The following is a 53,908-nucleotide window of genomic DNA, read 5'->3' on the forward strand; positions in this document are numbered from 1 at the left end:
CACGCTCAAGAAAGATCTCAACAATCCTGACCCTGCTTTGCGCAGTCGCTCCTTGAAGAACATCGTCTTCGTAACTGGCCTACGCTGGGCGGACGGCGAGTGGACGGGCGGTTCGATCTATGATGCCTCGTCCGGACGCACCTACAATTGCCGCGCCGAGATGCAAGACGGCAAGCTGCATGTCCGCGGCTATCTCGGCGTGCCCGCCCTCGGCCAGACGCAGACTTTCCATCGCATGCCCTGAGGCGCCCCGTGTCGGCGCCATCCGCCACGCAGCCTTCGCCAACCACCCTTGGCCGGTTGGCGCGATCTGCAACCCGGATGGCGCCGACCGTCACTGCTCGCCCCCGATCACCAGCCTAACGTCCGCCTGGTACACGGAGAGGACACGATGTCGGCCAAGGGAACGAAGACTGGAATGAAGACGGCGTTGGTGACGGGGGCGTCCTCCGGGATGGGCCGGGCGATCGCCGAGCGCCTGCTCGACGACGGCTACCGGGTCTACGTCGCCGCGCGTGGGATCGATCGGATGAGCGATCTGGCAGCGCTCGGCGCCCGGCCGCTACAGATGGACATCTCCAAGGAGGACGACATCCGCGCTGTCGTCGATATCATCCTCGCCGAGGCCGGGGGCGTGGACGTGCTCGTGAACAACGCAGGCTTCGGACTCTACGGTCCCGTCGAGGATGTCGGCCTTAACGAGGCGCGCTACCAATTCGAGGTCAACCTCTTCGGCCCGGCCCGCCTCACGCAGTTGCTCCTGCCGGCGATGCGCGCCAAGGGCGCCGGCACCATCGTCAACATCAGCTCGATGGGCGGCAAGATCTACACGTTGCTCGGCGCTTGGTACCACGCCACCAAACATGCCCTGGAGGGCTGGTCAGACAGCCTGAGATTGGAACTCGCCTCTTTCGGGATCCGCGTTGTCGTGATCGAGCCGGGTCTGATCGAGACCGGCTTTGGCGACGTGCTGGCCGAAGGCCTGGTAACGCGCTCGGGCGTCGGCGCCTATGCGACGATGACGCAGGCCGTCGCGCAATCGACCAGGGGCGCCTACGGCCAGGGTCGTGGCACCGATCCTGCCGTCATTGCGGAGGTCGTATCGAAGGCCGTGCATACGCGCCGGCCGAAGACACGCTACGTCGCCGGCAAATATGCCAAGCCGATGATCGCCATCCGGAAATGGTTCGGCGACCGCATGTTCGACCGCGTGATCATGAGCCAGATGCGATAGGACCCGGCGATGAGTGGAATGCCTCCCGACCGGTGCAAAGTGCCGCAAGCCTTCTGGCGCGCGGTCGACGCCCTCGGCCTGCCGCCTCCGGCGCTGCTGCGGCAGGCGCGCCTGCCGGCCACCCTCCATCTCGGCGGCCAATCCCTCGTCACCACGGCACAGTACTTCGCCCTGTGGCGGGCGCTGGAGACATTGGCCGGGGATCCGGCGCTCGGGATCAGGCTGGTCGAGGGCGCGGCGACCGCGGCACATCCGCCCTCGAGCCTCGCTGCCTTCTACGCTCGGGACTATCGCGACGGTCTGCACCGGATCGCGCGATTCAAGCGCCTGTGCACGCCGGAGCAGTTCCATATCGTGGAGGAGGCTGAGGATTGTACGGTCACCGTCGCGTGGCTGCACGCCGACGAGCCCGAGCCGGCGGTCGCCACGGATGTGGCCTTCGCGACCCTGGTCGAGCTGGGGCGGCGCGGCACCGGACAGCGGCTAACGCCTCGCCGCGTCGAATTCATGCGGCCCGCCCCTACCGAGGACGTGCATGCGGGCTATTTCGGCTGCACGATCCGCTACGGGGCCGCGCGCAACGCGCTGATCCTGAAACGTGCAGACCTCGACCGGCCGTTCCCGGGGCACAATCCAGAGCTCCTCGACATGCTGACGCCCGCCCTCGCCTCCGCCCTCGGCGAGTTGCAGGCGCGCAGCTCCACGCGCGAGCAGGTGAAGGTCGTGCTGAAACGCAGCCTAGCGAGCGGCCGACCTGAACTCTCCGATCTCGCCCGGGAACTCGGCATGAGCGAGCGCACCCTCCAGCGCCGAATCACGGACGAGGGCACGACCTTCCGCGAGCTTCTCGTCGAGGCGCGCCAGGAACTTGGCCGGCAATTGCTCGCCGATCCGTCCGCCGAGATCGACGAGGTTGCCTGCCTGCTCGGCTATCAGGATGCGAGTTCGTTCTACCGAGCTTTCCGGGACTGGGAGGGCGTCACGCCGAATCAGTGGCGTGAGCGGAACGGGCATGGAACGGCGCCCTCCGTTCATTGAGTCGGCATCCGCGTCCGCCGGTCGGCGCGACGGGCGAAAAGGACAACACGCATGAAATTGCTGCTGGTCGGTGCGAGCGGCCTCGTTGGGAGCCATGTCCTCGGCAAGGCGCTGGCGGACGACCGGGTCGAGTTGGTGACCGCGCCGGTGCGCCGGCCGCTAGCGGCTCATCCGAAGCTGCTGGCGCCGGAGGTCGATTTCGACGCGCTGCCGCAGGGGGCTTCGTGGTGGCGGGCCGATGCGGTGATCTGCGCTCTCGGAACGACCCTGCGCACGGCGGGGTCCCGGGCGGCATTCCGGAAAGTCGACTACGATTATCCGCTGGCCGTTGCGCGCCTCGCCCGCAGCCATGGAACGCCGACCTTCGTGCTCAACTCGGCGATGAGCGCGAAAAGGTCGTCGTGGGTCTTCTACAGCCGGGTGAAGGGTGAACTCGAAGGCGATCTCGAAACGCTGCGCTTTCCCTCGCTGACGCTCGTGCGGCCCGGTCTGATCGGCGGACAGCGTCAGGAGAACCGGCCGGGCGAACGCCTCGCCGTCGCCGCCTTCACGCTTCTCGCCCCTGTTCTGCCGCGCAGCCTGCGGATCAACCCAGCCGCGGTCATCGCCCAGGCCATGATCGAGGCCGCAATCGCTGGGTCTGCCGGACGGCATCTCATCGGCTCGGCTGAGCTGGTCGCTCGCTGACCGCCTTGATGCTGCGCCCGACTGTATCGCGGTCGGGCGCAGCGCCTACCGCTCAGCTATGCGCCAGGATCGCGAGCAGAAGCAGGGCGATGATATTGGTGATCTTGATCGCCGGGTTCACGGCGGGGCCGGCCGTATCCTTGTAGGGATCGCCGACGGTGTCGCCGGTCACGGCCGCCTTGTGCGCGTCCGAGCCCTTGCCGCCGTGGTGGCCGTCCTCGATGTACTTCTTGGCGTTGTCCCAGGCACCGCCGCCGGACGTCATCGAGATGGCCACGTAGAGGCCGGTGATGATGACGCCGAGCAGCATCGCGCCGACCGTCGCGAAGGCCTGCGAGCGGCCGGCGATCGCCTGGATTACGAAGAACAGCACGATCGGCGAGAGCACCGGCAGGAGCGAGGGAACGATCATCTCCTTGATCGCGGCGCGGGTCAGCATGTCGACGGCGCGGCCGTAATCGGGCCGGTCTCGCCCCTCCATGATGCCGGGCTTCTCGCGGAACTGGCGACGCACCTCCTCGACCACGGCACCGGCCGCACGGCCGACCGCGGTCATGGCGATGCCGCCGAACAGGTAGGGGATGAGGCCGCCGAGCAGCAGGCCGACGACGACGTAAGGGTTCGACAGCGAGAAATCGACGCTGACGCCCTTGAAGAAGCGGTACTGAGTGTCGCTGGCATTCGCGATGAAGTAGTTCAGGTCCGAAGTGTAGGCAGCGAACAGAACCAGCGCGCCAAGGCCAGCCGAGCCGATCGCGTAGCCCTTGGTCACCGCCTTCGTGGTGTTGCCGACCGCATCGAGGGCGTCCGTCGACTTGCGCACATCTGAGGGCAGGCCCGCCATCTCGGCGATTCCACCCGCGTTGTCGGTGACCGGGCCGAAGGCGTCGAGGGCTACGACGAAGCCGGCGAGCGCCAGCATCGCGGTCACCGCGATCGCGATGCCGAACAGGCCGGCGAGCGCGTAGGTGGTGATGATGCCGGCTACGATCACGATCGCCGGCAGCGCCGTCGATTCGAGGGAGATGGCGAGCCCCTGGATCACGTTTGTGCCGTGGCCGGTGACCGAGGAATTGGCGATCGACTTCACGGGACGGAAGTTCGTACCCGTGTAGTACTCGGTGATCACCACGATCAGCGCCGTGATCGCGAGGCCGATCACGGCGCAGCCGAGAAGGCCGGCCGAGGTGAAGGTCACCCCCGTCGTCGTGGTGAAGCTCGTCGAGAAGCCACCGAGGAGGGTGTAGTTCACGATCGCGATCGCCACGATCGAGAGCACGCCCGCCGTGATCAGGCCCTTGTAGAGGGCGCCCATGATCGACTGGTTGGCCCCGAGCCGCACCGCATAGGTGCCAGCGATCGAGGTAACGATGCAGGCCGCGCCGATGGCGAGCGGGTAGAGCATCATCGTTTCGAGCACGGGTCCGCTGCCGGCGAAGAAGATCGCGGCGAGCACCATCGTGGCGACGACGGTGACGGCGTAGGTCTCGAACAGGTCGGCCGCCATGCCGGCGCAGTCGCCGACATTGTCGCCGACATTGTCGGCGATGGTGGCGGGATTGCGCGGATCATCCTCCGGTATGCCGGCCTCGACCTTGCCGACGAGATCGCCGCCAACATCCGCACCCTTGGTGAAGATGCCGCCGCCGAGACGGGCGAAGATGGAGATCAACGAGGCGCCGAAGCCGAGCGCCACGAGCGCGTCGATGACCTCGCGGCTCGAGGGAGCGAGACCGGCGCCGCGGGTGAGGTAGGTGTAGTAGAGGGCCACCCCGAGCAGGGCGAGACCCGCCACCAGCATGCCGGTGACGGCGCCCGACTTGAAGGCGACCTCCAGCCCGCTCCCGAGCGAAGAGGACGCCGCCTGCGCGGTGCGGACATTGGCGCGCACCGAGACGTTCATGCCGATGAAGCCGGCCGCGCCCGAGAGCACCGCGCCGATCAGAAAGCCGATCGCGACCTTGAGGCCGAGGAAGTAGGCGAGCGCGACGAAGAGGACGATCCCGACGATGCCGATGGTGGCGTATTGGCGCTTGAGATAGGCTTGGGCGCCTTCGCTGATGGCGCCCGCGATCTCCTGCATCCGCTGGGTGCCGGCGTCGCGCTTCATCACGTCGTTGATCGTGACGATGCCATAGGCGACGGCGCAGAGCCCGCCCAGGATGATCAGCAGCAATGCGGTCATTCGTCCGTCCTTGTTCGTGGGCCTGGCTTTGGCTTTTGGCCTTCACCGAGCTCGACCCGGGTGGGGCCGTGGGACGCAGTGCTCGGAAAGGTGCATTTCCTCCCAGAAGTGCCCGCTCTGCTTGCCAAACTTCGCGGTTGAGAGCAAACGCCACTTTGGACGGGCGAACACAAGTTTTCGCTGCACTGCAGCGCAAGCACGGCAGTTCACATCGAACTGCTGTGTCGTCGCGATGGGCCGGTTTTCAGAAGTGACTGAACGCGGCGCTCGCGAAGGCGCGGGGCCGGCCGTCCGCATCGCGGAAGATCGGCGCGCCCTCGCCCACCGCCACGCTCCCGATCGCGTGGACCGGCACGCCGACTTCGGCCGCCGCCGCCTGGAAGGCGTTCAGGCGATCCGGCTGCACCGTGCACAGGATCTCGTAATCGTCGCCTCCGGTGAGGACGACGTCGAGCAGGGCGGGCCGATCGGCGACCGCGCGGCCCGCAACCGGCGACAGGGGCACCGCTCCGGTCTCGACCGTGGCGGTGAGGCCCGTGCCTTTCAGCATCTTGGCTAGGTCTCCGGCCAGCCCGTCCGACACGTCCATCGCGGCACTGGCGAACCGGCGCAGCACGGGAGCCAGGGCGAGGCGCGGGCGGGGCCGCAGGTAGCGGTCGGTGAGCGCGGCACGCGCCGCCTCGTCGAGGCTGCCAACGAAGACGGGATCGAGGCGCAGGCGCAGGCCGAGCGCGGCGTCGCCGATCGTGCCGCTGACGCAGATGCGATCGCCCGCGGATGCCGTCTGGCGGCGGACCATGGCGCCGGCCGGCACCTCGCCGAGAGCGGTCACACCGATCAAAGTGGCACCGCCGGCCTTCACGGTGTCGCCGCCGAGAAGCGGGCAGCCGTGCCGCGCCGCCGTTTCGCCGAGGCCGCGGGCGAAGGCGGCGAGCCAGTCCTCGCTCCAGTCCGCGGCGAGAGCCAGCGTCAGCAGGAAACCGCGCGGTGACGCACCCTTGGCGGCGAGATCCGACAGATTCACGCCGAGCGCTTTGGCGGCGATCGAGTCCGGCGGATCGTCCGGGAAGTAGTGGATTCCGGCCACCACCGCGTCGGCGGTGAGAACGAGATCGTGGCCGGGCAACGGTGTGAGGCGTGCCGCATCGTCCCGAAGCCCGTCCGCCCCGTCGCCTGCGATGGGAGCGAAGTAGCGGGCGATCAGCGCCTCCTCCGAGGCGCGGGGTCCGGCCCCGCTCACCCGCGCTTCTGGGTGGTCAACTCGTCGCCGCGGACCTTGCGGGCGATCCGGTCCAGCACCGCGTTGACGAGACCCGGCTCGTCGCCGGTGTAGAAGCTGTGCGCCACGTCAACATATTGCGAGATCGCGGCGCGCGGCGGCACATCCTTGCGGAACATCAGCTCGTAGGTGCCGGCACGCAGGATCGCGCGCAGCACGGTCTCGATGCGCCGAAGCGGCCAGCCCTGCGTCAAGGCCTGGTCGATCTGCGGATCGATCTGGCGCTGCTCCTCCACCGTGCCGCGCAGGAGGTCGCGGAAGAAGGCCACCTCCGCCGGTGGATGGGCGACGCCGTCGATTTCCCGGCCGATCCAGTGGGCCTCGAACTCGGCGAGCGCGTCGAGGACGCCCTTGCCGGAGATGTCCATGTCGTAGAGCGCCTGCACCACGGCGAGCCGCGCACCGGCGCGCTGTTCGAGCTTCGTCACGGGCTCAGGCTCCCTCGGCCGCCAGTTTCAGGGCGAGGACGGCAAGGGCGGCTTCCGCCGCGCCGCCGCCCTTGTTCATCTCGGAGACCCGCGCGCGGGCGAAGGCCTGCGCCTCCGTCTCGACGGTCAGGATACCGTTGCCGAGGGGCAGGCCGCGATCGACGGACAGGTCCATCAGCGCGCGTGCGCTCTCGCCGGCGACGATGTCGTAATGGCCCGTCTCGCCGCGGATGACGCAGCCGAGGGCCACGACGGCATCGTAGGGCCGGCCCGCGCGCTCGGCTGCATCCAGCAGGATCGCGGCCGTCGCCGGGATCTCGAGGGCACCAGGCACGGTGACCACGGTCGCCTCGGCGCGGGCGGCCTCGATCGCCGCGCGGGCGCCTGCAAGCAACTCGTCGGCGAGCGCATCGTAGAAGCGCGCCTCGACCACGAGGATGCGAGCGCCTGGAACTTGTGTGGCGGCTAACGCCGCCCGGCTGTGTCCAACCATGAAGCGTGACCCGAAGCGGGGGAGGAAGGGCGTATCCGCGCGCCGTCACGGCCTCTCGTGCGGGCCGGTGTTCGGGGCCGCGAGCGTTAGACCGAAGCGGGCCCCGCCACAAGCGGGACGTCGTGGCTTCCGATCCGCCGCCGCTTGCAGGCCTCGGCCCGGCAGATGCATGAACGCAGCCGAGCGTGCCTCTTGGGGGCCCACAGGGAGATCAGCGTGCCCGAATTCGACCTCGCGATCCGGGGCGGCACCGTCGTCACCGCCGGCGACACGGTCCAGGCCGATATCGGCATCCGGGACGGGCGCATCGTTGCGGTCGCCGACCGGGTCGAGGGGGCAGCGCGCGAGATCGACGCTGGCGGCCTCCTCGTCCTGCCGGGCGGCATCGACAGCCATGTGCACATCGCCCAGCCCTCGGGGCCCGGCATCGTCATGGCTGACGACTTCGCCTCGGCGACCCGCGCCGCGGCGGCGGGCGGCAATACCTGCGTGATGCCGTTCGCCTTGCAGCCTCGCGGCGAGAGCCTGCGCGCCACCGTCGACGCCTACCGGGCGAAGGCGGATGGGCAATGTCTGATCGACGCCGCGATTCACCTCATCGTCTCCGATCCGACCGATTCCGTGCTCGGCCAGGAGCTGCCGGCCCTGGTGGCGGACGGCTACACCTCATTCAAGGTCTTCATGACCTATGACGACCTCGTGCTGAACGACCGCGAACTCTTGGAGGTCTTCGCGGTGGCCCGGCGCGAGGGCGCGCGGGTGATGGTGCATGCGGAAGGCTATGACACCATCCGCTTTCTCAGCGAGAAGCTGGAGCGGGCGGGCGAGACACGGCCCTACGGGCACGCGCTCTCGCGGCCGCAGACGGTGGAGCGCGAAGCGGCGCATCGCGCCATCAGCCACGCCGAGCTGATCGACGTGCCTATCGTGATCGTCCATGTCTCGGGGAACGAGGCTATGGAGCAGATCGCCTGGGCACGCGCCCGCGGACTCAAGATCCACGCCGAGACCTGTCCGCAATATCTCACGCTGACCGCTGAGGATATGAAGGGGATCGGCGACCCCGACGACATGGCGGGCGCCAAATATGTCTGCTCGCCTCCGCCGCGCGATGCGGCGAGCCAGGCGGCGGTCTGGTCCGGCATCCAGCGCGGCGTCTTCGACGTCGTCTCCTCCGACCATTGTCCCTTCCGCTACGACGACCCGCAGGGAAAGCTGAATCCGCGCGCGAGAACCTCCTTCCGCTGGATCCCGAACGGAATCCCGGGGATCGAGACCCGTCTCCCCGTCCTGTTCTCGGAAGGCGTCTCGAAGGGGCGGATATCGCTGAACACCTTCGTGTCCCTCACCGCCACCAATCACGCCAAGCTCTACGGGCTCTATCCGCGAAAGGGCTCGATCGCACCCGGCTTCGACGCCGACCTAGCCCTGTGGGACCCGAACCGTCGCGAGACCATCCGCCAGGAGATCCTGCATCACGGCTCGGATTACACGCCGTGGGAGGGATTCGCGGTCACCGGCTGGCCAGTGATGACGATCAGCCGGGGCGAGATCGTCGCCGAGGAAGGCCGCATTCTCGGCGAGCCCGGCCGCGGCCGGATCGTCGACCGTACGGTGAACCCCACCGAGCGCCGGGCAGATTGAGGATGCGGACCTGCCCGATCACGCTTCCTTGGACCCTGCGCCGGGCGGTGCCATAAGGGGCGCCGCTCTCGCGGACCCATCGGGGATGGACGGTACACAGACCACCCGGATCGCAGATGCGGACCGGCCTGCCCCGGCCCGCACCCCGCTCTCGCCCCTGCGCACCGCCTGGAAGCGGGTGGCGCGGGCGATCGGCGATGCGCTGCCCAAGGGCCTCTACGCGCGCTCGCTGATCATCATCATCGCGCCGGTGGTGCTGCTGCAATCGGTGATTGCATACACCTTCATGGAGCGGCACTGGCAGCTCGTCACGCGGCGCCTCTCCTCGGCCGTCACCTCGGACATCGCCGCGCTCATCGACATCTACGAGAGCTATCCGCAGGACAAGGACGCCGAGACCCTGACGCGGATCGCGGGCAATCGCCTCAGCCTGGACCTCGACATCCTGAAAGGCGCGAAGATTCCGTCCTCGGGTCCGCGGCCCTTCTTCTCGATCCTGGACGAGGCCCTCTCCGACGAGATCAAGCGCCAGATCGGCCGCCCATTCTGGATCGACACGGTCGGCCGCTCGAACCTCATCGAGATCCGCGTGGCGATCCCCGATGGGGTGATGCGGATCACCGCGCGGCGCAGCCAGGCCTACGCGTCCAACTCGCACATCTTCCTGGTGTGGATGACCGGGTCCTCGATGGTCCTGCTCGGCGTCGCGATCCTCTTCCTGCGCAACCAGATCAAGCCGATCCTGCGCCTCGCCGCCGTGGCCGAGGGGTTCGGCAAGGGACGCGACATCGAATTCCGCCCGCGCGGCGCCCGCGAGGTCCGGCAGGCCGGTCATGCCTTCATCGAGATGAAGCGGCGCATCGAGCGGGCGATGGAGCAGCGGACGGCGATGCTCAACGGCGTCTCGCACGACCTGCGCACCATCATCACCCGGTTCCGGCTCTCGCTCGCCCTGATCGAGCAGACCCCGGAGGTCGAGGACCTCACCCGGGACGTGGACGAGATGAGCCGCATGCTCGAAGGCTACCTCGCCTTCGCCCGCGGCGATTCGGCGGAGGTGGCCGCGCCGACCGACATGCGCGCCCTGCTGGAGGATCTGCGCACCGACGTGGAACGGCTCGGCGCCCACGTCGCCGAGGTGGATCTCGAGGGCGACACGACGGTGACGGTGCGGTCCGACGCGATCCGTCGCTGCCTGTTCAATCTCGCCGCCAACGCCGCGCGCTACGGCGAGACCGTGATGATCTCAGGCCGGCGAGAAGCCCGCAGCTTTCTCGTCTCCATCGACGACGACGGCCCCGGCATCCCCCCAGAGAGCCGCGAGGAGGTGTTCAAGCCTTTCGTGCGCCTGGACGACGCCCGGCAGGATGCGGGCGGATCCGGCCTCGGACTCTCGATCGCCCGCGATATCGCGCGCGCACATGGCGGCGACGTCACGCTGCACGAGAGCCTGCTCGGCGGCCTCCGGGCGACGGTGCGAGTGCCGGCCTGATTCGGGTTGCGCGCGCCGCAGGCGTCAGCCGCGGGCGTGCGCCATCGCGATCTCGCTGGCGACATTGGCGAAGAGATAGTCGAGCGCGCGCTGGTCGAGGCGCGCGGCATCGAGGCGCTGCCGCAGATCGTCCGGGCCCCGCCAGGGCCGCAGACCGTTCGGCAGGAAGCGCAGGAGCATCCCGCTCACCACCTGCTCCCGGACATAGGCGCGATGGCCGACGAGGCGCGCGATCTGCAACGCGAGGTCGCCGACCGGATCGGTCGGGGCGCCGGGACCGCTCCGCTTTACAGCTTGAAGACGCATGGGACTCTCCAATTCGATCTGAGATTGGACGAGAGATGCTGCGGTTCGATGCGGGATTTGCGGACAATTTTACGCACTGCCCGTGATGGCAGGCGCGCTGGATGGGTCGCCGCCTAAAATCTTGGCGGCAGGGTGTCCCCATCGCGCGGAAGCGGTGCTATGCACGCTGCGCTTGTCCGCGCCGCGGCCTCCGGAAGGGTGCCGCCCCACGTGAGTGCCGCCATGAACCCGCTCGTTCCGCTCTCCATCCTGGTCTGCGTGCCCATCGCCGCCATCGCTCTCGTCCTCGGCACCGATACCGGCATCGAGACGTCCCTGATCACGGCCACGATCAAGACCTTCATCATCCTCGGCGTGATCGCCGCCGCGATCTCCTTCGGTGCGAGCCGGCTGGCCGAGCGCTCCAGGCCCTGAGGGTTGTCGGCGGGCCGCCGCGGGCGCCCCGCTACGCTGATATCCGTTGCGACATCGGAGCGGTCTCGACGCGCCGCCCGCGGCACGTCGGGGCGCCGCAGTGCCGGTCACCCATCACGTGCCGCACCGCAGGCCCGCGCCTTGCATCGGCGTACCGGGCGGCGCAGCCTCGTGCGAATGGCGCTGCCGCGCTCATCGTCCGAGGCCAACGATCGATTTCGAGAGGCTCCGCATGCTCCACACCGTCCCCGCCTTCGGGCGTATCGGCGAGGAGAACGCCTTCGCGGTGCTGGCCCGGGCCAACGCGCTGGCCTCCGAAGGCCGCGACATCATCAATCTCGGCATCGGCCAGCCCGACATGCCGACGCCGCCGCACATCGTCGAGGCCGCGATCAAGGCTCTGCGCGACGGCCATCACGGCTACACCCCGGCCACCGGCATCCTGCCGCTCCGCGAGGCTGTCGCCCGCGACATCCACAGGCGACACAGAGTCGAGGTCTCGCCCGATTCCGTGCTGATCGTGCCCGGCGGCAAGGTCACCATGTTCATGGCGATCCTGATGTTCGGCGAGCCGGGCGCCGAGATCCTCTACCCGGATCCGGGCTTCCCGATCTATCGCTCGATGATCGAGTTCACCGGCGCCACGCCCGTCCCGGTGCCGATCCGCGAGGATAACGGCTTCGCCTTCTCCGCGCAGGAGACGCTCGGCCTGATCACCGAGCGCACGCGCCTGCTCATCGTCAACTCACCGGCCAACCCGACCGGCGGCGTGACCCCGAAGGCCGAGATCGACGCACTGGTGGCCGGCCTCGCCGCTCATCCGGACGTGGCCGTCCTCTCCGACGAGATCTACGGCACCATGACCTATGACGGGGAGGCGCATCACTCGCTGCTCGCCTATCCGGAGATTCGCGACCGGCTGATCTATCTCGACGGCGCCTCGAAGACCTATGCCATGACCGGCTGGCGGCTCGGCTGGTCGGTCTGGCCGAAGCCCCTTTACGACGCCGCCCGCAAGCTCGCGGTCAATGCGCATTCCTGCGTGAACGCCGCGACGCAATGGGCCGGCGTCACGGCCCTCGATGGGCCGCAGGATTGCGTGGTCGAGATGGTCACTGAGTTCGACCGCCGCCGGGCGATCGTCGTCCAGGGCCTCAACGACCTCCCGAATGTGAGCTGCATCACGCCGAAGGGCGCGTTCTACGCCTTTCCCAACGTCTCCCGGACCGGCTGGAAGGCGAAGCAGCTCGCCTCCACGCTCTTGGAGGAGGCGGGCGTCGCGGTGATCGGCGGTCCCGATTTCGGCGTGCATGGCGAGGGCTATATCCGCCTGTCCTATGCCAACTCGGCCGAGAACATCCGCCGCGCGCTGGAGCGGATGCGGCACTTCCTCGCCGAGCGCCAACCTGCCTGACGCATCTAGGCTGCGACCTCGCGCTCGACCCGCTCCGCGGCCGGCTCCGGCACGTCGAGGGCCTCGGCCAGCATCTTGAAGAACTGGCGCTCCTGCACCGTATCCAGGTCGATCGCCAGGCGGGCCGCGGCGTAGATCCGCGTCGCGGCCTCGGGATCGTTCACCGAATCGGCGATCTCGTCGATCTCGGCCGGGCTTTCGAGTTCGCGCTCGAGCCAGGCGCGGCCGTCGGGATCGAGGCCGGCGGCGGCCACCGCCTCGTCGAGGCGCCGTCGCTCGGCCGCGTCGATCACGCCGTCGGCCAGCGTGGCGGCAACCATGGCCCGCAGCATCAGGCGGGCCTCGTCCTCGGGGACGTCCTTGAAGTCGGGTGTGGTGGCGCCCTGCACGGCGGTGCCGCGCAGGGCGTGGTAGGCGATGCTGCCGATCAGGGCGAGGCCGCCGAGCGCGGCCCCGGCGGTGAGGCCGCCGCGCCGTGCCCGCACCAGAGCATCCACGATCCGTCGCGTATCCGCCATGTCCGTTCCTCCCGAAGGTCCGGACCGGCAACCCGCCGGACGGGCCTCGGGTTCACCGCCGCGCCGATGTCGGGGCGTTCAGGCGTCGAGGGCGTCGTCGTCCTCGTCCTCCTCGTCGATGTCCACCAGGAAGACGATGTCGGCCTCGTCCTCGTCGTCGCCGGATTCGGCGTCGGCATGGTGCGGATCGGCTTCGAAATCGCCCGAGCCGTCATCCTCGGCGAGCGCGTCCTCGAAGATCTCGACCTCGTCTTCCGTGGCCGGGCGGACCTTCAGCTCGGAGGTGCCGTTCCAGAGCGGCGTGCCGCTGCTCGTCATCGACCGGATGTCGGACTTGAAGCCGTCGCAGGTGAAGAGGTCGCGCGCGGTCTCCTCGTCGCCGTTGATGACAGCCACGGCCGTGCCGTCGATCTCGAGGGTGAACATGACCAGCTTCCTTCTCGCGAGTCGGCGCCCGTGAGATTGGCGCCGCGCGGCGCCTCTGTAGGGGTCGGCGGGGCGCCCGCCAACCCTGTCCCCGCGATATCCGGCCGATCGCGCGTCAGGCGCCGGCGCTGCGGGCGATCGCCCGCTTGACCACCGCCTGCACCTCGGGATTCGAGAGGAACAGATCGTGGTTGATCAGCCCGCCACCGTAATCCGAGGCATCGGCCACCCGCACACCCAGTTCCTCCAGGCGCTCGCGGTCGGCCGCGCCGGCTCGAACGACGCCGCCTGCGATGGTGCTCGACAGTTCGAGGGCGCGGTCGTTCGTGGATGAGATCACCGTGATCTTGTTCACGTCCGGCCCAAGCCGCCGCACGCCGTTGGCGAAGAGATCGAAATCGATGTCGGGGGCGGCGAGCACGACCGCGCCGATGCGCGCCATCGCTGCCTCGCCGGCCTCGGCGCGCAGCATGCGCAGGGTCTCCAGCGTCAGCAGCGTGCCCATCGAGTGGGCCACGATGTTGATCCGTCCGCCGCTGGGCGAGGCTGCGAGAGCCTTCAGAAGGTCCTCGAAGGCGTCGCGTGACCACAGGGCGCTCTCGCGGTCGTAGCCGTAGTCGAAGGTCGCCGCGGCCGAGGGCCAGGTGAACAGGCCCGAGACGCCGCGGAAGCGGATGCCGTCCGACAGGCGCGCCGCGCTCACGGCCGCCGATTCGAAGGATTCGCGGTAGCCGTGCACGTAGATGAGCACATCGCGGCCCAGGGCCGCCTGGGCGAAGGCGTCGGCCGCGCCGGCGCCGGTCTCGACTTTCGGCACCGCGCCGATCGTCCAGTCGCCGGTGACAACGGCGGAGACCTTGCCGATCAGGGAGCGGTCCGGCGGCGACAGGCGCACCTCGGCGAAGCTCAGGCCCCGGCCCCGCTCGCTGGTGAAATAGGGTGCGCGCGGCGTCGCCGCCGTGGGCTTGCGGGTGGTCGCCACCAGCAGGACCGGCATGACATCGAGAGCCGACTGCTTCTCAGGGATCGCCGCCGTGCCGGGCACGAGCCCGTCCGCCACGCAGGCACCGAGCGCGGGCGCCAGCGCGGAAGCGCCCGCGAGCGCGCCGAGGCGAATCAGGGAGCGTCGGGTGGGAGGCTGGCGCAGCATGATCCGGGGTCGCGTCCGATGCGGCCGGGCGGGAGGGCCCGGACCGATGCGACAGCCTGTGCCGCAGGATCGTGACCATGACGGGGCACAAGCGTGGCCGTGACGGGTGTGGATTGCGGGCAGGAGGTGCGATGTGGTCGGCGGAGCACAGGAGCCTTTGCCAGGGCGGATCCGACCCCTCGACGAACGCCGCACGGCCGGTCATGTAGGGCACATGGCCTCTCCCTCCCTTGACCTCGATGCCCTTCGCGAGCGGCTGCTCGCCGGCGAGCGCGCGGCGCTGGCCCGTGCGATCACGCTGGCGGAGTCGAAGCGGCCCGACCACCGGGCGCTGGCGCGCGACCTCATTGACACCGTCCTGCCGCAGACGGGCAAGGCGATCCGGGTCGGGATCACCGGAGTGCCCGGCGTCGGCAAATCGACCACGATCGATGCGCTCGGCTCGAACCTGACGGCGGCCGGCCACAAGGTGGCGGTGCTCGCGGTCGATCCGTCCTCGACGCGCACCGGCGGCTCGATCCTCGGCGACAAGACCCGCATGGCGCGCCTCGCCCTCGATCCCAACGCCTTCATCCGCCCGTCCCCGTCCTCGGGCACCCTCGGCGGCGTCGCCGCCAAGACCCGCGAGACCATGCTGCTCTGCGAGGCGGCCGGGTTCGACGTGATCCTCGTCGAGACGGTGGGCGTCGGTCAGTCCGAGACGGCGGTGGCCGACCTGACCGACTTCTTCCTCGTGCTGATGCTGCCCGGTGCCGGCGACGAGCTCCAGGGCATCAAGAAGGGCATCCTCGAGCTCGCCGACATGATCGCGGTGAACAAGGCGGACGATGGCGAGGCCGAGCGCCGGGCGAATGCAGCGGCGTCCGAGTATCGAGCCGCACTTCACATCCTGACGCCTGCTTCCGCCACTTGGACGCCGCCGGTGGTGACGATCTCCGGCTACCACAACCTGCGTCTCGACGCGCTCTGGGAGAAGGTCGTCGACCATCGACGGCGCCTGACCGCCACCGGCGAGATCGCCCAGCGCCGGCGTGAGCAGGATGTGAAATGGATGTGGGCGCTGGTCCACGAGCGTTTGCACCAGCGCCTCGTCGGGACCGCCGAGGTCCGGGCGAAGACCGCCGAGGCCGAGGCTGCGGTCGCGGGAGGGGCGCACTCGCCGGCTGCCGGCGCGGCGCTGATCGCCGAGCTGATCGGTTTGTGACGCCTCTCCTCATCACCGCCTTCGGCCCGTTTCCTGGCATGCCGCGCAACCCGAGCGCGGCACTCGCCCGAGCCCTCGGAGCGGCCCTGCGCCGCCGCGCCGGCCCGGCTCCTCGCATCCTCGTCCTGCGCACCGCCTACGCCTCGATCCCCGGCGCGCTGCTGCCGGCGCTCGCCGACCAACCCGCCGCCGTTCTGATGCTCGGCGTCGCCTCGCGGGCCAAGCGGATCCGCGTCGAGATCCGCTCCCGCAACCGGGCGAGCCGCCTTTATCCCGACGCAGCAGGGCGCATTTCCGCGCGGCTCGATCTCGATCCGGACGGGCCAGCCTCCCGGTGCAGCGCCGTGGCCGCGCAGGCGGTGGCCATCCTGCGCCGCCACGGGCTCGACGCGCGCGCCTCGAACGATGCGGGTCGCTATCTCTGCAACGCGAGCTACTACGCGGCGCTCGCCGTGGATGCCCCGGTGCTGTTCGTGCACATCCCCCCGGTGCCGCGCACGGCGCGGCCCCTGAGCCGGGCCACGGCGCAGGCCGCGATGGGCCGCCAGGTCAGGGCCCTCGCCGAACTTGCCGGACTGATGGCGGTGTGCGGCCGGCGCGGCAGGTCGGTGTCCTTCGCGAAACCCGCGCAGCGCCCTCGCGTGCGGTGATTCTCCGCACGAATTGTCGGTCTGCGGCGGGGCCAATCGCGATCTCGGGCGTTCATCGGACTACGGACGGCACCGGGCAATCCGCTGGGGTCCCGGCGTCCCGCTTCGAGAACGGAGAGATCATATGGTTGACACGGATCGCATCGTCGGCGGCGCGAAGGAATTCGCCGGACGCGCCCAGGGCGCGGCGGGCGACTTCGTCGGCTCGAACCGCGACTCGGTGGAGGGCCGCTTCCGCGAGGCACAGGGAACCGCGCAGAATCTCTACGGCCAGGCCAAGGACACCTTGCGCGACGTCGCCGACAACGCCGGCAGCTACGCCCGCGACGCCTATGACCGCAGCGGCGACTATCTGCGCGATGGGCGTCAGGTGGTGGGCTCCCGCGTGGAGGAGAACCCTCTGATCGCCCTCCTCCTGGCGGGCGCCGTCGGCTACGGCCTCGCCCTGCTGCTGCACGGCCGCCGCTAGAGGCATTTTTCGCGGACGCTCCTGGGCGAGCGTCCGCGATCCCGCGTGCGGGCCGCTACTGCGCGGTCCAGCCGCCATCCATCGACAGGTTGGCGCCGGTGATCTGGCTCGCTGCGTCCGAGCACAGGAACACCGCGAGCGCTGCGACCTGATCGACGGTGACGAATTCCTTGGTCGGCTGCGCCTTCAGCAGCACATCCTCGATCACCTGTTCCTTGCTGAGCCCACGCGCCTTCATCGTGTCGGGGATCTGCGCCTCGACCAGCGGCGTCCAGACATAGCCCGGCGAGATGCAGTTCGCCGTGATCCTATAGGGCGCGAGTTCGAGGCCTGCCGCCTTGGTGAGGCCCGCGATACCGTGCTTGGCGGCGACGTAGGCCGACTTGAACGGCGAGGCGACGAGCGAGTGCGCCGAGGCCGTGTTGATGATCCGCCCCCATTCGCGCGTCTTCATGCCGGGGATCGCCGCCTGCATGGCATAGAAGGCCGAGGAGAGATTGATCGCGATGATCTGCTCCCATTTCTCGCCCGGAAACTCCTCGATCGGCGAGACGTACTGAATCCCGGCATTGTTCACGAGGATGTCGACCGAGCCGAAGCGCTCCTCGGCTTCGCGCACCATCGCCGCGATCTGCTCGGGCTTGGTCATGTCGGCGCTAGAGTAGTGTGCCGTCACGCCGAACTCGGCTTCGATGCCGGTACGCGCCCGCTCGATGTCCTCCGGCTTGCCGAAGCCGTTGAGGACGACGTTGGCTCCCTCGCGCGCGAAGCCGCGGGCGATGGCGAGGCCGATCCCGCTGGTCGAGCCGGTGACGACGGCGGTCTTGGAGGTCAGGGTCATGAAAGCTCCGTGGCGGTCGGGTCTGCGGCCTCGGGCACATTACCTGTGCCGACGCGTGCGGCGCGGCAAGATGGTGCGGGTGAGGGACGGCTCAGCCCGTCAGGGCCGAACCGTCCGCGAAGGCCGCCGCGAGATAGGCCCGCACGAAGGGCGGCATCCGGCCCCCATCGATATCCGCCGCCCCGCGCACGGTGACGACGCGGGCGAGCTCCGGATCCGCCTCCTGCCGGCGGTGCCGTTCCATCCGGGCTCCCAACTGCGCGGCGGTCTCCCCGAAGCGGACCGGGCGCAGGAAGGCGAGTTGCCCGTCGCCGCGCAGGAGCACCCAGGATTCGCCGGCATCCTCCGGCAGATCGAGGCCGGTCTCCTCCCCGAGTTCGCGGCCGGCGCTGCCGGCGAGGTCGACCGCGTCGCCGCGGACATCATCGCGGTCCGGCGTGCCGCAGGGAAAGTAGATCTGGCCCGCATTGGCCGTCTGCGGCCCCATCTCGCCCATCAGCACCGCGCCGTCGGCGCTCCAGGGCACGATGGCCGCGAAGGCGTTGGCCACGTGGCCGTCCGGCGAGCCGCCGTCGCGATAGGCGATGAAGCGGGAATAGGTGGTCTCGAAGAAGTCGACCCGGCAACCGCTCTCCGTCACGGCACAGTCGCAGGCGAGGAGAACCGGCCCGTCGAAGAGCGCCGGCCGCGCCGCCCGCCGCCGCTCCCAGTTCTGGGCGACACGCTCGGCATTGTCGCGGGCCCAGGCCCAATCATAGGTCACCAGCCGCGCCTCGATACGGGCGAGCGACAGAACCTCGAACCCGTAGGGGCGGCCCTCAGACATGCAGGGTCCCGTCGGCCACCACGATCCCCGCACCGCCGATCTCGACCGAGCGCAGCGCACCCGCGGCCAGCTCGATCTGGAGGTCGATCTCGCTCGGGCGGCCCATCGCCACGCCCTGGCGGATGGCGACGTCGTGCGTGCCCTCGCCCAGCGCCTCGAACTGCATGAGCACGCCGGCGAAGGCGGCCGCGGCCGAGCCGGTAGCCGGATCTTCCGGTGCGCCGAGGGCCGGGGCGAACATCCGCGACTGGAAGCGCAGGCCGAGCCCCTCCGGATCGGGTGTGTAGAGATAGACCGCATCAGCGATCTCCGGCAGGCCCGCGCCGGCCTTCGCGGCATCGAGGCGCGCACGGCTCGCCACGGGCACGAAGGTGAATTCGGGCCCCGCGGCGTGCCGGCTCGGGCGGTGGCGGCCAAAACCGATGTCGCCGGGCTCGAGTCCGAGGGCGGCAGCGAGAGGCACCGGGTCCGGTCCGTCGCCGCGGAAGTCGGGCATCACCGGCAGCTTGAAACGCGCGCGGCCCCGATTCTCGTCGGCTTCGACCACGCACGGCACCACGCCGAGTTCGACCTCGAGGCCGAAGGCGACCGCGTCGGCGAGGTCGGCGCGTCGGTCCTGCAAGGCGAGGAGCACGGCGCTGCCCACTGTCGGATGGCCCGCGAAGGGCAGCTCGCGGGTGGGCGTGAAGATGCGGATCCGAGCGCGGTGGCGGGTCTCGGTCGGCGGCAGCACGAACACCGTCTCCGACAGGTTGAACTCGCGGGCGATCGCCTGCATCGCCGCGCCGTCGAGCCCGTCCGCGTCGAGGACGACGGCGAGCGGATTTCCGGCAAGCGGCGTCTGCGTGAACACGTCGAGGATGACGAAGCGGCGGGGCATGGGGGCTCCTCTGCGGGCGGGCGAGGCGGGCGTCGCCTCGTCGAACTCCGGCGGACTGGTAGGAACTGGGTCAGACCGGCACGACCGGGAAGGTCTCGCTCGGGCTCACGAACTCGTCCTGAGCGGCAACGGTCAGGATCTCGCGGGATCCAGCCTCGGCCGTGCGCCGGAGCAGCCCGTAGACCGAGGCGCCGGCCATGCCGAGGGCGAGCGTCGCCGAGCCGGTTCGAGCATAGTGCACGAAGAACAAGGCTGCGATGCAGTCGCCCGCCCCGTTCACGTCCAGCGAGAGGCGGGGTGTGCGCAACAGCCAGAACGCGCCGCCTTCCCCCGCGAGCAAATCGATGGCGTCGGCGGGCGTCGCATCGGTGATCAGGGAGGTGACGAGGACGACGCGCGGGCCGCGCGCCTGAAGCGCCAGCACCGCCGCCTTGGCCTCGGCCAGGGTGCCGGTCGGCAGGCCGGTGAGGGCGTCGAGCTCGAACTGGTTCGGCGTCAGGATATCGGCGGCCGGCACGGCCTGGTCGCGCATGAAGTCCGGGATGCCGGGTCGGACATAGACGCCGCGGCCGATATCGCCCATCACCGGGTCGCAGCAATACAGCGCCTTCGGGTTGACGGCGCGCACCGCGGCGACCGCGTGCAGGATCGCCGTGCCGATATCGGCCGAGCCCATATAGCCGGAGAGCACGCCGTCGCAGGTGCCGAGCACCCCGCGCTCGCCGATGCCGGCCACCAGCTCCTCGATCGCCGGCCCATCGAAGACTCGTCCGCGCCACGCGCCGTAGCCGGTGTGGTTCGAGAACTGCACCGTGTGGATCGGCCAGACCTCCACGCCGAGGCGCTGCATCGGGAAAACCGCCGAGGCGTTGCCGACATGCCCGTAGGCGACGTGGGACTGGATCGACAGGACCTGCACGGGTTCTCACCTCCGAACTGGGGCGGCTGGACTGTTAGCGGGTTTCCCGTGAGGCCGCATCCTGCATCCGGCCCGGGGCCGGGTTGCGCGAATGCTGGCACTGCCCCAGATCCGACGCTCCTTGGGATCAGGACGAAGCAGACAGATGGATCTCGAAGCCCTGCGGATCGCGGCCCTCGGCTTCGTGGAGGCCCATAAGAGTTGGGCCCCCCTGATCACCGGCGTGCTCGCCTTCTGCGAATCGATCGCCTTCCTGTCGCTCCTCGTGCCCGCGACGGTGATCCTCGTCGGCATCGGCGCGATGATCGGTGCCGCCGACATCCCGCTCTGGCCGGTGGTGGCCGCCGCCGGCATCGGCGCCGGGCTCGGCGACTGGATCTCCTACGAATTCGGCCGCTATTACGGCCCGAACGCCAAGGCGATGTGGCCGATGCGGAACTACCCGGAGATGGTGTCCCGCGGCGAGAGCTTCCTGAAGCGCTGGGGCGCGGCGTCGGTGGCGGTCGGGCGCTTCTTCGGGCCGGCCCGCGCGGTGGTGCCGCTCATCGCCGGCATCTTCGCGGTCGAGCGTCTGCCCTTCCAGGTCGCGAACTGGCTGTCCGGCTTCGTCTGGGCCTTCGTGCTGCTCGCTCCCGGAGCCGGGCTCCTTAGCTGGCTCCAGGGCTGAGAGCCCGGCGCACGCGCCGCAGGTGACAAGCAGCCCCCGAGCCGGGCAGAGTGTTCCGAAACGGAACGCTTCGCCCGATGCTCCCTGGCCCGATGCCCCCTGCCCTCGCCACCACCTCCGACACACTCCTGCCGCCCGATCGCCGCCAGTCGCCGACGGCGGCGCGCATCCAGCGCGGGGTGCGCCGCCTGTTCTCGGAGCTCGGCTGCGTCAGCCTGCCCGAATTCTCCCTGGCGAACGGCCGGCGCGCCGACGTGATCGCCCTGTGCGGCGCGGGCAAGCTCAGCATCGTGGAGATCAAGTCGAGCGTCGCGGATTTCCGGGCCGACCGGAAATGGCCGGACTATCGCGACTTCTGCGATCGCTTCTACTTCGCGATCTCCGACACCGTGCCGGAAACGATGATCCCCGAGGAATGCGGCCTCATCGTCGCCGATGCCTTCGGTGCGGCGATCCTGCGCGAGCCCGCCGAGCACACGCTGAGCGGCGCCCGCCGCAAGGCAGTGACGCTCCGTTTCGCCCACAGCGCGGCGCGGCTGCTGCACGTACTCGCCGATCCCGGCGCGGTGCGCGAAGGGGCGCTGTAGCTATCCCCGCCCACTCCGCCGGGCCGAGACCTTCGCCAGGGCCGCGAGGTCCTTGTCGGCATCGCCGTGGGCCATGGCCTCGATCAGGCCGTCGCGGAGCACGCTGGCGAAGGGCATCGGCACCCCGACCGCCTCGGCCGCCTGGAGCGCGAGGCGCACGTCCTTGGCGCCGAGCTTCAGATTGAAGCCTGGCGGCTCGTAGCGGTTCGCCGCGATCGACGCGCCGTAGCCCTTGTAGACGGGTGAGGCGAACAGCGTGTTGGTCAGGAGGTCGAGGAGGTCGGCGCCCGGTACGCCGTGCCCCTCCGCGAAGGCGCAGGCCTCGCCCATCGCCTCAATCGCCGAGATCAGCATGAAGTTGCCGGCAAGCTTGACCGCATTGGCGCGGGGCGCCTCCGGGCCGAACGGCCAGGTCTTGGCGCCCATCGCGTCGAGAAGGGGCGCGGCGCGGGCAACGGCCTCGTCCGGGCCGGCACAGACGATGTTGAGTTCGCCGGCCTCAGCGACGTTCGGTCGGCCGAAGACCGGGGCGGCGATGTAGGGCACGCCGGCTCGCGCGTGGATTGCGGCGAGGTCCCGGGAGAGCGCCACCGAGATGGTGCTCATGCTCAGATGCAGGCCCGGGCGCTCTGCGCCGTCGAGAAGCCCGCCCTCCACAATGACGGAGCGCAGGGCCGCATCGTCGGCGAGCATGGTGATCGCCGCCTCGCCCCGGAAGGCCTCCGCCGCGCTCTCGACCACGGTCGCACCGTCGAGCCCCTCGGCGGCACCGGCCGAGCGGTTCCAGACCCGGACCTTATGGCCGTCCCGCAGCAGGCTCGCGACCATGCCCCGGCCCATGCGCCCGAGACCGATGAATCCGACATCCATGCGCAGTCTCCTCCGCTCTCGCTCCGCATCGCGCATAGAGCGCGACGGCGCCGACGGATCAAGCGGCGCGGTCCATTGGCGGCGCCGGCCTCTGCTCGGGCGGGGCGGGCGCGGGCTGTGCCGCCAGCGGCAGTTCGATCACCGCGCTGAAGCCGCCCTCGGGGCGGTTCTCCAGGATCAGGCGGCCGGAATGGGCCTCGACGATCGCCTGCACGATGGACAGGCCGAGACCGAACCCCGTGGCCTCGTTGAGGTTCCGGGCCCGGTCGCCACGGACGAAGGGCTGGAGCATCGCCTCCCGCTCGGCCTCGGCGATGCCGGGGCCCGGGTCGCGCACCTCGACGCGGGTGCCGCGCGGGATCGCGTCCATGAACAGGCTGGCGCTGCCGCCATACTTCACGGCGTTGTCCACGAGGTTGGTGATCGCGCGCTGCAGCTCGTCGGGCCGGCCGCGCACCAGAACGTGGCGGCTGCGCTCCACCGAGACCTGCGCGCCCACATCGGCGAAGCCGTCGCAGACCGTGTGGACGACGGAGGCGAGATCGACCAGCGACTGGCTGCCCACATCCCGCCCCTGGCCGTCGCGCACGAAGGAGAGGGCCGCCTCGACCAGCGCGTTCATCTGGTCGAGGTCGCGCAGGGTCGAGGCACGGGCGTTCTCGTCCTCGATGAACTCGGCGCGCAGGCGCAGCCGGGTGATCGGCGTGCGCAGGTCGTGGCTGATCGCGGCGAGCATTTGGGTGCGGTCGTCGATGAGGCGGCGCACGCGGGCCCGCATCCGGTCGAGCGCCCGGGAGACGGCGAGCACCTCCTTCGGGCCGGCCTGCGGCAGGGCGACGTGGTCGTCCCGGGCGCCGAAGGCCTCGGCCGCCCCGGCGAGGCGCGCCAGCGGCGCCGTCAGCGCGCGGGTCGCCCAGACGGAGAGAAGCGCGAGGGTCAGGCCCAGGAAGACGAAGGTGAAGATGATGGCGCCCTGGCGCGGCGGACGCAGGGGATCGTCCGGCAGCGTGCCCTGGAGCATCGCGCCGTTGGATGTGGCGAGGCCGAGGCGCAGGCTGTGTCCGGCGGGGGCCGATGGCGGCGTCAGGTTCGCGACAGTGAGGCCGCGGCCGAAGCTGTCGCGCAGGCGCCGGGCCACCGGCTTGTCGGTGCCGGTGTCGCCACCCTGGCCGTTCCACGGGGCGATGTCGAGGATCGGAAGGGTGCGGGCGGCGCTGGCGAGGAGGTCCGGCCGCAGCTCCGGCGCGGAGGCGTCGAGCAGCCGCGCCACGGTGGCGAGGCGCCCGGTCAGGACGGCGGGCCGATCCTCCGGCCGCCAGGGCTCGTGCAGGAGGAAGAAGGCCAGCGTCGCCACCACATGGGCCGCGGCGATCGCCGCCACCACGAGGAGTGCGATCTGCCCGCCGATGCTGCGTGGCCGCAGCCGGGCGCGGAGGCGGTGCACGAGCCCGCTCATGCCCGCGTGACCTCCGGCGTGAACAGGTATCCGCCCGAGCGGATCGTGCGGATGATCTCGGGGTTGCGCGAATCGCGCTCGATCTTCTGGCGGATCCGGCTGATCAGCACGTCGATGCTGCGCTCGAACGGCCCGGCCGCCCGCCCCTGCGTGAGGTCGAGGAGCTGGTCGCGGGAGAGCACCCGGCCGGGCCGGAGGCAGAGCGCGTGAAGCAGATCGAATTCCGCGCCTGTGACGGCGACGCGGGCACCTTCCGGGCTGAGCACCTGGCGCAGGGACACGTCGAGGGTCCAGCCGGCGAAGTGAAGGCGGCGCACCCCGTCCTCGTCGGTGCCGTTGGCGGCGCTGCGGCGCAGGATGGCGCGGATCCGCGCCAGCAGCTCGCGCGGGTTGAAGGGCTTGGCGAGATAGTCGTCGGCGCCGAGTTCGAGCCCGATGATGCGGTCGATCTCCTCGCCCTTGGCGGTCAGCATCAGGACGGGGATCTGCGAATGGCCGCGCAGGCGCCGGCACAGGCTCAGGCCATCCTCGCCGGGCAGCATCAGGTCGAGGACGATCAGGTCGACCTTCGCGTCGCCCAGCACCCGGTCCATCTCGCGCCCGTCGCCGGCGAGCGTCACCCGGCACTCGTTGCCGCGGAGATAGCGCGCGACGAGCGCCGAGATCTCGCGATCGTCCTCGACGACGAGGATATGGGGCGTGGCAAGCGCGGTCATCGCGGAGGTTTCGGTCGCGAGCATAGCCCGGTTATGGCCCGGCCCGGGCCGTATCCGGAAGATGGGGCGGGCCGGACAATTGTAACCGCACGTTTCCCGGGCGGCAGCGGACATATCCGGAAACACGTCAGTCGTGCAGGACGCGCTGCCTCGCCGATCGGCGCGCCGGCGGGCCCCTCATTCCGGAGGGGAGCGACGGTTCCGGACGGGGCGCGGGTCCCCTCTCCCGAACGGGAGAGGGGGCCTGTCGTGGTGCGCACATGCTTTCGGCCCCGCGCGGATCATCCGCCGGGGGCATGGCTGGCGCGGTCGGGGTGACGCGGGACGCCGCGGAGCCCGAAACGCAACGTTGCACAAGCCGGCTCCCCGGCGTCCCGCGGATGAGAGGCTGAGAGGCTGAGACCCAGCCCGCCCATCCGTCTTGTCGTCGCGGTGTCTGTCCCGGCGTCCTCCGACCTCGCGACTGCCGCTGGCCGGGTCCGGTCCCTAGCGGGACGGGAACCCCGTGCACGCTGACATACGCCCGTCCGGCGCGAGGCCCGCCTCGTAGTGGGTCGGGCCGGCGAGTCTCTGGCGATCCCCCAGAACCGGGTCGGGACGGGCGCATTTCCTCAGCCCGCCTCACCGCCCGGATCCGAGCAGACCTTGCGTCGGCACGCCGCCCGGGGCACCGGCCGGATCCGAGGCCGGTGACGCGGGCACCGCCCCGCCGTCCGCGCCCCTCCCGGTCGGTCCCCGGGACGGGCCCCCGAAAGGCAGCGCAGGATCACCCCTGCGATGCCGGACGGCAGGTGCAAGCAAATGAGCACAAAACAGGAACATTGTCAACCTGACAAAGCTCTCCTCGACCTCGTCGGGGAGGAGCAGGAGATCATCGTCCTGTCTTCAGGACCCGTGGTCCAATCCACGGTCCGGACGCCGGACCGGCATTCGCCGATGCGGGCGGCGTTCAGCGGCGCCGCTTGATCGAGCCGACCGTCTGCATCTGCGACTGGGCCTCGCTGCGGTCGTCCTCGCTCGCCCCGGCCCAGTTCTTCTCGTAGAGGGTGACGATCCAGTCGTCCTTGCGGCCCTGCGCGCCCTCGCGGGCGAGCGCCAGCCACATCAGGCCGCGCACGCGCTGCACCGGCACGCCGCCGAGGCCGTTGATGAGGATGTCGCCGAGCAGCGCCTGGGCCGGATGGTGGCCCTTCTCCGCGGCGAGGTTGAACCAGCGCGCCGCCTGCTTCGGATCCGCGTCGACGCCGTTGCCGTCGAGATAGAGCCGGGCGAGGTTGTACTGCGCGTTGGGATCCCCGAAATAGGAGGCCGCGTAGTTGAACATGTCGTAGGCGCGCTCGGGGTTCGGGCGCACATAGGTGCCCTTGATCCCGTCGAGGAAATAGGTGCCGAGCGCGGTGAAGGCGGCGGCCGTCACCCCGGAGATCTGCGCGTCCGGGCCATCCGCAGTGCCCGAATCGGCGATGCGCGAGAAGTATTCGAAGGCCTTCAGGTCGTCGTGCGGCACGCCGTCCCCGTCCGCGTACATGCGGCCGAGCTTCCACAGGGCGAGGGCGTGGCCCTGGCCGGCGGCGTATTCGAGGGCGCGGGCGGCGCCTTCCTTGTCGCCCGCATTGTACTCGCGCACGCCCGCCCGCAGCGCGTCCTTGGCCGAGCGGTAGCTCCGCTCGGGCACGGGGGTGCGCGCGGCGGCGTCGAGCGCCCGCGGGGCCGGAGGCAGCGCAGCCAGGGTCAGCGCGGCGCAGAGCCCCGCGAAGACCGAGCTGCGCAGGACACCGAGCCGGCCCAGACGCCTGCGGAGCCGACCCGGATCGGCCCCGGCCGGCCGCATCGGCCGGCAGAGGTCAGTCCTAGATGTCCGCATAGCTCTGCGTCTCCTTGGCGCCGCCCGGATGGGTGACGGCACCATTCACAGCCGGGCCGACGCCCTGCGCGTACTTCCAGAGATAGCCGGAGGTGGCGGTGTTCGGGCGCGGGGCCCAGGCCTTGCGGCGCTCGGCCAGCTCCGCATCCGAGAGCGCCACGTCGAGGGTGCCCTTGATCGCGTCGAGGGTGATCATGTCGCCGTCGCGCAGCAGGCCGATCGGCCCGCCGACCGCGGCCTCGGGGCCGACATGGCCGACGCAGAAGCCGCGGGTCGCGCCCGAGAAGCGGCCGTCGGTGATCAGCGCGACCTTGTCGCCCATGCCCTGGCCGTAGAGCGCGGCGGTGGTGGACAGCATCTCGCGCATGCCGGGGCCGCCGCGCGGGCCCTCGTAGCGGATCACCAGGACCTCGCCCTCCTTGTAGGCGCGGGTCTGCACCGCCTGGAAGCAAGCCTCCTCGCCGTCGAAGACGCGGGCCGGGCCGGTGAAGACCTGCTTGTCGGCCGACATGCCGGCGACCTTCACGATGGCGCCCTCAGGGGCGAGGTTGCCCTTGAGGCCGACGACGCCGCCGGTCGGCGTGATCGGGTTGTTGGCCGGGCGCACCACGTCCTGGTCCGGGTTCCAGGCCACCTTCTCGAGGTTCTCGGCGATGGTGCGGCCGGTGACCGTCAGGCAGTCGCCGTGCAGGAAGCCGTGATCGAGCAGGGTCTTCATCAGGAGCGGGATGCCGCCGACCTCGAACATGTCCTTGGCGACGTAGCGCCCGCCCGGCTTCAGGTCGGCAATGTAGGGCGTGCGCCGGAAGATCTCGGCCACATCGAACAGGGTGAACTCGATGCCGGCCTCGTGGGCGATGGCCGGCAGGTGCAGGGCCGCGTTCGTCGAGCCGCCCGAGGCCGCGACCGTGGCGGCGGCGTTCTCGAGCGCCTTGCGGGTGACGATGTCGCGCGGGCGGATGTTCTTGGCGATGAGCTCCATCACCTTCTCGCCGGCCGCGGCGCAGAACTTGTCGCGGATCTCGTACGGGGCGGGCGCGCCGGCCGAATAGGGCAGTGCGAGGCCGATCGCCTCGGAGACCGTCGCCATGGTGTTGGCGGTGAACTGCGCGCCGCAGGCGCCGGCCGAGGGGCAGGCGACCTGCTCCAGCTCGTCGAGGTCGTCGAGGCTCATGTCGCCGACCGCGACCTTGCCGACGGCCTCGAACAGGTCCTGCACGGTCACCGGCTTGCCGCGGAAGGAGCCGGGCAGGATCGAGCCGCCATAGATGAAGATCGACGGCACGTTGAGGCGGACCATCGACATCATCATGCCGGGCAGCGACTTGTCGCAGCCGGCGAGGCCCACGAGGGCGTCGTAGGCATGGCCGCGCATGGTCAGCTCGACCGAGTCGGCGATGACCTCGCGGGACGGCAGCGAGGCGCGCATGCCGCCATGGCCCATGGCGATGCCGTCGGTGACGGTGATGGTGCAGAACTCGCGCGGCGTGCCGTGGGCGGCGGCGACGCCCTTCTTCACCGCCTGCGCCTGGCGCATCAGCGAGATGTTGCAGGGAGCGGCCTCGTTCCAGCACGAGGCGACGCCCACGAGCGGCTGGTGAATCTGCTCGCGGGTCAGGCCCATCGCGTAGAGATAGGAGCGGTGCGGGGCGCGGTCGGGCCCCTCCGTGACATGCCGGCTCGGCAGCTTCGACTTGTCGTTCACGCGCGCGTCCATGACCCAGGTCCCGTCGTACTCTTCGAAGATGCCAGAGATGGGGTGCGCAGAGCCCCATCACATCGCCTGGCGACGACGCGCGAGGGGCCTCGAAACACCTGTCCGGAATCGTTCGCAACCCGGCGGTAAAGCGTTGCAGGAATTGTCGTTTGCCGCCGATGCTGAGGTGGTCCCGGTTTATGGCGGGAACGCGGCGGATCGTGGCAGCGCTCGGGGCAAACCCGGGATGCTTTCGCGGTGTTGCGACCCCGCCACAGCTAAGCTTCGCTCCCCGCCCGGGGCGGCGGAGACGATCCGTCCGCGCGGAGCTGCGGCGCGGCGGATTTCGCCTCCAGGGCACGGTCGCTCTCGTCCTTGAGGCGCACGCCCGTGAGGCCGCGGGACAGCGCCTGCCCGAGCAGCCAGGCGAGCTTGAACGCGGCCTTGTCCGGCGTCAGTCCGGCGGCGCGCACGTTCGAGATGCAGTTCCGTTCCGCATCCGTGCGGCCGGGGCGCGGGTCGAGGGTCAGGTAGATGCCGAGACTGTCGGGCGAAGAGAGTCCGGGCCGCTCGCCGATCAGCACCGCCACCGCGCGCGCCCGCAGGGCCTCGCCGGCGGCGTCGCCCAGCGCCACGCGAGCCTGCGTGGCCACCACCACGGGAGCGAGGCGCCAGCCGGCCCGCGCCGCATGGGGCAGGAAGGCGTCGAGAACGGGCACGGCGTTCTCATGGACGGCGCGGGCCGAGAGCCCGTCCGCGACGACGAGGGCAAGGTCGCAAGACCCCTCGGCGGCGGCGGCGAGCCGGTCCCGGTCGTCCGGCACGAGGCGGCGGCCGAGATCGGGCCGGCGCAGATAGGCCGCCCGGTCTCCGGCCTGCGAGGCGACGGCCAGGGTCGCGAGGCCGAGGGCCTCGATGCCGGCGCCGAGCGCCCGCGCATCCAGCGGCGCGTGAACGGCGTCGCGGGCCTGGGCGTGGGCGAGGCCGAACCGGAGCACGCTCCGCGTGGTCTGGCCGCTGCCGGCCCGGCCGAGGCCGATCCGGGCGGGCGTCAGCCCGGCGAGCCGCGCCCAGATCTCCCGCTGGTCGCTCATGCGGCGATGCCGGAGGCGTCGGCGAGCAGCCGGTTCGGCGCGCCGGCGAGCAGCGCGCCCTGCCCGTCCGTGAGGCCGATCGCCTCGAGCCAGGCCTCGAATTCGGGCGCCCGCTTCAGGCCGAGCACCTCACGCAGGTAGAGCTGGTCGTGGAACGAGGTGGACTGGTAGTTCAGCATCACGTCGTCGGCCCCGGGCACGCCCATCACGTAGGTGCAGCCGGCCGCGCCGAGCAGCGTCAGGAGCGTGTCCATGTCGTCCTGATCGGCCTCGGCGTGGTTGGTGTAGCAGACGTCGACGCCGAGCGGCACGCCCATCAGCTTGCCGCAGAAATGGTCCTCCAGGCCGGCGCGGATGATCTCCTTGCCGTCGTAGAGATATTCGGGCCCGATGAAGCCGACCACGGTGTTGACGAGCAGCGGCCGGAAGGGGCGGGCCACCGCGTAGGCGCGCGCCTCCAGCGTCTGCTGGTCGATGCCGTGATGGGCGTCGGCCGAGAGGCAGGAGCCCTGACCCGTCTCGAAATACATGCCGTTGTCGCCGAGGCTGCCGCGCTTGAGGGCTAGCATCGCCGCGTGGGCCTCCTTCAGCAGCGGCAGCGTGACGCCGAATCCCGCATTGGCGGCTTCCGTCCCGGCGATCGACTGGAAGACGAGATCCACCGGCAGGCCGCGCTCCATCGCCTCGAGGGTCGTGGTGACGTGGGTCAGCACGCAACCTTGCGTCGGGATGGCGTGGCGCTGGATCAACTCGTCGAGGAGCTTGAGGAGATCGCCCAGCGCCTGGACCGAATCGGAGGCCGGATTGATGCCGATCACGGCGTCGCCGCAGCCGTAGGAGAGGCCGTCGAGGATCGCCGCGGTGATGCCGGCGGGATCGTCGGTCGGGTGGTTCGGCTGGAGGCGCACGGCCAGGGTGCCGGGCAGGCCGATCGTGTTGCGGAACCGGGTGACCACGCGGCATTTCCGGGCGACCAGGATCAGGTCCTGGTTGCGCATGATCTTTGAGACGGCGGCCGCGATCTCGGGCGTCACCGCGGGCGCGATCCGGGCCAGGATCTCCGGGGAGGCGGTGAGCAGGACCTCGCGGAAATCGCCGACCGTCAGGTGCCCGATCTCGGCGAAGGCCCCCTGATCGTGCGTGTCGAGGATCAGGCGGGTGACGTCATCGGATTCGTAGGGGATCAGCGGCCGGGCCAGGATCTCCTTGAGCGGCACCTCGGCGAGGCACCAGCGCGCCGCCCAGTTCTCCTCGGCCGACTCCGCCGCGATCCCGGCGAGCCGGTCGCCCGAGCGCGGCGGAGTCGCCTTCGCCATCAGCGTGGCGAGGTCGGCGAAGGCCCAGCTGCGCGGGCCGACGACGTGGCGATAGGCCATCCGGTCACCCTGTCGAGGATCGAGGTGGTGCGATCATATCAGATCCCGTGTCTTGCCTCCCCAATCTGCGGGCGAGCGAAGCGCAGGCGCACAGGATCACAGGATGACGGGATCCCCTCACAGCGCGCCGGCATGCGGCGCCGGCTCCTCCGTCGAGATCGCGTCGACGGTGCGCGGCATCGGGCTGCCCATGCCGTCCGAGCGCTGGATCCGGATCTGCTGGTTGACCGGCTGCATGTTGCCGTAGGGCGTCGAGAAGGCGATCTCGGCGGCGTCCCGGCCGATGCCGATCCGCACCAGCCCGTCGAGATCGGCCTGCCGCGTCGCGTCGAACAGCCACCAGCGCCCGTCGAGATAGGCCTCGAACACCGCGTGGAAGTCGCTCGGCACGAGGCCGTGCGCGTAGCAGCTCACGAACCGGGCCGGGATGCCGAGGGCCCGGCAGAAGGCGGTGCCGAGATGGGCGAAGTCGCGGCAGACGCCGGCGCGCTTCAGCAGGGTCTCGTCGGCCGTGGTCTCCTGGTCGCTGGCGCCCGGCACGTAGGCGATGTGGTCGTGGATCCAGTTGCAGATCGCGTTGACGCGCTGATGGCCCTTCGGGAGCGCCGAGAACTCGGCCTGGGCGAAGGGCGTCAGGCGATCGGAGGAGACGAAGCGGCTCGGCAGGAGGAAGGGCAGGATGTCGATGGGCAGGGCCGAGATCGGCGTCTCGTTGATGGCCGCCGGGTCGGCGCGGTGCACCGTGAGGTCGACCTCGGCGTTGTACTCGACCGCGAACGGACCGACGGGCACGTTGACGCCGAGATAGCGGTTCTTGAGATCGGGCGTGACGTAGACCTCGCGCTTCAGGTCCGGCGTGAGCACGAGGCTCTCGTTCAGGATCTCGACGCTCCTCAGCCGCGCGACTTCGAAATTGAAGATGAAGGTCGTTTCCGCGAGGATGTTGTAGGACAGGCTGCAGCCCAGGGTGTAGCGCATCGGGGGACTTTCGCTGGGGCCGTTCCGGCCACCAGCACAAGCTTGCGGACCCGCGCCGGTTCCCGGTCGGCCTGCCCGAAAAAGCGTCGTCGGCTTAAGGGGTTGCCCGCGGCTGCAGCACCACGGTGAGCGAGCGCACGCCCTGGGCCCCGTGGATCAGCACGCCCTCGATATCGGCCGTGGCCGAGGGCCCGGTATGGAGCACCGCATAGGCGGCCTGCCCGAATTCCGGACGGCGATAGGCCGCCTGAACATTGGGCAGGATGTCGGCGGGATCGAGCAGCACCACGAGGTGCTGGGCGAGATAGGCGACCGCGTTCACGATGAGCTGGTCCTGCGTGAACAGGACCGAGCCGGTCTCGGCGATGCCGAAGACGGCGCGGACTACCGCCACGTCCACGTCGTTCACGTCCTGCGGACGCGAGACCGCGCGCAGGTCGAGGGTGCCCTCGAGTTCGGGCACGGCGGACGCGACCACCGTCGCGGCGGCCAGGCGCTCGCGCACGCCCGCGAAGACGTCGTCCGCGCCGGGCTCGGCGACGCGTCCGCCCATGCGCACCAGCCTTTCGCCGAACTCGGCCACGAGGTCGTCGCCGACGAGCGGCGGGAACAGCGGCACCTCCGGCAGCGGAAACTCGCCCGCCGGCCGGTTCTGGCGGAGGTCGGAGAAGATGGCTTCGCGCGCGCTCATTTCGCGCCGTCCTTCATGCGGTTTTCCTTGTACCAGGCGTGGAAGCTCTGGCGCGGGGCGTCCGGCATCTCGCGCTTCTTCCCCCAGGTGTTGAGCGGGTTGTAGACGGCGAAGCGCGGCAGCACCTTCAGGGCGGAATCCGCCGCGCCGATCGCCGCCCGATAGGCGGCCGGCCGCGCCAGCACCGCGCCCGCAGCCTTCATCATGCCCTGCTTGAGCAGCGGGATCTGGTGCTCCTCGGCGAGAACCTTGCGCCAGGCGAAGATCTGCTCGTGGATGTTGATCTTGACCGGGCAGACATTGGTGCAGGAGCCGTTCATGGTCGAGGAGAACGGCAGCGTCGAGTATTTCCGCTTGTTGAAGGTCGGGTCGATGATGAGACCGATCGGCCCGGCATAGGTGGCGCCGTAGGAGAGCCCGCCCGAGCGCCGGTAGACCGGGCAGGTGTTCATGCAGGCGCCGCAGCGGATGCATTTGAGCGAGGTCCAGAACTCCTCCATGCCGAGCCGGGCCGAGCGGCCGTTATCGACGAGCACCATATGCATCTCGGTCCCGGCCCGGGGCTTCCGGAAATGCGAGGTGTACTGAGTGATCGGCGAGCCGAGCGCCGAGCGCGAGAGCAGGCGGATGAACACGCCGAGATGCTCGATGCGCGGGATCAGCTTCTCGATGCCGATCGAGTGGATCTGCAGCTTCGGCACGTTGCCGGAGAGATCGGCATTGCCCTCGTTGGTGCAGGTGACCACCGTTCCGGTCTCGGCGATCGCGAAGTTGCAGCCCGTCATGCCGGCATCGGCATTCAGGATATGGGGTCGCGTGGTCTCGCGCTGGCTCTCGGCGAGGTAGTGGGCGTCGTCGTTGTCGGGGTCGGTGCCGAGCGTCCGCGCGAAGACCTCGGCCACGTCGAGGCGGGTCTTGTGCACGGCCGGGGCCACGATGTGGCTCGGCTCCTCGTCGTCGAGCTGCTGGATGCGCTCGCCGAGATCGGTCTCGATGATCTCGATCCCCTCCCCCGCCATGAAGTGACGGAAGCCGCATTCCTCGGTGAGCATCGACTTCGACTTCACGATCGTCCGCGCGCCGTGGTCGCGCAGGATGCCGAGCACGATGCGGTTGTGCTCGGCCCCGTCGCGCGCCCAGTGGACATGGACGCCGTTCGCCTTCGCGGCCGCCTCGAACTGCTCGAGGTAGAGGTCGAGATGGGAGAGGGTATGTGTCTTGATCTGCGAGGCGAGCTCGCGCAGCTCCTCCCATTCGGGGATGCCGAAGGCGGCGGCGTCCCGCTTCTTGCGCAGATCCCACAGGCGCTCGTCATGGGCGGCGGCGTGGAGGGGCGCGGCGAGGAAGCGCTCGGCGGCCTCGGCCTGGTCGATCGGCCGGTCGCCGCGGATCTTGGCGCCGCGGGGTTGGGGCTCGCGCACGGGCGGCGCCTTGATCGGCTTCGAGGTGCCCTCGGCATGGTCGAGCCGGCGCCCGTCCTGGCCGCGCTCGCTCTCGTCGGTCGCGGCCCGGACGACCGGGTTGACGACGCCCTCGCGCTCGCGGGGGTGGAGATCCTCGGCGCTCATGCGGCGGCTCCGTTCAGAACCTGGGCGATGTGGATGTATTTCAGCGGCAGGCCGAGGCGCTCGGCGCAGCCCTTCTGATGCATCAGGCAGGAGGAATCGGCCGAGACCACGTACTCGGCCCCGGCGCGCTTCTGGTCGGCCACCTTGTCGTAGCCCATCTTGGCCGAGACCGCCGGCTCGAAGACCGAGAAGGTGCCGCCGAAGCCGCAGCACTCGTCGGGCCGGGCGAGGTTGACCAGCTCCACGCCCGCGACCTTCTTCAGGAGGTTCAGCGGCTTCGAGAAATACGGCAGGTTCAGCTCGGACGGCCGGGCATGGTCGATGCCGCGCAGCGCGTTGCAGTTGGCATGATAGGCGACCTTGTGCGGGAAGCGCGCCCAGGGCAGCGCCTCGACCTTCAGCACGTCGTGCAGGAACTCCACGAGTTCGAACGTGCTCTCGCGGACTTTCCGCACCGCATCCGTCTGCGGGATCGCGGTGAGATGCTCGCGGACTTGGTGCACGCAGGAGCCCGAGGGCGCGACCACGTAGTCGAACCCCGAGAAGTTCTTCACGAACAGGGCCTCGGTGGCGGCCGCCTCCTGGTGGCAGCCGGTATTGGTCATCGGCTGGCCGCAGCAGGTCTGGTCGTAGGGGTAGTGCACGTCGAGGCCGAAGCGTTCCAGCAGCTCCAGGGTGGCGATGCCGACCTCCGGCTCGAAGGCATCGACGTAGCAGGGGACGAACAGTCCAATACGCATGGATCTCTCTCAGCCCTCGGCGTCGGGGCTCACGCGGACCAGCAGCTTGCCGAAATTGCCGCCGGTATAGAGGCTGTTGAGGTGCTCCACCGCCCGGTCGAGCCCGTCGCGCACGTCCTGGCGGGTCTTCAGCTTGCCCTCCGCCATCCAGCCGACGAGATCGCGGATCGCCTCGGGGTAGCGGTCGACATAGTCGAGGATGATGAAGCCCTGGATGGTCAGGCGCCGCATCAGCACCAGACCCCACTTGCCGGGCCAGTCAGCCGGCTCGACGTCGTTGTAGCCGGAGATCAGCCCGCAGAGCGGCATGCGGCCGAAGCGGCGCAGGCGCGCGACCACGGCCTGCATGATCGCGCCGCCGACCTGCTCGAAATTGATGTCGACCCCGTCCGGCGCCAGCGCGTCGAGGCGGGCGCCGACATCCTCGTTCTTGTAGTCGATCGCCGCGTCAAAGCCGAGCTCGTCCACGATGTAGCGGCACTTCTCGGGGCCGCCGGCGATGCCGATGACGCGGCAACCCTTGATCTTGCCGATCTGCCCGACGACCTGGCCGACGCCGCCGGAGGCCGCCGAGACCACGAGGGTCTCGCCCGCCTTCGGGCGGCCGATATCGAGGAGCCCGAAATAGGCGGTTGGGCCGACCATGCCCAGCGCCCCGAAGGCGGTGGCGAGGCTCAGGCCCTTGGGCAGGTCGAGCCGGTTCAGCCCCTGGCCGTCCGTGATCATGGCATCGGCGAGGACGCCGAGGCCCGAATAGATCTGGCCTTCCGCGACGCCGGGCTTGCGGCTCGCCACCACGCGGCCGGCCACCAGCGCGCGCATCGGCTCGCCGAGCCCGACCGGGGGCATGTACCCTTCCGCATCGCTCATCCAGATGCGGTTCGTCGGGTCGAGGGAGATGTAGAGGATCTTGAGGAGGAACTGGCCGTCTGCCAGCTCCGGCAGCGCCTCGCGCTCCAGGGTGAGATCGCCGTCGCGGATCTCGCCCACCGGGCGGCGCCGCAGACGCCAGACCTGCCGTTCAGTCGCCGTGACCGCGTCCGTGGCCATGACCGCGTCCTCGCCTGCGCGCCGACGAGCCGCCGCTTGTGGTGCCGCGGCGGTCTCTGGAACCGTTACAGGGTCGGGTCTAGAGCATGAGGCGGCGCAGTGGAAGCCGGTTCAGCAGCCTCGTCATGCGGCCACAATACGATAGAGCGCGCTCTATCGGATCAGGTTGGTCTTGGCGAGATCGAGGACGGAATCGCCGCGCCCGCTCATCACCGCCCGCAGCATGTAGAGGCTGAAGCCCTTCACCTGCTGGCCGCCGATCTTCGGCGGGATCGACAGCTCGTTGCGCGCCACGCGCACGTCGAGGAGCGAGGGGCCGTCGAAGGCCAGGAACTCGCGCACCGCGCCGGGCAATTCGCCCGGCTCCTCGACGCGCAGCGCGAAGATGCCGGCGGCCCGCGACATGGCGGCGAAGTCCGGGTTGTCGAGGGCGACGCCGGTCTCGAGATAGCCCGCGGCCTTCATCTCCATCTCGACGAAGCCGAGCGACCCGTTGTTGAACACGACGACCTTCAGCGGCAGGCGATGCTGGCGCAGGGTCAGGAAGTCGCCCATCAGCATCGAGAAACCGCCGTCGCCGGAGAGCGCGATGACCTGCCTGTCCCGCTGCGACGCCTGGATGCCGATGCCCTGGGCCATGGCGTTCGCCATCGAGCCGTGCACCCAGGAGCCGATCAGCCGGCGGCGCCCGTTCATCGTGAGGTAGCGCGCCGCCCAAACGGTGGGCGTTCCGACATCGGCGGTGAAGACGGCGTCGTCCGCAGCCATCTCGCTCAGCACGCGGGTGAGGTATTGCGGGTGGATCAGCGTGCTGCCGGGCTTGGCCTCGGCCAGCTCGTCCAGCCCCTCGCGTGCCTTGACGTAGTGCTTCAGGCTGGCATCGAGCCAGCGCCGGTCGTCCTTGACCGCGAGCTTCGGCATGAGTGCCCGGATCGTCGCCGTCACATCGCCGACGAGGCCGAGATCGATCCGGCAGCGGCGACCGAGCTCGTGCGCGCGGATGTCGACCTGCGCCACCTTGGCGTCCTGCGGATAGAATTGCTTGTAGGGGAAGGCGGTGCCGAGCATCAGCAGGGTCTCGCAGCCCATCATCGCCGCGTAGCCGGAGGAGAAGCCGATCAGGCCGGTCATGCCGACATCGTAGGGGTTGTCGAACTCGACATGGTCCTTGCCGCCGAGCGCGTGCACGATCGGGCTCTTCAGCGCCTCGGCGAGCTGCATCAGCTCGGCATGGGCTCCCGCGCAGCCGCGTCCGCAGAGCAGCGTCACGCGCTGCGACCCGTTGAGGAGGCCGGCCAGCGCGTCGAGATCGGCATCGGCCGGGCGCACCACGGGCCGGGGCGGGATCAGGCCGGCGCGGGGCGTCACCGCGCGCTTCGGCGCCTCCTTCATCGCCACGTCACCGGGCAGCACCACCACCGCGACGCCGCGCTGGCCGATCGCCGCACGCATGGCGTTCTCCAGCACGAACGGAAGCTGCGCCGGGTCGGAGACCAGCTCGCAGTAATGGCTGCACTCGCGGAACAGCTCGGTCGGGTGCGTCTCCTGGAAATAGCCGGAGCCGATCTCGGCCGAGGGGATATGCGCGGCGATGGCGAGCACCGGCGTGCCGGAGCGGTGGCAATCGTAGAGCCCGTTGATGAGGTGGACGTGGCCCGGCCCGCAGGAGCCGGCGCAGACCGTCAGTTCACCGCTGATCTGCCCCTCGGCGCCGGCCGCGAAGGCGCCCGCCTCCTCGTGACGCACATGGATCCAGTCGATCACGCCGCGCGCGCGGATCGCCTCGGTGATCGCGTTCAGGCTATCACCGACCACGCCGTAGATGCGGCGCACGCCGGCTTCCTGCAGGGTCTCGACGACGAGGTCGGCGACGTTGGTGATGCGCATGGTCCGGCTCCCGGTGGCCCCCGAGCCGGAACACCCCCGCGCCGCCGAGGTTCCTGCCGGCTTCGGTCAGCCCGCTATGTCCTGCCCGCGGGGCGCGACCACCGCGAACAGGTCGGCCAGGGCCGCGAGGCTCGCGGCCTGGAGGGCGGCGGCCGGGACCACCGATCCGTCCGGCGCCGGCAGGGCGCGGGTCGCGGTGGCGGCAGCGACCACGGTCGGGCGGAAACCGAGGCTGAAGGCCGAGCGGGCCGTGGAGTTGATGCACATATGGGTCATGAAGCCCGCCATGATCACGTCCTGCACGTTCGCCGCGCGCAACTGCGCCTCGAGATCCGTGCCGACAAAGGCGCTCGGGTAGGCCTTGGTGATCACCGCCTCCCCGCCTTGAGGCGCCACCTCCGGGCTGATCTGGCCGATGGCGGCGGCGACGTCGTAGGGCGTGCCCGGCCCGGCATCGTGCCGGACATGGAACACCGGAGTGCCGGCCGCCCGCGCCCGCTCCAGCAACGCGGCGGCCTCGCGGATCGCGGGCTCGACATTCTCGAGACGCATCACGCCGTCGCGGTAGGTCTCCTGCAGGTCGATCATCAAGAGCGCCGAGCCCTTGAGCGGCGCCGGATCGGTGCCGAGGCCGGACAGGCCGCGCAGGGTCTTGAGGTCCGCCATGATCGTCTTCCTCCCGGGATCTTTCGCTGAGCCTGGGCGAGCCGGCGCGGAAACTCAACCGGGCGCGGGCTTCGCCTTTCGGGGGATCATCAGAGGATTCGCGCAGGACCCTTGACGCGCCCCCTCTCGCAATCGGGAGAGGACGCCCGCGTGCAATCCGGCTCCCGTCGCTTCTCCCACGCCGCAGAGCGAGCGGAGGGCGCCCCGGCTATTTCCTGGTCAACCCGCCCAGCACGTTGCGCAGGATGGCGTCGCCGACCTGCTTGCCGACGCTGCGGGCCATGGAGCGGGCGGCGTTCGAGACCACCTGCTCCACGAGGCTCGGCGGCGGGCGACGGCCGCCGCGGCCCTTCGGCGCCGCCCCGCCGCCGAGGACGTTGCCGAGGATCCCGCCGAGCAGGCCGCCGAGACCGCCCTCGCTCTGGCCGGCGGCCTCGGCGGGGGCACTGTCGAGCCCCTTGCGCTTGGCCAGCATCTCGTAGGCGCTCTCGTTGTCGACCGTCTCGTCGTAGCGGCCGCGCAGCGGGCTCTGCGCGATGATCTCGGCACGCTCCTGCGCGGTGAGCGGCCCGACCCGGCCCTGCGGCGGGGCGATCAGCGCCCGCTCCACCATCGAGGGGGTACCCTTGGCCTCCAGGAAGCTGACCAGCGCCTCGCCGACGCCGAGTTCCGTGATCGCCCGCGCGACGTCGAAGCCCGGATTCTGCCGGAAGGTCTCGGCGGCGGCGCGGACCGCGCGCTGGTCGCGCGGCGTGAAGGCGCGAAGCCCGTGCTGCACGCGGTTGCCGAGCTGGCCGAGCACGGTCTCGGGCACGTCGAGGGGGTTCTGCGTCACGAAATAGACGCCGACGCCCTTCGAGCGGATCAGCCGCACCACCTGCTCGACGGCGTCGAGGAGCGACTTCGGCGCGTCGTTGAACAGGAGATGCGCCTCGTCGAAGAAGAAGACCAGCTTCGGCCGGTCGAGATCGCCGACCTCGGGGAGCTGCTCGAACAGCTCGGAGAGCATCCACAGCAGGAACGAGGCGTAGAGCTTCGGCCGCTGCATGAGCTTGTCGGCGGCCAGGATGTTGACGAAGCCCCGGCCCTCGCGGTCCTTGCGCATGAAGTCGTCGAGGTTCAGCGCCGGCTCGCCGAAGAACTTGTCGGCGCCCTGGTTCTCCAGCACGAGGAGCTGGCGCTGGATCGCGCCGACGCTCGCGGCCGAGACGTTGCCGTAGGTGCCCGAGATCTCCTTCAGGTTCTCCGAGCAGAAGGTCAGCAGCGCGCGCAGGTCCTTCAGGTCGATGACCGGCCACTGGTTCTCGTCGGCGACGCGGAAGGCGATGTTGAGCACGCCCTCCTGCGTGTCGTTGAGTTCGAGGAGGCGCGCGAGCAGCAGCGGGCCCATCTCGGTCACGGTGCAGCGGATCGGGTGGCCCTGCTCGCCGAACAGGTCCCAGAACACGGTGGGGAAGCGATCGGGCTCGTAGGCGATGCCGAGTTCCTCGGCGCGCTTCACGAAGACCGGCTTCGCCTCGCCCGCCGCGGCGATCCCCGAGAGGTCGCCCTTGATGTCGGCGGCGAAGACCGGGACGCCGGCATTCGAGAAGCCCTCGGCCAGGACTTGCAGCGTCACGGTCTTGCCGGTGCCGGTGGCACCGGCGACCAGGCCATGCCGGTTGGCGAGGTGTAGCGTCAGCACCTCCGGCTTCGGGCTCGGTCCGGTGCTCTTGCCGACCAGGAGGGTGCCGTCGTCCGCCATCGCCCGAATCCTCAGCTCGATCGCCCCAGAGTCGGCCCGAAGACCGGTTCCGCTCCGGAGCATAGCTCAGCCACGGTTATGCCGGTGCGGCGTAACGTTTTCCAGACGCGGCCCGGCTTGATTTCCAGGGCTGCAGGCCTGAATGACCGCAGGTCTCACGTTCTCGCGAAAGCCGGATCCCATGGAAGAACTGATCGCCCGCGTGACCAGCCGCACCGGTCTCGACGCCGCCACGGCGCAGACCGCGATCGGGCATATCCTGGCCTTCCTGCAGAAGGAGGGACCGGCCACGGAGGTGAGCCAGCTCATGGCCGCGCTGCCCGGCTCCGAGGCGCTCGTCGCCGAATCGAACGCGGGCGAGGGCGGTGGCGGCCTGATGGGCATGCTCGGCGGCATGATGGGCGGCGGCGTGATGGCGCTTGGCCAGAAGCTGATGTCGGCCGGCGTGCCGATGGGCCAGATGCAGCCGCTCGGCCAGGAGCTGTTCGCCTTCGGCCGTGAGAAGGCGGGCGAGGACGTGATGGGTCCGATCGTCGGGTCGATCCCGGGGCTCAACCAGTTCGTCTGAACCGGCTGCCAGGCAGTCGGCGACGATCCGGCCGCCGGGTGTCATAAAACCGTTCGCGCTTCGTGATCTTGAGTGGGCTCACGAGGCGCGGATCTCGCCATCCGGGGGATGGCGGCCGGGGGCCTTGAGGGCAGGCTTTCGACGATGGTCGCGAACTTCACGCGTGGGGCCGGCGCGGCCTGGGCGAGCGGCTGGAACCGCGGGGTTGCCGAGCCGATCGCCAAGCTGAAGCGCAAGAGCGCCGAGGCCGGCCTGCCGGGCTTCGGCGGCCGCAGCCTCGTGCCGCCCGGCGCCACCCCGATCCGCTTCCCCGAGCGCTTCAAGGCGCCGTTCGCCACGCCCGGCCTCGGCCCGAGCCTCGGCCGCCTCGGCACGCTGGAGGTACGGCTCGCGGTGAAGAAATCCGAGGTGCGGCGCGCCCAGCGCCTGCGCTACGGCGTGTTCTACGAGGAGATGTCGGCGATCCCGACCGGGATGGCCGCCTTCTCCCGTCGCGACGCCGACGAGTACGACGCGCTCTGCGACCATCTCCTCGTGATCGACCACGCGGCGGTTGAGGCCAAGCCCTTCCGCAAGGCACGGCCGAAAGTGGTGGGCACATACCGGCTGCTGCGCGGTGAGGTGGCCGAGCGCCATTTCGGATTCTACTCGGCCGGCGAGTACGACCTCGCGCCGGTCCTGGCAGCGCAGGCGGGCAAGCGCATCCTGGAGCTCGGCCGGTCCTGCGTCCTGAAGCCCTACCGCACCAAGCGCACCGTCGAGCTGCTCTGGGCCGGGATCTACACCTACCTGCAGCACCACCGCATCGATGCGCTGATCGGCTGCGCCAGCCTGGAGGGGACCGACCCCGAGCGGTTGGCCCTGCCGCTCAGCTTCCTCCACCACCATGCCCGCGCCCCGGAGGGCTGGTGCGCCCGCGCCCTGCCAGGCCGGCACGTGCCGATGGATCGCCTCGCCCGCGACGCGGTCGACATGAAGGCGGCGCTGCAGGCGCTGCCGCCGCTGATCAAGGGCTATCTGCGCGTCGGCGCCACCTTCGGCGACGGGGCGGTGGTCGATCACCAGTTCGGCACCACGGACGTGTTCGTGGTGCTCCCGGTCGAGGCGATCGCCGCGCGCTATCTCGGCCATTTCGGCCCGGCGGCGAACCGCCACGCGGCGTGAAGGGGCCGGAGCGCTACACTCTCCCTCTCCCCTCTGCGGGAGAGGGTGGCCCCTGCGTCAGCAGGGGTCGGGAGAGGGGTGCGACGGTACAGGATGCGCTCGACATCGACGTTGTACCAAAGCCTGAAGCCGGGCTCCCCTCTCCCGACCCGCTTCGCGGGCCACCCTCCCCCGCAGAGGGGGGAGGGAGAGCCTGGACTTGGGCCCTGCGCTCGCGCGCTACCCCTGGTCCTTCAGCGCGGCCAAGCCCTCGCGATAGGTCGGGAAGGTGAGCGTGACACCCAATTCCTCGCGGATCAGCCGGTTCCGCACGCGTTTGTTCTCGCCGTAGAAGCTACGGGCCATCGGGCTGAGATCGGCGGTCTCGAAATCGATCTCCGGCGGCAATGGCAGGCCGGCGATCCGGGCCGCGTATTCCGTCACCACCTGCGGGGGCGCGGGCTCGTCGTCGGTGACGTTGTAGACCGCGCCGGCCCGCGGGCGGTCGATCGAGGCGGCCAGGGTCGCGGCGATGTCGTCGATATGGATCCGGTTGAAGACTTGGCCCGCCTTGACGATGCGCTGCGAGCGGCCCTCGCGCAGCTTCACGATCGGGTTGCGACCGGGCCCGTAGATGCCCGAGAGACGGAAGACCTGCACCGCCTTGCCCGTCTCGCGGCCGAGGTCGAGCCACGCCGTCTCCACGGCGAGCCGCAGCTTGGAGCGTACGCTCAGCGGTGCGGGCGCGGTGGCCTCGTCGATCCAGGCGCCGCCATGGTCGCCATAGACGCCAATCGTGGAGAGATAGCCGATCCAGCCGATGCGGCTGTCCGCAATGGCCGCGCGGTAGGTCCGCAGCACCGGATCGCCCTCGGCATCGGGCGGCACGGAGACGAGCAGCGCATCGGTGTCGGCAAGCTCTGCAGCGATGTCGGGATCGGCGCCGTCCGGCCCGAAGACACGGACCGTGAAGCCGGTCTCCGCGGAGAGCGCCCGCGCCTTGTCCGGCTCCGTGACCGTCGCCCGGACCGCATCGAAACGGTCCCTCCGGCTCTCGGCGAAGCGCCGGGCCGAGAAGCCGAGGCCGAAGACGAACAGATTCATGCCGCAGGCTCCGCAGACAGGGCCGCGTCCCACTCGGCGCGCACATGCGGGTCGGCCTCGGTGGCGCCGTGCCGGGCGTGCAGCGCGGTGAGCGCGTCGGCGTCGAGGTAGCGCGAAGCGGCCCAGACCGCCATGCCCCGCACCAGCGGCGACGGATCGTCGAGACGCGCCAGCGCCGCGGCGCAGAGCGCGGGGTCGCCGGCATTGCCGATGGCGATCAGGACGTTGCGCAGGAACCGGTCCCGCCCCGTCCGCTTGATCGGCGTGCCGGCGAAACGCGCGCGAAACCCCGAATCGTCGAGGGCGGCGAGGTCCGCGAGCGGCGGGCTCGCGAGGTCGTCCTGCGCCGCCAGCCGCGCCTCCGCCCCGTCACGGGCGAACTTGTTCCAGGGACAGACCGCGAGGCAATCGTCGCAGCCGAAGATGCGGTTGCCCATGGCGGCCCGGAATTCCGGGGCGATCGGGCCGGCATGCTCGATGGTGAGGTAGGAGATGCAGCGCCGCGCATCGAGCTGGTAGGGGCCGGGGAAGGCGTCGGTCGGGCAGGCATCGAGGCAGGCCCGGCAGGTTCCGCAATGGTCGCGACCCGGCGCGTCTGGCTCGAACGCGGCCGCCGTGTAGATCGCGCCGAGCAGGAGCCAGTTGCCGTGCTGGCGCGAGATCAGCACCGTGTGCTTGCCCTGCCAGCCGAGGCCGGCGGCCTCCGCCAGCGGCTTCTCCATCACGGGCGCGGTGTCGACGAACACCTTCACCGGCCGCCCGGCCTTGGCCGAGACATAGCCGCCGAGTTCCTTGAGCTTGCCCTTCAACACGTCGTGATAGTCCCGCCGCTGCGCATAGGCGGCGATGGCGCCGCGGTCGCGGGCCTCGAGCAGGGTGAGCGGATCCGTCTCCGGCCGGTAGCTCATGGCGAGGACGAGAATGCTGCGCACCTCCGGCCAGAGCACCGGCGGGCTGCCGCGCTGGTCGGCCCGCTCCGCCATCCAGGCCATGTCGCCCTGGGCGCCCGTTTCGAGCCAGGCGCGCAGGCGCCCGGGCAGGAGCGGCACGGCCTCCGGACGGGTGATGGCGAGCGCGCAGAAGCCGAGCGTGCGGGCCCGATCCTCGACCAGCCGCCTGAGCTCCGCCCCTTCGTAGGTCCGTCGTGCGGTCAGAAATCCAGGTCCGCGTAATGCGCCGCCGGCGCCATGCCCGGCACCCGGTCGGCGAGCAGGCTGCGGAAGGAGGGGCGGGATTTCACCCGCGCATACCAATCCCGCGCCGTCTCGTCCTCGTCCCAGGGCACGTCGCCGAGATAGTCGACGCAGGAGAGATGGGCCGCCGCGGCGAGATCCGCATAGGTCAGATGGTCGCCGGCGATCCAGCGCCGCCGGGCGATCAGGTAGCCGATGTATTTCAGGTGGTAGCGCACGTTGGTGCGCGCGGCGCGGATCGCGTGCATGTCCGGCGGGCCGCCGCCCTCGGCCATCGACATGAAGCGCTTGGCGATCTTTTCGGTGACGAGGTAGCCCGTCACCTCGGATTCGAACTTGACGAGGAACCACTCGAGCAGGCGGCGCACCTCGACGCGATCGGCCGTGCCCTCTGGCATCATGCGCCGGCCGCTGAGACCGAGCCCCCGCGTCTCGTCGAGATATTCGGCGATGATCCCGGCGCCCGGGATGACGAGCCCGCTCTGCTCCAGCATCACCGGCGTGGAGCCGGCCGGGTTGATCAGCAGGAAGTCGTCCCGCCGCTCCCAGGGCTTCTCCTCAAGGAGGACCGGCTCCATGCCCATCTCGGCCAGCACGAGCCGGATGAAGCGGGAATTGGCGCAGAAGGGAAAGTGATAGAGCGTCGCCATCGAGGCCGTGCGAGGGGGCGGGGCAGCGCGCGGGAGCCCCGCACTGAATTTCGCGCAATCGAGCGACCTTGAGACATATTGCCCGATCCTTGCCGCCCCCTTAACACGCTCCGCCGGCTCCGGTAACCGCCCGTCAACCACGATGGCCGAAGGCTTGCTGTGCAGCCCGCGGTGCACAATCCGATGCCGCGCCGAAGCCGCGCGGCCCGCTCAAGCACGATTCGAGGTGGATGATGATGGATGCGATGAGCATCGCGAAAGCGGTCGTGCTCGCCGTCGTCGAGGGCGCGACCGAGTTCATCCCCGTCTCGTCCACCGGGCATCAGCTCCTCGTCGGACATTTCATCGACTTCCACTCGCCCAACAACACCTTCGAGGTGCTGATCCAGCTCGGCGCCATCCTGGCGATTCTGGCCGTCTATTTCCGGCGCCTGCTGGGCGTGGCCCTGGCGCTGCCCAATGATCCGAACGCGCGGCGCTTCGTGCTCGCGGTGCTGCTCGCCTTCCTGCCGGCGGCGATCGTCGGCGGCCTCTTCTCGAAGGTGATCAAGGCTTACCTGTTCAATCCGTGGATCGTCTGCGCGACGCTGGTCGCGGGCGGCCTCGTCCTCCTCGTCCTCGACGACACGGACCTCGAGGTGAAGAAGACCGACGTCTACGATTTCAGCCTGCCGATGGCGCTGAAGATCGGGATCTTCCAGTGCCTCGCCATGATACCCGGCGTCTCCCGCTCGGGCGCCACCATCGTTGGCGCCATGCTGATGGGCGCCGACAAGCGCTCCGCCACCGAGTTCTCGTTCTACCTCGCGATGCCGACCATGGCGGGGGCCTTCGCCAAGGACCTGCTCGACAATTACAAGAATCTCCACGCCGACGATGTCGGCCTGATCGTGATCGGCTTCGTGGTGGCCTTCATCTCGGCGCTGATCGTGGTGCGCACCGTGCTCGATTACGTGGCTCGGCACGGCTTCTGGCTGTTCGCATGGTGGCGCATCATCGTCGGCTCGCTGGGCTTTGCCGGGCTGATCATCTTCGGGTGAGGCGCGCCCCGCCGGTGCCCCGGCCCCCCGGCTTCGACCTTCGCCCCGATTGCCAGGCCCAAGAGGCTGTGCCAGGGCAGGTGACGAAGACAGGGCGGGTGTAACCGCCGGCCAGAGGACTCGAGGGGGCTTACGCGCATGGAAGACAGACCGCTCGCCGACCTTTTCGCGCCTGCCACGCGCGAGCGCTGGCTCGGCCTCGTCGAGGGCGTGCTCAAGGGCGCGGATTTCGAGAAGCGGCTGGTCTCGAAGACCGCGGACGGCCTGCGCATCGAACCGCTCTACGATCCCGCCGCGCCGACAGCGCAGCCGGTACGCGCCCCCGGCCCCTGGCGGGTGGCGCAGCGGGTCGACCATCCGGAATCCGCTTCGGCGAACCGGCAGGCGCTCGCCGATCTCGAGGGCGGCGCCGACGCGCTGACCCTCGTTTTCTCCGGCGCTCCGGCCGCGCGCGGCTACGGCCTCACCGCCACCAGCGTTGACGATCTCGACGCCGCGCTTTCGGGCGTGATGCTGCCGCTGATCGCGCTGCGCCTCGATGCGGGCGGCCAGGCGCTTGAGGCGGCCGAACTGCTCAAGGGCCTGGCGGCCAAGCGCGGCGACGACCTCGCGGCCCTCGACATCGACCTCGGCATCGATCCCGTGGGCCGGCTCGCCGGCACGGGCAGCCTCGGCGCGGTCTGGACCGACATCGTGCCGAAGCTCGGCGCGACCCTGCGCACATTCGATGAGGCCGGCTTCACCGGCCGGGCGCTGCTCGCGGACGGGCGCCCCTACCACGAGGGCGGCGCGGGCGAGGTGGACGAGCTCGCCGCCGTGCTCGCCACCGCCGTCACCTATCTGCGCGCCCTGGAAGCCGAGGGCCACGACCTCGGCCGCGCCCGCGACGCGATCGGCGTGCTGCTGGCGGCGGATGCCGACGAGTTCGCGGGCATCGCCAAGTTCCGCGCCATGCGCCGCCTCTGGGCCCGGGTCGAGCAGGCCTGCGGGCTCGACCCGAAGCCGCTGCGGCTGCATGCCGAGAGCGCGTGGCGGATGATGACCCGGCGCGACCCCTTCGTGAACATCCTGCGCACCGCCATGGCGGCCACGGCGGCGGGCCTCGGCGGCGCCGATTCGGTGACGCTCCTGCCCTACACCCAGGCGCTGGGCCTGCCCGATGCCTTCGCCCGTCGCGTCGCCCGCAACAGCCAGATCGTCCTGCTGGAGGAATCGGGCCTTGCCCGCGTCTCCGATCCGGCGGCCGGCGCGGGCGGGTTCGAGGCGCTCACCGCCGATCTCACCGAGAAAGCCTGGGAGGCCTTCCAGACGATCGAGCGCGAGGGCGGCATCGTCGCCTCCCTCAGCGTCGGCAAGCTGCAGCGGCGGATCGAGGCCGTGCGCGAGGCACGGGCGCGCAACATCGCGACGCGGCGCGAGGCGCTCACCGGCGCGACCGAGTTCCCGTTCCTCGCCGAGAAGCCGGTGGCCGTCCTCGACGTGGCGCCGGTCGCGCCGGCTGCGACCTCGAATTTCGGGGCCGGCGCGGCGGTGGCCTGCGACGCGCTGCCCGCGCAACGCCTCGCCGAGCCCTTCGAGGCCCTGCGCGACGCCTCCGACGCGGTGCTCGCCAAGAGCGGGCGGCGTCCGGCCGTGTTCCTGGCCAATCTCGGACCGCTCTCCGCCTTCAACACCCGCGCCACCTTCGCGGCGAATGCCTTCGCCGCTGGCGGCATCGAGGCGCTCGGCACCGAGGGCTTCGCGGACGACGCCGCCTTGGCGGAGGCCTTCAAGGCATCGGGCGCCGCCCTCGCCTGTCTCTGCTCTTCGGACGCGATCTACGCCGAGCGCGCGGTCGCCGCCGCCCAGGCTCTGAAGGAGGCCGGGGCCGGCACGATCTACCTCGCCGGCAAGCCGGGCGACCTCGCCGAGCCGCTGAAGGAGGCGGGCGTTCACGCCTTCCTGTTCGCGGGCTGCGATCTCCTCGCCCTCCTCAACGAAGCGCTGCGGCGAGCCGTGACGGGCTGAGGCCGGACGCCGGTCCCGTCCGCCTTGCGGGCATGGACTGAGAGCCTGCAGGACAGGGCACGGCCCCCCTCTCCGGTGCGCGAGGGGGGGGTCCCGGGTTCCGCTCCGGGCGCGCCGCGTTCCCGCAGTGCAACCGTTGCGGCGCTGGCGAGTTTCCGGGTCGAGCCAAGCGTAACGGGACAGCAGAACGCCATGAAGGCCCTCCCCCTCCTCGCGGCCCTGCCGCTGTTCGCCGCGAGCCTGGGCGCCGCCGAGGCCGCGACGCGGAAGGCTCAGGTGCCGAACCGCTTCGACGGCAATTGGAGCATCGAGGTGATCACCGAATCGGGAAGCTGCGACCGGGCCTACCGCTACGGCGTGCGCATCGAGCAGGGACAGGCGAGCTATCCGGGCGGCGATTTCCAGATCAGCGGACGGGTCGCGCCGAACGGGACGGTGCGTGCCACGATCTCGAACAGCCTGGGCAGTGCCAACGTGGTCGGGCGGCTCGCGGCGGGCGGCTACGGCAACGGCACCTGGACGGCCAGCGGCTCCAACCAGTGCAGCGGGCGCTGGAACGCCGAACGGCGCGGCTGAACGGACCCGGCGGGACGGTTCTCCGACCGGCGCATGGGCGCTGTTCCTGGGCGGTGTGCCCTGGAGGCGACAAGCGCCGGCCAATATGGCCGGAATACTGCATCGCGGCAGGGACGCCGCGTTCAAGCCCTGTTCCCGACGCAATCGCGGAGGAATACTCGGCCTGTTCGCGCCCCGATCGAGAGCCCGCATGAAGACCGCCCTGCTCGGAACCCTGGCCGTCCTCACCCTCGTCACCACCGCGGAGGCTCGTCCGCGCGCGCGGCCGGATGCCGAGGCCACGCTGGCCCCGCTGCGTCAGGCCGCCACCGATTGCTTCGCCGAGACCGTGATGTCCAATCCCGGTGCGATGAACCATGCCCGCGCCGGCCGCTGGTATCAGGCCGCTGGCGTGATCGGCTTCCTCTGCCGGCCGGAGGTGGACGCCATGGTGGTGGCGCATGACCGGCTGTTCGGGCCGGGCACCGGCGAGCGCTACTTCAAGGGCGCCTACGCCAAGCATCTCGACCAGCAGCTCGCCGCCCGCATCCAGCCGATGCTGGAGCGCAAGGCCGTGGCGAGCGCCGAGCCCCCGGCCGAGAAGGCCGCGGTGGAGGAAGAAGCGGCGCATTAGCGCCGCAGCGCCTCACGCGTTGCGCGGAACCCGGTCGCCCTCCCCGGCCTGACGGCTGTGGAGGATGCCATGGCTTACGAGCTCTATGACTGGCCGACGATCCAGGGGCGCGGCGAGTTCGTCCGCCTCGCCCTGGAGGAGGCCGACGCCGATTACGTGGACGTCGCCCGCGAGGCGGGCCGTCCGGCGATGATGCGGATTTTGGAAGATCCGGACCGGCCACGACCACCCTTCGCCTGCCCATTCCTGAAGGACGGCGACCTGATGGTCGGCCAGACGGCGGCCATCCTGCTCCAACTCGGACCGAAACTCGGCCTGGTCGGTGTGGATCCGGCCGACCGGCTCTGGACGCACCAGATCCAGCTCACCATCGCCGACATGGTCGCCGAGGCGCACGACACCCATCATCCGGTCGCGCTCAGCCTGACCTACGAGAAGCAGACGCCGGAGGCAGCGCGGCGCGCCGGGGATTTCTGCCGCAATCGCATCCCGGAATTCCTGGCTTGGTTCGAACACCTGCTCGGCCGGGCCGGAGGATCCCATCTGGTCAGCGGCCAGCTGAGCTACGCCGACCTTTCCCTGTTCCAGCTCGTGGACGGACTACTCTACGCCTTCCCGAAGACCATGGGGGGCGTCCTCGGCGCGTCCAGACAGGTCGCGCGCCTGCACGATGCGGTGCGGCAGCGCCCGCGCATCGCCACGTATCTCGCGAGCCCGCGGCGCCTGCCCTTCAACGAGCAGGGGATCTTCCGCCGCTACCCGGAGTTCGAGGCCTGATCCGGGCCCACGGGTCGGTCGCGATGGACCGGGCCCGTGGAGCCGATGCGCCTCAGAACGGCGCGTTGTCGGTGCGCGCACCGAAGAGGTGCAGCGTGTTCTCATAGGCACCGGCGGCCTGCTCCGCCACCGCCGCGGCACTGCGGCCCGCGGTGTAGGCATGGGGCACCACGATCGAGCCTGTACGTTCCGCCGCGATGGCCTGGGTGGCCACGTTGCGAGAGTCTCCGGCGCTGGCCGCCGTGCCGAGGGCGGCGAGGCTGAAGGCACCGAGGGCCAGGCCGGTGAGGATGCGCGTCTTCATGATCCATCTCCATTCCGTGATCGGGAAGCGTCTCTCGATCGAGGCAGCCCCCGGTCGCTCGCTTGCGACAGGGTTGATATGCACCTAATTTGATTGGAATGACGTGCCGCTGCGCACATCGGTTGATATGAACGTAATTGGGAGGACAGGATGGGCGACGACCCCTCCGTCGCGGATACGGTCGCTGCCTGCTGCATCGGCCTCGCGTCGCAGCGCCTCGCGCGCGCGGTCGGCCGGCGCTACGACACCGCCTTCCGCCCCCTCGGCCTGTCGGGGTGGCAGTTCACGCTGCTGATGGCGACCGACCGCGCCGTGCCTCCGACCATCTCGGGGCTTGCCGACCAGCTGGACATGGACCGGACCACGGTGACGGCGAATCTCAAGCCGCTGACCCGGCGCGGCCTGCTCGCGATCGAGCCCGATGCCGAGGACAGGCGGGCGCGCCGGGTGATCCTCACGGAAGCGGGCCGGGCGATGCTCGCGCGCGCGCTCCCGCTCTGGCGCGGCGTGCAGGATGCCTACCGGGACGGGATCGGCGAGGCCGACCTCGATCAGCTGCGGGACCTCGTGAAGCGGGTGGTGGGTACGCCCTGAGGCATCCGGATCGCGGCTTGGCGGAGCACGACACCGGGGATCAGGCACGATGCGCCGCCTCTCCCGAGCGAGCGGAGACCGGCACCTCGTCCGTCCCGGTGGACCAGGCGCCGGCTCCGCCGGAGGCGACGGCTCAGGCCGCCACCGGCTCGCTCCGCCCGCGATAGGACAGCGCTTCCGCGAGATGCACCCGGCGCACGCGAGGCTCGCCGTCGAGATCGGCCAGGGTGCGGGCGACGCGTAGCGTGCGGTGGAATCCACGGGCCGAGAGCCGCAACGAGTCGGCGGCCGTGCGGATGAGCGCCGCACCCTCCGCATCGGGGCTCGCCACCTGCTCGATCAGCGCCGCCGGGCAGGTGGCGTTGGTGGTCGAGGCGGGCAGCCCATGGGCCGCGAAGCGCTGGCCCTGCGCCGCGCGCGCCGCGGCGACCCGGGCCGCGGCCTCGCGCGAGCCCTCGGCGGGGGGCGGCAGGATCAGGTCCGCGGCGCTCACCGCCGGCACCTCGATGCGCAGGTCGATCCGGTCGAGGAGCGGGCCCGAGATGCGCGCGCCGTACTGGGCGGCGCAGCGCGCGTTCGGCCCGCGCCGACAGGCATAGCCCGGCTCCAGGGCCTGCCCGCAGCGGCAGGGATTCATGGCCGCGACGAGTTGGAAGCGGGCCGGGTAGACCACGCGGTGGTTGGCCCGCGCGATCATCACCTCGCCGGTCTCCATGGGCTGGCGCAGGGAATCCAGCACCTGCGGCGTGAATTCCGGCAATTCGTCGAGGAAAAGCACGCCGCCATGCGCGAGGGAGGCCTCGCCGGGCTTCGCACCGAGGCCGCCGCCGACCAGCGCCGCCATCGAGGCCGAATGGTGCGGCTGGCGGAAGGGACGCCGGTTCGAGAGCGCCCCTTCGCGGAGTTCCCCCGCCACGGACTGGATCATCGAGATGTCGAGAAGCTCGCGCGGCGACAGCGGCGGCAGGATCGAAGGCAACCGCGCGGCGAGCATCGACTTGCCGGCTCCGGGCGGCCCGTTGAACAGAAGATTGTGCCCGCCGCTCGCCGCGATCTCCAGGGCGCGCTTGGCGCCCTCCTGGCCCTTGATGTCGGCAAGGTCGGGGAGTGACCCGGCCGGTGCGGCGATCGCCGGCTCCGGCCGGGCCATGACCTGACTGCCCTTGAAGTGGTTGGCGAGTTGGATGAGCGAGCGCGGAGCCAGTACGTCGAGGTCGCCGCCGGCCCAGGCGGCTTCCGGGCCGCAGGGGCCGGGACAGATCAGGCCGAGCCCGCGCGCGGCCGCTCCGATGGCGGCGGGCAGCACGCCGTTCACGGCGGTGATCGCGCCGTCGAGGGCGAGTTCGCCGAGCACGCAGTAGCCGGCGAGCGCGTCGGCCGGGATCGCGCCGATCGCCGCCATGACGCCGAGCGCGATCGGCAGGTCGTAATGGGAGCCCTCCTTCGGCAGATCGGCCGGGGCGAGGTTCACGGTGATGCGCTTGGCCGGCAGCGCCAGACCCGAGGCGATGAGGGCGCCGCGCACCCGCTCGCGCGATTCGGCCACCGCCTTGTCGGGCAGGCCGACCACGGCGAAATGGACGGCGCCGGGGATGATCTGCACCTGCACGTCCACGGCCCGCGCCTCGATCCCTTCGAAGGCGACGGTGGCGACGCGGATGACCATGCGCGAATAATCCTCAGGCCGGGACGATGAGCCTAAGGGTGGGACTAAGCTCTGACAACCTGAGCTTGGCCTTGGAACCAGCTCCGCCCCCGTCTGTTCATCGGACGCCTGTCCGGCAAAGTCCGATGTCCCAGGAGGAAATCGTCATGCGTCCGATCCCCGTTCTCGCCGCCCTCGCCCTCGGCCTCGCCCTCACGGCGACCGCGCGCGCCGACGAGAAGCTTCCGCCCGACCAGCAGGCCAAGGTCGAGGCCATGCTCAAGCAGGAGGGCTTCACCAAGTGGAAGGAGATCGAGCTCGACGACGGCATGATCGAGGTGGACGATGCCATCGACGCCAACGGCAAGCAGTTCGACCTCAAGCTCGACCCGAAGACGCTCGCCATCGTGAAGCGCAAGGCGGAGTGAGCGGCAGGCCGCGCATCGCGCCGCCCATCGGCTTGCATCCGCGCGGCCATCCGGCCATATAGGCGGCGGGGGGTTGGCGAGGGACGTATCACTCGCCAACCGGGTCAGGTCCGGAAGGAAGCAGCCCTAACGAGACCGAGCGGGTCTTCGTCCAGCCTCCCACCCTTTCTCCGATGCGCCGCGCATCGCGGACCGCCCGGCCGAGCGCGGTCCGAGGCGGTCGCCCGGCGCCCACGATTGGTCGCATGGACGCGCGCACCGGCACCCCTGACGACGCGCCGGGGCTTCCCGGATTCAGCGCCAAGCCCGCCGCGGCCGCGCCCTACCGGGTGCTCGCGCGCAAGTACCGGCCCCAGAATTTCGACGACCTGATCGGCCAGGGCGCCATGGTGCGCACGCTGGGCAACGCTTTCGCAGCCGGCCGCATCCCGCAGGCCTGGATGCTGACGGGCGTGCGCGGCGTCGGCAAGACCACCACGGCGCGCATCCTCGCCCGCGGGCTGAACTATCTCCGTACCGGCGCGCCCGATACCGGCCCCACCGTGACGATGCCGGAACTCGGCCTGCACTGCCAGGCGATCATGGAATCCCGGCACATGGACGTGCTGGAGATGGACGCCGCCTCGCATACCGGCATCGACGACGTGCGCGGCATCATCGACGGCATCCGCTACGCCCCCGTCTCGGCCCGCTACAAGGTCTACATCGTGGACGAGGTCCACATGCTCTCGGAGAAGGCGTTCAACGCCTTCCTGAAGACCCTGGAGGAGCCGCCGCCTCACGCCAAGTTCGTGTTCGCCACCACCGAGATCCGCAAGGTCCCGGTCACGATCCTCTCGCGCTGCCAGCGCTTCGACCTGCGCCGCGTCGAGGCCGACGTGCTCGCCGCCCATCTCAAGCGCATCTGCGGAGCGGAGGGCGTCGCGGTCGAGGACGAGGCGCTCGGCGCCCTGGTGCGCGCCGCCGAGGGTTCGGTGCGCGACGCGCTCTCCCTCCTCGACCAGGCCATCGCCCACGGGGCCGGCCTCGTCCGGCTCGCGTCCTGCCCGGGGTTGCGCTCATCGTCCGGCATGCGCCGTCCGACGCCCGGGCAAGGCTCATCGGGTGGCGCCACGCGGT

Annotated in this window: 55 protein-coding genes and 1 other RNA gene (1 of these 56 running past the window's edge); 24 read left to right on the forward strand and 32 right to left on the reverse strand. The window is 70.4% G+C overall.

Features of this window, described 5'->3' with window-relative positions; all coding sequences use genetic code 11:
- From MET9862_RS01385 to MET9862_RS01400, 4 genes are all read left to right on the forward strand, one after another.
- A protein-coding gene (locus tag MET9862_RS01385; RefSeq protein ID WP_142581320.1) for a DUF2147 domain-containing protein crosses the window boundary here: on the forward strand, positions 1-244 show its 3' portion. It extends 230 nt beyond the left edge of the window; only the last 244 of its 474 coding nucleotides appear in the window; its start codon lies off the left edge, out of view; it ends in the stop codon at positions 242-244.
- A 147-nt stretch (positions 245-391) separates the two neighbouring features.
- Positions 392-1,234: an oxidoreductase gene (locus tag MET9862_RS01390; RefSeq protein WP_142581321.1), complete on the forward strand. Its 843-nt coding sequence runs from the start codon at positions 392-394 to the stop codon at positions 1,232-1,234.
- Positions 1,235-1,243: 9 nt separating this feature from the next.
- Positions 1,244-2,272: an AraC family transcriptional regulator gene (locus tag MET9862_RS01395; RefSeq protein WP_142581322.1), complete on the forward strand. Its 1,029-nt coding sequence runs from the start codon at positions 1,244-1,246 to the stop codon at positions 2,270-2,272.
- 51 nt (positions 2,273-2,323) lie between these two features.
- Positions 2,324-2,959, forward strand: coding sequence for a Rossmann-fold NAD(P)-binding domain-containing protein (locus MET9862_RS01400; protein ID WP_142581323.1), 636 nt, complete (start codon positions 2,324-2,326; stop codon positions 2,957-2,959).
- A 52-nt stretch (positions 2,960-3,011) separates the two neighbouring features.
- Here MET9862_RS01400 and MET9862_RS01405 read toward each other — a convergent pair whose 3' ends face one another.
- From MET9862_RS01405 to ribH, 4 genes are all read right to left on the reverse strand, one after another.
- Positions 3,012-5,144 carry a sodium-translocating pyrophosphatase gene (locus MET9862_RS01405; RefSeq protein ID WP_142581324.1) on the reverse strand — a complete coding sequence of 711 codons (2,133 nt, stop codon included), beginning with the start codon at positions 5,142-5,144 and terminating at the stop codon, positions 3,012-3,014.
- Between the two features lie 244 nt (positions 5,145-5,388).
- Positions 5,389-6,384, reverse strand: coding sequence for a thiamine-phosphate kinase (thiL, locus tag MET9862_RS01410; protein ID WP_142581325.1), 996 nt, complete (start codon positions 6,382-6,384; stop codon positions 5,389-5,391).
- On the reverse strand, positions 6,381-6,791 hold the full coding sequence (nusB, locus tag MET9862_RS01415) for a transcription antitermination factor NusB (protein WP_244612516.1): 411 nt from the start codon (positions 6,789-6,791) through the stop codon (positions 6,381-6,383). The genes thiL and nusB overlap by 4 nt, the downstream gene beginning before the upstream one ends.
- Positions 6,792-6,855: 64 nt before the next feature.
- Positions 6,856-7,344, reverse strand: a complete 489-nt coding sequence (gene ribH / locus MET9862_RS01420; RefSeq protein ID WP_142581327.1) for a 6,7-dimethyl-8-ribityllumazine synthase — start codon at positions 7,342-7,344, stop codon at positions 6,856-6,858.
- Between the two features lie 216 nt (positions 7,345-7,560).
- On the opposite strand from ribH, the gene hydA reads away from it, so the two are divergent.
- Together hydA and MET9862_RS01430 are read left to right on the forward strand one after the other, a co-directional pair.
- The gene (gene hydA, locus MET9862_RS01425; protein WP_142581328.1) at positions 7,561-8,988 is read left to right on the forward strand and encodes a dihydropyrimidinase; all 1,428 of its coding nucleotides are present in this window, start codon (positions 7,561-7,563) and stop codon (positions 8,986-8,988) included.
- 85 nt (positions 8,989-9,073) lie between these two features.
- Complete coding sequence (locus MET9862_RS01430) at positions 9,074-10,480, forward strand: ATP-binding protein (protein ID WP_142581329.1); 1,407 nt, start codon at positions 9,074-9,076, stop codon at positions 10,478-10,480.
- A 24-nt stretch (positions 10,481-10,504) separates the two neighbouring features.
- Here the strand turns inward: MET9862_RS01430 and MET9862_RS01435 are convergent, their stop codons facing one another.
- The gene (locus MET9862_RS01435; RefSeq protein WP_142581330.1) at positions 10,505-10,786 is read right to left on the reverse strand and encodes a hypothetical protein; all 282 of its coding nucleotides are present in this window, start codon (positions 10,784-10,786) and stop codon (positions 10,505-10,507) included.
- A 222-nt stretch (positions 10,787-11,008) separates the two neighbouring features.
- Between MET9862_RS01435 and MET9862_RS01440 the strand changes: the two genes are divergently transcribed.
- Together MET9862_RS01440 and MET9862_RS01445 are read left to right on the forward strand one after the other, a co-directional pair.
- Positions 11,009-11,200: a hypothetical protein gene (locus tag MET9862_RS01440; RefSeq protein ID WP_142581331.1), complete on the forward strand. Its 192-nt coding sequence runs from the start codon at positions 11,009-11,011 to the stop codon at positions 11,198-11,200.
- 232 nt (positions 11,201-11,432) lie between these two features.
- Positions 11,433-12,614, forward strand: a complete 1,182-nt coding sequence (locus MET9862_RS01445) for a pyridoxal phosphate-dependent aminotransferase (RefSeq protein WP_142581332.1) — start codon at positions 11,433-11,435, stop codon at positions 12,612-12,614.
- A 5-nt stretch (positions 12,615-12,619) separates the two neighbouring features.
- On the opposite strand, the gene MET9862_RS01450 is transcribed toward MET9862_RS01445, so the two are convergent.
- The 3 genes from MET9862_RS01450 to MET9862_RS01460 all read right to left on the reverse strand — a co-directional run bounded on the left by MET9862_RS01450 (position 12,620) and on the right by MET9862_RS01460 (position 14,708).
- Positions 12,620-13,132 carry a tellurite resistance TerB family protein gene (locus tag MET9862_RS01450; RefSeq protein WP_142581333.1) on the reverse strand — a complete coding sequence of 171 codons (513 nt, stop codon included), beginning with the start codon at positions 13,130-13,132 and terminating at the stop codon, positions 12,620-12,622.
- 78 nt (positions 13,133-13,210) lie between these two features.
- Positions 13,211-13,558, reverse strand: coding sequence for a hypothetical protein (locus tag MET9862_RS01455; protein ID WP_142581334.1), 348 nt, complete (start codon positions 13,556-13,558; stop codon positions 13,211-13,213).
- A 115-nt stretch (positions 13,559-13,673) separates the two neighbouring features.
- Positions 13,674-14,708 carry an alpha/beta hydrolase gene (locus MET9862_RS01460; RefSeq protein WP_142581335.1) on the reverse strand — a complete coding sequence of 345 codons (1,035 nt, stop codon included), beginning with the start codon at positions 14,706-14,708 and terminating at the stop codon, positions 13,674-13,676.
- 214 nt (positions 14,709-14,922) lie between these two features.
- On the opposite strand from MET9862_RS01460, the gene meaB reads away from it, so the two are divergent.
- The 3 genes from meaB to MET9862_RS01475 all read left to right on the forward strand — a co-directional run bounded on the left by meaB (position 14,923) and on the right by MET9862_RS01475 (position 17,031).
- A complete protein-coding gene (meaB, locus tag MET9862_RS01465; protein ID WP_142581336.1) occupies positions 14,923-15,912 on the forward strand; it encodes a methylmalonyl Co-A mutase-associated GTPase MeaB in 990 nt (329 codons plus the stop codon).
- A complete protein-coding gene (locus MET9862_RS01470) occupies positions 15,909-16,562 on the forward strand; it encodes a pyroglutamyl-peptidase I family protein (protein WP_142581337.1) in 654 nt (217 codons plus the stop codon). Before meaB ends, MET9862_RS01470 begins: the two co-directional genes overlap by 4 nt.
- A 124-nt stretch (positions 16,563-16,686) precedes the next feature.
- The gene (locus MET9862_RS01475; RefSeq protein WP_142581338.1) at positions 16,687-17,031 is read left to right on the forward strand and encodes a CsbD family protein; all 345 of its coding nucleotides are present in this window, start codon (positions 16,687-16,689) and stop codon (positions 17,029-17,031) included.
- A gap of 55 nt (positions 17,032-17,086) precedes the next feature.
- Here MET9862_RS01475 and MET9862_RS01480 read toward each other — a convergent pair whose 3' ends face one another.
- From MET9862_RS01480 to pdxY, 4 genes are all read right to left on the reverse strand, one after another.
- Positions 17,087-17,872, reverse strand: coding sequence for a 3-hydroxybutyrate dehydrogenase (locus tag MET9862_RS01480; RefSeq protein WP_142581339.1), 786 nt, complete (start codon positions 17,870-17,872; stop codon positions 17,087-17,089).
- Between the two features lie 91 nt (positions 17,873-17,963).
- Positions 17,964-18,698 carry an NUDIX hydrolase gene (locus tag MET9862_RS01485; protein ID WP_142581340.1) on the reverse strand — a complete coding sequence of 245 codons (735 nt, stop codon included), beginning with the start codon at positions 18,696-18,698 and terminating at the stop codon, positions 17,964-17,966.
- Positions 18,691-19,578, reverse strand: a complete 888-nt coding sequence (locus tag MET9862_RS01490) for a PhzF family phenazine biosynthesis protein (RefSeq protein ID WP_142581341.1) — start codon at positions 19,576-19,578, stop codon at positions 18,691-18,693. The genes MET9862_RS01485 and MET9862_RS01490 overlap by 8 nt, the downstream gene beginning before the upstream one ends.
- 70 nt (positions 19,579-19,648) lie before the next feature.
- Positions 19,649-20,497 carry a pyridoxal kinase PdxY gene (gene pdxY / locus MET9862_RS01495; RefSeq protein ID WP_142581342.1) on the reverse strand — a complete coding sequence of 283 codons (849 nt, stop codon included), beginning with the start codon at positions 20,495-20,497 and terminating at the stop codon, positions 19,649-19,651.
- 145 nt (positions 20,498-20,642) lie between these two features.
- On the opposite strand from pdxY, the gene MET9862_RS01500 reads away from it, so the two are divergent.
- Complete coding sequence (locus tag MET9862_RS01500; protein WP_142581343.1) at positions 20,643-21,164, forward strand: DedA family protein; 522 nt, start codon at positions 20,643-20,645, stop codon at positions 21,162-21,164.
- Positions 21,165-21,256: 92 nt separating this feature from the next.
- Positions 21,257-21,751: an MmcB family DNA repair protein gene (locus tag MET9862_RS01505; RefSeq protein WP_142581377.1), complete on the forward strand. Its 495-nt coding sequence runs from the start codon at positions 21,257-21,259 to the stop codon at positions 21,749-21,751.
- Here MET9862_RS01505 and MET9862_RS01510 read toward each other — a convergent pair whose 3' ends face one another.
- The 15 genes from MET9862_RS01510 to MET9862_RS01580 form a co-directional block, all read right to left on the reverse strand.
- Positions 21,752-22,621, reverse strand: coding sequence for an NAD(P)-dependent oxidoreductase (locus MET9862_RS01510; protein ID WP_142581344.1), 870 nt, complete (start codon positions 22,619-22,621; stop codon positions 21,752-21,754). It abuts the gene before it with no gap.
- A gap of 58 nt (positions 22,622-22,679) precedes the next feature.
- Positions 22,680-24,077, reverse strand: a complete 1,398-nt coding sequence (locus MET9862_RS01515; protein WP_142581345.1) for an ATP-binding protein — start codon at positions 24,075-24,077, stop codon at positions 22,680-22,682.
- Complete coding sequence (locus MET9862_RS01520) at positions 24,074-24,793, reverse strand: response regulator (RefSeq protein ID WP_142581346.1); 720 nt, start codon at positions 24,791-24,793, stop codon at positions 24,074-24,076. The genes MET9862_RS01515 and MET9862_RS01520 overlap by 4 nt, the downstream gene beginning before the upstream one ends.
- A gap of 949 nt (positions 24,794-25,742) precedes the next feature.
- Entirely contained in the window at positions 25,743-26,657 is a 915-nt protein-coding gene (locus MET9862_RS01525; RefSeq protein WP_142581347.1) for a tetratricopeptide repeat protein, read from the reverse strand.
- Positions 26,644-28,374 carry a dihydroxy-acid dehydratase gene (ilvD, locus tag MET9862_RS01530; RefSeq protein ID WP_142581348.1) on the reverse strand — a complete coding sequence of 577 codons (1,731 nt, stop codon included), beginning with the start codon at positions 28,372-28,374 and terminating at the stop codon, positions 26,644-26,646. Before ilvD ends, MET9862_RS01525 begins: the two co-directional genes overlap by 14 nt.
- 257 nt (positions 28,375-28,631) lie before the next feature.
- Positions 28,632-29,447 carry an ethanolamine ammonia-lyase subunit EutC gene (gene eutC, locus MET9862_RS01535; RefSeq protein ID WP_142581349.1) on the reverse strand — a complete coding sequence of 272 codons (816 nt, stop codon included), beginning with the start codon at positions 29,445-29,447 and terminating at the stop codon, positions 28,632-28,634.
- Positions 29,444-30,823, reverse strand: a complete 1,380-nt coding sequence (locus tag MET9862_RS01540; protein WP_142581350.1) for an ethanolamine ammonia-lyase subunit EutB — start codon at positions 30,821-30,823, stop codon at positions 29,444-29,446. The genes eutC and MET9862_RS01540 overlap by 4 nt, the downstream gene beginning before the upstream one ends.
- Before the next feature lie 117 nt (positions 30,824-30,940).
- Complete coding sequence (locus tag MET9862_RS01545) at positions 30,941-31,801, reverse strand: transglutaminase-like domain-containing protein (protein WP_142581351.1); 861 nt, start codon at positions 31,799-31,801, stop codon at positions 30,941-30,943.
- A gap of 94 nt (positions 31,802-31,895) precedes the next feature.
- Positions 31,896-32,492 (reverse strand): LutC/YkgG family protein, encoded by a 597-nt coding sequence (locus tag MET9862_RS01550; protein ID WP_142581352.1) that lies wholly within the window; start codon positions 32,490-32,492, stop codon positions 31,896-31,898.
- Positions 32,489-34,060 (reverse strand): lactate utilization protein B, encoded by a 1,572-nt coding sequence (locus MET9862_RS01555; RefSeq protein WP_142581353.1) that lies wholly within the window; start codon positions 34,058-34,060, stop codon positions 32,489-32,491. The genes MET9862_RS01550 and MET9862_RS01555 overlap by 4 nt, the downstream gene beginning before the upstream one ends.
- Positions 34,057-34,800 carry a (Fe-S)-binding protein gene (locus tag MET9862_RS01560; RefSeq protein ID WP_142581354.1) on the reverse strand — a complete coding sequence of 248 codons (744 nt, stop codon included), beginning with the start codon at positions 34,798-34,800 and terminating at the stop codon, positions 34,057-34,059. Before MET9862_RS01560 ends, MET9862_RS01555 begins: the two co-directional genes overlap by 4 nt.
- 9 nt (positions 34,801-34,809) lie before the next feature.
- Positions 34,810-35,850 carry an NADP-dependent oxidoreductase gene (locus MET9862_RS01565; protein ID WP_142581355.1) on the reverse strand — a complete coding sequence of 347 codons (1,041 nt, stop codon included), beginning with the start codon at positions 35,848-35,850 and terminating at the stop codon, positions 34,810-34,812.
- Between the two features lie 153 nt (positions 35,851-36,003).
- Complete coding sequence (gene poxB / locus MET9862_RS01570) at positions 36,004-37,737, reverse strand: ubiquinone-dependent pyruvate dehydrogenase (protein WP_142581356.1); 1,734 nt, start codon at positions 37,735-37,737, stop codon at positions 36,004-36,006.
- A 66-nt stretch (positions 37,738-37,803) separates the two neighbouring features.
- Positions 37,804-38,403, reverse strand: coding sequence for an isochorismatase family protein (locus MET9862_RS01575; RefSeq protein WP_142581357.1), 600 nt, complete (start codon positions 38,401-38,403; stop codon positions 37,804-37,806).
- Positions 38,404-38,611: 208 nt separating this feature from the next.
- Positions 38,612-40,147 (reverse strand): helicase HerA-like domain-containing protein, encoded by a 1,536-nt coding sequence (locus MET9862_RS01580; protein ID WP_142581358.1) that lies wholly within the window; start codon positions 40,145-40,147, stop codon positions 38,612-38,614.
- Positions 40,148-40,328: 181 nt separating this feature from the next.
- Here MET9862_RS01580 and MET9862_RS01585 point away from each other — a divergent pair, with 181 nt between their 5' ends.
- Together MET9862_RS01585 and olsB are read left to right on the forward strand one after the other, a co-directional pair.
- Positions 40,329-40,715, forward strand: a complete 387-nt coding sequence (locus MET9862_RS01585) for a DUF2267 domain-containing protein (protein ID WP_142581359.1) — start codon at positions 40,329-40,331, stop codon at positions 40,713-40,715.
- Between the two features lie 144 nt (positions 40,716-40,859).
- A complete protein-coding gene (gene olsB / locus MET9862_RS01590) occupies positions 40,860-41,879 on the forward strand; it encodes a l-ornithine N(alpha)-acyltransferase (RefSeq protein WP_142581360.1) in 1,020 nt (339 codons plus the stop codon).
- A gap of 219 nt (positions 41,880-42,098) precedes the next feature.
- Here the strand turns inward: olsB and MET9862_RS01600 are convergent, their stop codons facing one another.
- Genes MET9862_RS01600 through MET9862_RS29900 form a run of 3 tightly spaced genes read right to left on the reverse strand, consistent with a single transcriptional unit; the run spans position 42,099 to position 44,805 of the window.
- Positions 42,099-42,962 (reverse strand): SDR family oxidoreductase, encoded by an 864-nt coding sequence (locus MET9862_RS01600; protein ID WP_142581361.1) that lies wholly within the window; start codon positions 42,960-42,962, stop codon positions 42,099-42,101.
- Positions 42,959-44,074 (reverse strand): tRNA epoxyqueuosine(34) reductase QueG, encoded by a 1,116-nt coding sequence (queG, locus tag MET9862_RS01605; protein ID WP_280178946.1) that lies wholly within the window; start codon positions 44,072-44,074, stop codon positions 42,959-42,961. The genes MET9862_RS01600 and queG overlap by 4 nt, the downstream gene beginning before the upstream one ends.
- A 38-nt stretch (positions 44,075-44,112) precedes the next feature.
- Positions 44,113-44,805: a glutathione S-transferase family protein gene (locus tag MET9862_RS29900; protein ID WP_142581362.1), complete on the reverse strand. Its 693-nt coding sequence runs from the start codon at positions 44,803-44,805 to the stop codon at positions 44,113-44,115.
- 236 nt (positions 44,806-45,041) lie between these two features.
- On the opposite strand from MET9862_RS29900, the gene MET9862_RS01615 reads away from it, so the two are divergent.
- The 5 genes from MET9862_RS01615 (at position 45,042) to MET9862_RS01635 (ending at position 49,818) form a co-directional block, all read left to right on the forward strand.
- Positions 45,042-45,845 (forward strand): undecaprenyl-diphosphate phosphatase, encoded by an 804-nt coding sequence (locus MET9862_RS01615; protein ID WP_142581363.1) that lies wholly within the window; start codon positions 45,042-45,044, stop codon positions 45,843-45,845.
- Between the two features lie 138 nt (positions 45,846-45,983).
- On the forward strand, positions 45,984-47,852 hold the full coding sequence (locus MET9862_RS01620; protein ID WP_142581364.1) for a methylmalonyl-CoA mutase subunit beta: 1,869 nt from the start codon (positions 45,984-45,986) through the stop codon (positions 47,850-47,852).
- 192 nt (positions 47,853-48,044) lie between these two features.
- Complete coding sequence (locus MET9862_RS01625; RefSeq protein ID WP_142581365.1) at positions 48,045-48,428, forward strand: hypothetical protein; 384 nt, start codon at positions 48,045-48,047, stop codon at positions 48,426-48,428.
- A gap of 190 nt (positions 48,429-48,618) precedes the next feature.
- Positions 48,619-49,041 (forward strand): hypothetical protein, encoded by a 423-nt coding sequence (locus MET9862_RS01630; protein WP_142581366.1) that lies wholly within the window; start codon positions 48,619-48,621, stop codon positions 49,039-49,041.
- A gap of 69 nt (positions 49,042-49,110) precedes the next feature.
- The gene (locus MET9862_RS01635; protein WP_142581367.1) at positions 49,111-49,818 is read left to right on the forward strand and encodes a glutathione S-transferase; all 708 of its coding nucleotides are present in this window, start codon (positions 49,111-49,113) and stop codon (positions 49,816-49,818) included.
- A gap of 52 nt (positions 49,819-49,870) precedes the next feature.
- On the opposite strand, the gene MET9862_RS01640 is transcribed toward MET9862_RS01635, so the two are convergent.
- A complete protein-coding gene (locus MET9862_RS01640) occupies positions 49,871-50,122 on the reverse strand; it encodes a hypothetical protein (RefSeq protein WP_142581368.1) in 252 nt (83 codons plus the stop codon).
- A 150-nt stretch (positions 50,123-50,272) separates the two neighbouring features.
- On the opposite strand from MET9862_RS01640, the gene MET9862_RS01645 reads away from it, so the two are divergent.
- Positions 50,273-50,716, forward strand: a complete 444-nt coding sequence (locus MET9862_RS01645; protein WP_142581369.1) for a MarR family winged helix-turn-helix transcriptional regulator — start codon at positions 50,273-50,275, stop codon at positions 50,714-50,716.
- Positions 50,717-50,849: 133 nt separating this feature from the next.
- Here MET9862_RS01645 and MET9862_RS01650 read toward each other — a convergent pair whose 3' ends face one another.
- A complete protein-coding gene (locus MET9862_RS01650) occupies positions 50,850-52,382 on the reverse strand; it encodes a YifB family Mg chelatase-like AAA ATPase (protein WP_142581370.1) in 1,533 nt (510 codons plus the stop codon).
- Between the two features lie 146 nt (positions 52,383-52,528).
- On the opposite strand from MET9862_RS01650, the gene MET9862_RS01655 reads away from it, so the two are divergent.
- From MET9862_RS01655 to dnaX, 3 genes are all read left to right on the forward strand, one after another.
- A complete protein-coding gene (locus MET9862_RS01655) occupies positions 52,529-52,789 on the forward strand; it encodes a PepSY domain-containing protein (RefSeq protein ID WP_142581371.1) in 261 nt (86 codons plus the stop codon).
- A gap of 66 nt (positions 52,790-52,855) precedes the next feature.
- Positions 52,856-52,954, forward strand: an RNA gene (gene ffs, locus MET9862_RS01660) — signal recognition particle sRNA small type.
- Between the two features lie 80 nt (positions 52,955-53,034).
- On the forward strand, positions 53,035-53,908 hold an 874-nt coding region (gene dnaX / locus MET9862_RS01665; protein ID WP_142581372.1), incomplete at its 3' end, for a DNA polymerase III subunit gamma/tau.

This window comes from Methylobacterium symbioticum (assembly GCF_902141845.1).
Classification (GTDB): Bacteria; Pseudomonadota; Alphaproteobacteria; order Rhizobiales; family Beijerinckiaceae; genus Methylobacterium; species Methylobacterium symbioticum.

Coding starts and splice junctions, on each gene's coding strand:
- MET9862_RS01390 (WP_142581321.1), top strand. CDS start 392: ATGTCGGCCAAGGGAACGAAGACTGGAATGAAGACGGCGTTGGTGACG.
- MET9862_RS01395 (WP_142581322.1), top strand. CDS start 1,244: ATGAGTGGAATGCCTCCCGACCGGTGCAAAGTGCCGCAAGCCTTCTGG.
- MET9862_RS01400 (WP_142581323.1), top strand. CDS start 2,324: ATGAAATTGCTGCTGGTCGGTGCGAGCGGCCTCGTTGGGAGCCATGTC.
- MET9862_RS01405 (WP_142581324.1), bottom strand. CDS start 5,144: ATGACCGCATTGCTGCTGATCATCCTGGGCGGGCTCTGCGCCGTCGCC.
- nusB (WP_244612516.1), bottom strand. CDS start 6,791: ATGGACATCTCCGGCAAGGGCGTCCTCGACGCGCTCGCCGAGTTCGAG.
- ribH (WP_142581327.1), bottom strand. CDS start 7,344: ATGGTTGGACACAGCCGGGCGGCGTTAGCCGCCACACAAGTTCCAGGC.
- MET9862_RS01430 (WP_142581329.1), top strand. CDS start 9,074: ATGGACGGTACACAGACCACCCGGATCGCAGATGCGGACCGGCCTGCC.
- MET9862_RS01435 (WP_142581330.1), bottom strand. CDS start 10,786: ATGCGTCTTCAAGCTGTAAAGCGGAGCGGTCCCGGCGCCCCGACCGAT.
- MET9862_RS01440 (WP_142581331.1), top strand. CDS start 11,009: ATGAACCCGCTCGTTCCGCTCTCCATCCTGGTCTGCGTGCCCATCGCC.
- MET9862_RS01445 (WP_142581332.1), top strand. CDS start 11,433: ATGCTCCACACCGTCCCCGCCTTCGGGCGTATCGGCGAGGAGAACGCC.
- MET9862_RS01450 (WP_142581333.1), bottom strand. CDS start 13,132: ATGGCGGATACGCGACGGATCGTGGATGCTCTGGTGCGGGCACGGCGC.
- MET9862_RS01455 (WP_142581334.1), bottom strand. CDS start 13,558: ATGTTCACCCTCGAGATCGACGGCACGGCCGTGGCTGTCATCAACGGC.
- MET9862_RS01460 (WP_142581335.1), bottom strand. CDS start 14,708: ATGCTGCGCCAGCCTCCCACCCGACGCTCCCTGATTCGCCTCGGCGCG.
- meaB (WP_142581336.1), top strand. CDS start 14,923: ATGGCCTCTCCCTCCCTTGACCTCGATGCCCTTCGCGAGCGGCTGCTC.
- MET9862_RS01475 (WP_142581338.1), top strand. CDS start 16,687: ATGGTTGACACGGATCGCATCGTCGGCGGCGCGAAGGAATTCGCCGGA.
- MET9862_RS01480 (WP_142581339.1), bottom strand. CDS start 17,872: ATGACCCTGACCTCCAAGACCGCCGTCGTCACCGGCTCGACCAGCGGG.
- MET9862_RS01485 (WP_142581340.1), bottom strand. CDS start 18,698: ATGTCTGAGGGCCGCCCCTACGGGTTCGAGGTTCTGTCGCTCGCCCGT.
- MET9862_RS01490 (WP_142581341.1), bottom strand. CDS start 19,578: ATGCCCCGCCGCTTCGTCATCCTCGACGTGTTCACGCAGACGCCGCTT.
- MET9862_RS01500 (WP_142581343.1), top strand. CDS start 20,643: ATGGATCTCGAAGCCCTGCGGATCGCGGCCCTCGGCTTCGTGGAGGCC.
- MET9862_RS01505 (WP_142581377.1), top strand. CDS start 21,257: ATGCCCCCTGCCCTCGCCACCACCTCCGACACACTCCTGCCGCCCGAT.
- MET9862_RS01510 (WP_142581344.1), bottom strand. CDS start 22,621: ATGGATGTCGGATTCATCGGTCTCGGGCGCATGGGCCGGGGCATGGTC.
- MET9862_RS01515 (WP_142581345.1), bottom strand. CDS start 24,077: ATGAGCGGGCTCGTGCACCGCCTCCGCGCCCGGCTGCGGCCACGCAGC.
- MET9862_RS01520 (WP_142581346.1), bottom strand. CDS start 24,793: ATGACCGCGCTTGCCACGCCCCATATCCTCGTCGTCGAGGACGATCGC.
- MET9862_RS01525 (WP_142581347.1), bottom strand. CDS start 26,657: ATGCGGACATCTAGGACTGACCTCTGCCGGCCGATGCGGCCGGCCGGG.
- ilvD (WP_142581348.1), bottom strand. CDS start 28,374: ATGGACGCGCGCGTGAACGACAAGTCGAAGCTGCCGAGCCGGCATGTC.
- eutC (WP_142581349.1), bottom strand. CDS start 29,447: ATGAGCGACCAGCGGGAGATCTGGGCGCGGCTCGCCGGGCTGACGCCC.
- MET9862_RS01540 (WP_142581350.1), bottom strand. CDS start 30,823: ATGGCCTATCGCCACGTCGTCGGCCCGCGCAGCTGGGCCTTCGCCGAC.
- MET9862_RS01545 (WP_142581351.1), bottom strand. CDS start 31,801: ATGCGCTACACCCTGGGCTGCAGCCTGTCCTACAACATCCTCGCGGAA.
- MET9862_RS01550 (WP_142581352.1), bottom strand. CDS start 32,492: ATGAGCGCGCGCGAAGCCATCTTCTCCGACCTCCGCCAGAACCGGCCG.
- MET9862_RS01555 (WP_142581353.1), bottom strand. CDS start 34,060: ATGAGCGCCGAGGATCTCCACCCCCGCGAGCGCGAGGGCGTCGTCAAC.
- MET9862_RS01560 (WP_142581354.1), bottom strand. CDS start 34,800: ATGCGTATTGGACTGTTCGTCCCCTGCTACGTCGATGCCTTCGAGCCG.
- MET9862_RS01565 (WP_142581355.1), bottom strand. CDS start 35,850: ATGGCCACGGACGCGGTCACGGCGACTGAACGGCAGGTCTGGCGTCTG.
- poxB (WP_142581356.1), bottom strand. CDS start 37,737: ATGCGCATCACCAACGTCGCCGACCTCGTCGTCGAGACCCTGCAGGAA.
- MET9862_RS01575 (WP_142581357.1), bottom strand. CDS start 38,403: ATGGCGGACCTCAAGACCCTGCGCGGCCTGTCCGGCCTCGGCACCGAT.
- MET9862_RS01580 (WP_142581358.1), bottom strand. CDS start 40,147: ATGGCGGACGACGGCACCCTCCTGGTCGGCAAGAGCACCGGACCGAGC.
- MET9862_RS01585 (WP_142581359.1), top strand. CDS start 40,329: ATGGAAGAACTGATCGCCCGCGTGACCAGCCGCACCGGTCTCGACGCC.
- olsB (WP_142581360.1), top strand. CDS start 40,860: ATGGTCGCGAACTTCACGCGTGGGGCCGGCGCGGCCTGGGCGAGCGGC.
- MET9862_RS01600 (WP_142581361.1), bottom strand. CDS start 42,962: ATGAATCTGTTCGTCTTCGGCCTCGGCTTCTCGGCCCGGCGCTTCGCC.
- MET9862_RS29900 (WP_142581362.1), bottom strand. CDS start 44,805: ATGGCGACGCTCTATCACTTTCCCTTCTGCGCCAATTCCCGCTTCATC.
- MET9862_RS01615 (WP_142581363.1), top strand. CDS start 45,042: ATGGATGCGATGAGCATCGCGAAAGCGGTCGTGCTCGCCGTCGTCGAG.
- MET9862_RS01620 (WP_142581364.1), top strand. CDS start 45,984: ATGGAAGACAGACCGCTCGCCGACCTTTTCGCGCCTGCCACGCGCGAG.
- MET9862_RS01625 (WP_142581365.1), top strand. CDS start 48,045: ATGAAGGCCCTCCCCCTCCTCGCGGCCCTGCCGCTGTTCGCCGCGAGC.
- MET9862_RS01630 (WP_142581366.1), top strand. CDS start 48,619: ATGAAGACCGCCCTGCTCGGAACCCTGGCCGTCCTCACCCTCGTCACC.
- MET9862_RS01635 (WP_142581367.1), top strand. CDS start 49,111: ATGGCTTACGAGCTCTATGACTGGCCGACGATCCAGGGGCGCGGCGAG.
- MET9862_RS01640 (WP_142581368.1), bottom strand. CDS start 50,122: ATGAAGACGCGCATCCTCACCGGCCTGGCCCTCGGTGCCTTCAGCCTC.
- MET9862_RS01645 (WP_142581369.1), top strand. CDS start 50,273: ATGGGCGACGACCCCTCCGTCGCGGATACGGTCGCTGCCTGCTGCATC.
- MET9862_RS01650 (WP_142581370.1), bottom strand. CDS start 52,382: ATGGTCATCCGCGTCGCCACCGTCGCCTTCGAAGGGATCGAGGCGCGG.
- MET9862_RS01655 (WP_142581371.1), top strand. CDS start 52,529: ATGCGTCCGATCCCCGTTCTCGCCGCCCTCGCCCTCGGCCTCGCCCTC.